The sequence below is a fragment of the Acidovorax sp. NB1 genome (genome assembly GCF_005405905.1).
Lineage (GTDB): Bacteria > Pseudomonadota > Gammaproteobacteria > Burkholderiales > Burkholderiaceae_C > Acidovorax.
The window spans coordinates 111,121-165,142 of the sequence record NZ_BJHU01000057.1 but is presented as its reverse complement, the minus strand read 5'-3'; the positions used below and the strand labels follow the sequence as shown (position 1 = coordinate 165,142).

Genomic DNA, 54,022 nt, shown 5'->3' with positions numbered 1-54,022 from the left:
TCATGCGCACGACCAGCGGCACGTTCAGGTTCACGGCCTTGCAAGCGGTGATCACGCCAGTGGCGATGGTGTCGCACTTCATGATGCCGCCGAAGATGTTGACCAGAATGCCTTCGACCTTGGGGTTCTTCAGCATGATCTTGAAGGCTTCGGTGACCTTCTCGGGGGTGGCACCGCCGCCCACGTCCAGGAAGTTGGCAGGCTCGCCGCCGAACAGCTTGATCGTGTCCATGGTGGCCATGGCCAGGCCAGCGCCGTTCACCAGGCAGCCAATGTTGCCATCCAGGCTGATGTAGGCCAGGTCGAACTTGGAGGCTTCGACTTCGGCAGGGTCTTCTTCGTCCAGATCGCGGAAGGCCACGATTTCGGGGTGGCGGAATAGCGCGTTGGCGTCAAAGTTGAACTTCGCGTCCAGGGCCATCAGGTTGCCCTTGGAGTCGCAGTTCAGCGGGTTGATTTCCACCAGCGACGCGTCGGTTTCCATGTAGCACTTGTAGATCTTCGCGAAGATGTCCACGGCTTGGTCAACGGAAGCACCAGTCAGGCCAATGGCGGCGGCCACTTTGCGGCTTTGCGCTTCGGTGATGCCAGCGATGGGGTCGATCATCTCGGTGATGATCTTCTCGGGCGTGGAGTGGGCCACTTCCTCGATGTCCATGCCGCCTTCGCTCGAAGCGATCAGGGCCACCTTCTGCGTGGCGCGGTCGGTGACCAGCGACACATACAGTTCGTTCTTGATGTCGGCGCCGTCTTCGATGTACAGGCGGCGGACCTTCTGGCCTTCAGGGCCGGTCTGGTGCGTGACCAGTTGCATGCCCAGGATGTCGCTGGCGCGTGCTTTCACGTCGTCAATGGTCTTGGCAACCTTCACGCCGCCACCCTTGCCACGGCCACCGGCGTGGATCTGGGCCTTCACGACCCACACGGGGCCGCCGAGCTTCTGGGCTGCTTCCACGGCTTCTTGTACCGTGAATGCGGGAATGCCACGCGGAACGGGCACACCAAAATTGCGCAAGATTTCCTTGCCTTGGTATTCGTGAATCTTCATGAGGTCTCTCTCAGGGAAGGGTGGTATTTACCCGTTTGCCATGATCAGATGTCTGGCCGCGGGCTTGGGACATGGCAACCAGCGACTGTATCATGTTGCAACGCACCATCCCATGTGCCTAGTACGTACATCCCCTTACCATCGGGCCGCAGCCCGTTGTTGCACACGAAGGAACACCCCATGTCCAAAGTCTTTATCGATGGCGAAGCCGGCACCACGGGCCTGCAGATTCGTGAACGTTTGCAGGCCATGCCGCAGATCGAATTGGTCAGCATTGCGCCCGAGTTGCGCAAGGACCCGGCTGCCAAGCGCGACCTGATCGCGGGCGTGGATCTGGTGGTGCTGTGCCTGCACGACGATGCTGCGCGCGACACCGTGGCGATGGTGGATGAGATCGAGCGCAGCGCGGGCCGCAAGGTCAAGGTGATTGACGCCAGCACGGCCCACCGCACGGCCGACGGCTGGGTGTATGGGTTTCCAGAGCTGGCGGCATCACAGACACAGGCGGTGCGCGATGCCACCCGCGTCTCCAACCCCGGCTGCTATGCCACGGGCGCCATTGCCACCCTGCGCCCGCTGGTCGATGCGGGCCTGATCCCTGCCGACTACCCCTTGAGCCTGCCCTCGGTGTCGGGCTACTCCGGCGGTGGCCGCACGATGATCGAAGCCTACGAGGCAGGTACCGCAGCGCCTTACGAGGCGTATGCGCTGGGCCTGGCGCACAAGCACATCCCCGAGATCCTGCGCTACACCGGCCTCACACGCCGCCCGGTGTTCATCCCTGCCGTGGGCAACTTCCGCCAGGGCATGCTGGTGCAGTTGCCGCTGCACCTGGACCTGCTGCCCGGCGCCCCCAAGGCCAGCGATCTGCACGACGCTCTGGCCAGCCACTACGGCCGCACCAACACGCCCGAACAGTGGGTGAGCGTGCTGCCACCCACCGATGATTTGAAGCTGGCCGCCGACACACTGACCGACACCAACAAGCTGGAACTGCGCGTGTTTGCCAACGAACAATACCGGCAGGCCGTGGTCATTGCGCGCCTGGACAACCTGGGCAAGGGCGCCAGTGGTGCTGCGGTGCAGAACCTGCAGCTGATGCTGGGCGTCTAACCACCCCGGCGCATCAACCAGCACGTGGGGGCCATGCCCCGCTGGTGGGTGATCTGCTCAGATTTCGTCAGACCCGTCGGCGCCTTGCACCACGCGCCGCACCACATCACCAGAAAATCCCCGCGCCAGTAAAAAGCGCATGTGTTTGGCGCGGGATTGCGGGTCTGTAGTGGGTTCGCCAAACTTGCGGCGCCACACCTCGCGGGCACGCTCCAGTTCGCTGCCCTGCAACTGGGCCACGGCGTCCTGCACCACCTCGGCCCCCAGCCCTTTGGACTGCAATTCTTGCCGTATGCGCGCTGCCCCCAGTCGGCCCGCGCGGCGATGCAGCACCGACTCCACCACCCGCGCCTCGCTGATGAAATCGCGTGCCTGCAGGTCGTCGAGCAAGGCGCCGAGGTCATCGCCCTCTTGCACATGCGGGGCCAGCTTGCGCAGCAGCTCAGCGCGCGAGTGTTCGCGCTGGCTCAGCAGTCGCAGTGCGCGTCCTTTGAGTGACAGCGTGGTGAAGCCCATGGTGGGTGTGATTTATCAAATTTCATAGCAAAAAAGGCTGTGCTATCGCGCGCAAACGGCCAATTTTGTTCAAATTTTGGAGGCCTGCTTACCTGTCTGGCCACGGCAAAGCCCTCGCGGGCCTTGCTGCGGTGGCGCGGCAGTTGTGCTGGGCTTAGGCCTCGTCTGCGGCGTCGGCTGCGCCGGCTTGCGCCAATGCGGCGGGCAGCAGCGCGATGCCCAAACCTTCGCGGACCTTGTTTTCGATTTCACGGGCCAGGTCCGGGTTCTCACGCAAAAACTCGCGGGCGTTGTCTCGGCCCTGGCCGATCTTCTCGCCGTTGTAGGCGTACCAGGCGCCGCTCTTTTCCACGATCTTGGCCGTCACGCCCATGTCGATGATCTCGCCTTCGCGGCTGATGCCCTCGCCGAACAGGATGTCGAACTCGGCCGTCTTGAAGGGCGGGCTCACCTTGTTCTTGACCACCTTGACCTTGGTCTCGTTGCCGATGGCTTCGTCGCCCTTCTTGATGGTGCCGGTGCGGCGGATATCGAGGCGCACCGAGGCGTAGAACTTGAGCGCATTGCCGCCGGTGGTGGTTTCGGGGCTGCCGAACATCACGCCGATCTTCATGCGGATCTGGTTGATGAAGATGACCATGCAGTTGGTCTTCTTGATCGTGGCCGTGAGCTTGCGCAGCGCCTGGCTCATCAGGCGGGCCTGCAGACCGGGCAGGGCATCGCCCATCTCGCCTTCGATTTCGGCCTTGGGGGTGAGGGCTGCCACCGAGTCCACGATGATCAGGTCCACGGCGCCCGAGCGCACCAGGCTGTCCACGATTTCGAGCGCTTGCTCACCCGTGTCGGGCTGGCTGATCAGCAGGTCGGACAGCTGCACGCCCAGCTTCTGGGCATATTGCACGTCGAGGGCGTGCTCGGCATCGACAAACGCGCAGGTGCCGCCCTGCTTTTGCATCTCGGCCACCACCTGCAGCGTGAGCGTGGTCTTGCCCGAGGATTCCGGTCCGTAGATCTCGACCACGCGGCCGCGCGGCAGGCCGCCCACGCCCAGTGCAATGTCCAGGCCCAGGGAGCCGGTGGAGACCACCTGGATGTCCTCGATCACCTCGCCTTCGCCCAGGCGCATGATGGTGCCCTTGCCAAATTGCTTCTCGATCTGGGCGAGCGCGGCGGCCAGGGCCTTGGCCTTTTCGGTGTTCACGGGCAATGCGGGGTTGGTGCCTTTGACTGCGACGTCCATGAGAAAACTCCTTGAGAAACAACGGGTTGGGTGTTTGCATCGTTCTGCAATTAATTACAGGCTGGATGCTTGAACAGTAGTTTATGCGAGCTGTTGGAATGCATTCAAGCGTAATTTGGTCAGTTTGCCTGACAATTCGCCATGCCTGAAATTTCCCCCACGGCGCCCGCCCAGGACGGCTGGCGCCAAACCCATCTGGGCCGCCTGCTGGGCCATGCGATGCGTCGCTTCGATGCGCGGGTGCTGCAGCTCATGGCGCACAACGTGGAGGTGCCGCTGGCCCTGTCCAACTTGGCGGCGCGCGACCAGGTCAGTGCTGCCCATGTGCACATCACGCGCCATCTGGCCTTGCAGGGCGACCGGCTGACCGACCTGGCCCAACGCGCAGGCATGACCAAGCAGGCCATGGCCAACCTGGTGGACCAGTGCGAGGCCTGGGGCCTGGTCACGCGCGAGGCCGATCCGCTGGACGCCCGCGCGCGCCGTGTGTGTTTCACGCCCGTGGGGCTGGCCTGGCTGCAGGCCTTTCAGGACGCAGTGGCCCATGCCGAGGCCGAGTTCCGCGAAGAGGTGGGGCGTGACGTGGCCACGGTGGTGGCGATCGGGCTGGAGGCCTACGCGGGCGGGGCCGCCGCAGGCTGAGGGGGGCTGGCGCCCTCGCCCGCCGCCACTGGCTGCGCGCAGGCCAGCAGCCACTGCCGAAAACACTGCAGCGCGTGCAACTGCGTGCGCCCCTCGGGATAGCACAGCCAGTAGCCCACGTCGCTGGGGTAGCCGCCGCGCAGCGGCACATCGGCCAGCGGCTCGCGCACCAGCCCGGCGGTGATCTCGTCCTGTACCAGGCAGCGCGGCACCAGCGCCAGCCCCATGCCCGCCATCACGGCGCGGATCATGGTCTGGAACTGGTCGAATTGCGGGCCGCCCAGTGGGTCCAGGTGGCCCGCCACGCCATGGGTCTCGCTCCAGCGCAGCCAGGCCTCGGGCACGGTCACGTGGCGCAGCAGGGTGTGGCCTGCCACTTCGCGCGGGGTGCGGATGGGCCAGTCGGCCACCTTGGTGCGCGGCGCAATCAGGGCCACGTCATTGCCCGTGATGTAGTGCGCGTGGGCGCCCGGCCAGTGGCCGTCACCGAACAGGATGGCGCAGTCCAGCTCGGGCCGGTCGAAGTTGTAGCTGTGCACATACGGCACGAAATGCAGCGTGACCTGCGGGTGCTGCTGCTGGAACTGCGGCAGGCGCGGAATGAGCCACTTGGCGGCAAATGTGGGCAGGCTGGACAGGTGCAGCGCGCCCCCGCCGTCGTCGCTGGTGATCAGCTCCAGCGTGGCGGCCTCCAGCTGCGCCAGCACCGCGCGCACGGCCTTCTCGTAGCGCTCGCCCGCCGGGGTCAGCGCCAGGCGTTTGCGGCTGCGCTCGAACAGCGGCACGCCCACCCAGCCCTCCAGCTCCTTGACCTGTTTGCTCACCGCGCTTTGCGTAAGGTGCAGCGACTCGGCCGCGCGCGACACGCCGCCAAACCGAGTGACGGTCGAGAACGCCCGCAGCAGGTGCAAGGGCGGCGAGAGGCGGCGCAGGGATGACATCGTAAGTAATCAAATCATTCCAAATGGGAATGTTATCAGGCACATCCATTGCTTGGTAGAGCCCATCGATTCCATTAACCTCAACCCCATTCATAGGAGAAGTTTTCATGCAACGCCGTCATCTGCTGTCTGCCATGGCTGCCGTATCTTTCGTTCCTGGAATGTCATTGGCGCAAGAGGGCAAGCCGCTGCGCCTGGTCGTGCCCTTCCCGCCCGGGGGCGCGACCGACATCACGGCCCGCAGCCTGCAGGAGTCGCTGGCCCGCATCCTCAAGCAGCCCGTGGTGCTGGACAACCGGGGCGGAGCAGGTGGCTCCATCGGCATGGCCGAGGTGGCGCGGGCCCCGGCCGATGGCCTCACCATTGGCGTGGCCACGCTCTCCACCCACGGCGTGAACCCCGCCGTGTACAGCAAGCTGCCCTACCACCCCACCAAGGACTTTGTGGGCGTGACCGAGATCGTGAAGGCCCCGGGCGTGATCGTCATCAACCCCGCTGTGTTGCCGGTCAAGGACTTTGCCGAGCTGGTCAAGTACCTCAAGGCCAATCCCGGCAAGGTCTCGTACGCCACGCCCGGCAATGGCACCATCGGCCACATGTGGGGCGAGCTGTTCAAGAGCAGCACCGGCACCTCGATGGTGCACATCCCCTACCGGGGCGCGGGCCCGGCCGTCAACGACGTGCTGGCAGGCCAGGTGGCGGTGTATTTCGACCAGGTGGCGTCGTCGCTGCCCCACGTCAAGTCGGGCAAGCTCAAGGCGCTGGCCGTGTCCTGGCCCGAGCGCCTGGACGTGCTGCCCGAGGTGCCCACCTATGCCGAGCTGGGCTACAAGCAGGCCAACGAACCCTCGTGGTTTGGCCTGGTGGCCCCCGCCGCCACGCCCGCTGCGGCGGTGGACCGCATCCAGCAGGCCGTGGCCCAGGCCCTGAAGGAGCCCGCCGTGCGCGAGCGGCTGGCGGGCCAGGGCCTGTACCCCTCGGGCACCACACCCAAGGACTTCACAGCCCAGATTGCCAGCGAAATCGACAAGATGAAGCGCGTGGCAGCCTACGCCAAGATCGCCCTCGACTGATCCGGGCAGGCCTTGTTCCCCAGGTTCAAGGCCGCCCCATGGGCAGGGGCTCCCTGCCCGGCCGTGAGCCGGACGCCGTGTTTCCTGCGGGATAACCATGGCTTCAAACCGGTCTGGGTGGCTAGGCCAGCCGCCCCACTTTGCGCACACTCTGCCTATGCATGCAGCCTTGAAACTGATCCACCACCGTTTTCTGCAAGCCCAGCCCGGCGTCACCGGCTCGCCTGGCCTGGCAACAGCCCCCAGCGCCACCGGCATGGTCACGGCCCTGCCCGGCGGCACCCCGCTGGTGCTCGACTCGCCCCACAGCGGCACGCAGTACCCGGCCGACTTCGGCTCCGCCTGCGACCTGCCCACGCTGCGCCGCGCCGAAGACACGCATGTCGAGAAGATCTACGCCTTTGCCCCGGCGATGGGGGTGGCCTGGGTCGAGGCCCACTTCCCCCGCATCTACCTCGATGCCAACCGCGACACCACCGAGCTGGACACTTCCCTGCTCGATGGTGAGTGGTCCGACCCCATCTCCACCGACCCCAAGGTGCTGAGCAAAGTGCGCCTGGGCAAGGGTCTGGTCTGGAAGTTCACCGACGAGGGCGAGCCCATCTACAACCGCTTGCTCACCGTGGCCGAGGTGCGTGCGCGCATCGACCGCTGCTGGCGCCCCTACCACGCCGCCGTGGCCCAGGCCATTGACGCGGCCCATGCGCGCCATGGCTACAGCATCCACCTCAACTGCCACTCCATGCCCGCCGTGGCCGGGCGCTTTGCCACCGAATTTCCGGGGCTGGAGCATGCGGACTTTGTGATCGGCGACCGCGACGGCAGCACGGCCAGCCCGGCACTGTCCGCGCTGATTTGCGAACACCTGCGCGCGTGCGGCTACAGCGTGGAATACAACCACCCCTACAAGGGCGTGGAGCTGGTGCGCCGCTACGGCCACCCCGCGCAGCACCGCCACAGCATCCAAGTCGAGATCAACCGCAAGCTCTACATGGACGAGCGCACGCTGGCGCAAGTGCCCGAGGGCATGGCGCGCCTGCAGGCCGACCTGAAAACCCTGGTGCAGAAGCTGCTGGCGCACGACCCGCGCTGAGCACCCGGCGCGGGCCGGTGGACTCAGGCCACCAGCGTGGAGACACCGTCGTAGAGCAGGCCCATGCTGTCCGCCGTGGCGATGTTGCTGTGGGCCAGGCCCGCGCGCGAGCCATCGAGTGCGACCACCGACATGGCCTGAAAACCTGCGTCCTGGCCGTTGTGTAGCAGCCAGCCGGTGCCGTACGCCGCATGCACCAGCCAACCCAGGCCATAGCGGCCTGGGGGGGCGTGCCCCAGGTCCTGCAGGCCCTTCATGTAGCTGCGCGGCAAAGGGGTGGCATCCCCGTGCAACGCCCGCAAGTGCCACTGCAGCCACCGCGCATCCTCCCCCACCGTCAGGCTCACGGCGCCTGCGGGGTCCAGGATCTCCAGCCACACCCGCTCCGGGGCCTCGACCAGGGGCAGGGGCTGCAGCCGACCGCCCAGGATTTCATGCCCGGAGGGCTGCTGGCTGCCAGCACGCATTGGCTCTCCCACGAAGAGCGAAAGACCCAGAGGCTGGGCCACACGCTGGCGCAGCAGATCCGCCCACGCCAAGCCCGTGGCCGCGCGCAGCATGCGGGCCGCGAGCGCATAGCCTGCGTTGGAGTAGGCAAAGCCCGGGTCCGCGCCCGTCCCGCGAACGGGCGGCTGGCGCAGCAGCCATTGCAGGAAGAACGCCTCCGCCTGCGCAGGTTGCTGCCAGCGCGCCAGCACCTCGGGGCCCACCGCATTGACGAACAGCTCCACGTCTTCGATGGCCGAAAAACCCATCACCCCGGCGCGGTGGTCCAGCAGGTCGCGCAGCGTGATCTGCTGGTAGGCGGGCAGGGCGCTCTGCACCAGCTCGGGCAAGGTCTGGGCCAGCGTGCTGTCCCAGCGCAGCAGGCCCTGGTCCACCACACTCGCGGCCGCGCAGGCCGTCATGGCCTTGGTGTTCGAGCCGATGGCCATCAGGTCGCCCGTGGCCAGGGGCGCATTGCCCCCCAGGCGGCGCAGCCCCGCGACGGCTGTGCGGACCTGGCGCGGGTCTGCCCACCCGGCTGCTGCGCCCACCACGCCCTGCTTCACCAGCCCTTGGGCCAGAGCCTGCACCCGCTTGTGGGCTTCGTGGGGACCGTCGTCGTCGCCCCCACCGCAGGCGGTGAGCACGCCGCCCAGCGTGGACAGGCCTGCAGCGGCCAGCCAGTGGCGCCGCGAGAGAATGGGGGCGCTGCGCACCGTGGACGGGGTAACAAGGCGGGTAGGGTTCATGGCATCTCGTGAAGTGAAGAAGATGCCGGGATTGTTGAAACGCCAACCTTGGGCAAACCCAAAGATCTGTGTGGGGAATGGGGGCTGCCGGGTGCGGCTGTCAGCCCGGCACCGGCCAGCGCAGCGTGAAGCCCACGCCCCGCCCGTGCAGCCCTGGCCCCAGGCGGACCTGCCCACCCAGGTGGCCGATGGCCTGCTGCGCAATGGTGAGCCCCAGGCCCGATCCGCTGCTGCGCGCGCGTGGCGAGCGCCAGAAGCGCTCGAACACCCGGTCTTGCTCACCGGCCGCTATGCCCGGGCCGTCGTCGGCAATCCAGACCACCACGTCGCCGCCCTCCTGCCGCACCCGCAACTGCACCTCGCGCCCCGCGCCCGGGCCGCAGCCGTGCTTGAGCGCGTTGTCCAGCACATTGCCCAGGGCAGACCAGAGCAGCTGGCGGTCCAACGGCAGCTCCAGCGTGTCCGGGCCATCGAGCGACAGCTCCACGCCCAGGCCCTCGGCCCAGTCCGCGCGCTCGGCCAGGCAGTCCTGCAGCAGCGCCATCAGGTCCTGGGGCGCGGTGGGGTGCAGCGCGGGGGCTTCTTCCAGTGCCGCCAGCGTGAGCAGCTGTTCGCTCAGGTGCGCGGCGCGCTGCACGGCGCGCTTCAGCGCCTCGCTGGCCTGCGCGCGTGCGGGACCTTCGGGGGCTTGCGCCAGCACATGGGCCTGGGTGGCGATGACGGCCATGGGCGTGCGCAGCTCGTGGGCCGCGTCATGCACCAGCGCCTTTTCGCGCGCCAGGTGGGCGCGCAGGCGGGCCAGCAGCTGGTCGAACGACTGGGCCAGGCCGTGCAGCTCGCGCTGGGGCGGCAGGTGCTGCAGCGGCCGCAGGTCGTGGGCCGAGCGGGCGGCGATCTGGGCATCCAGCCGCGCCAGCGGGCGCAGCCCCGTGCGCACGGCCAGCCACAGCGGCAGGCCCACCAGCGGCAGCGCCAGCAGCACCGACGCCGCCAGGTCTTCGCCCATGAAGCCCAGCAGCCGCGCATCGGCCAGGCGGGGCTCGGCCACCACCACGCGCCAGGGGCCGGTGCTTTCCCACGCCACCCAATGGGGTGTGCCGGCCACGTCCATCGCGGCATGGCCTGCGTCGCCCGCCAGCACCACCGCGTGCACACCGGCCGTGCTGCTGTGCAGCAGCTGGCCTGTGCGGTCCTGCAGCTGCAGCAGCACCGAGGTGCCCTGCAGCAGGTCCACATCGGCGCGCATGGCGTTGAGGGTGTGGGCCATGCCGTGCACCAGCGCGCGGGCCTCGGCGGGCTGGTCCAGCGTGGCCAGCGCCCCTGCCAGCCCCTGCGCGAGCTGGCGCACGCCGGGGTTGGTGTCCATGGCGCGGTAGTGGGTGATGGCCGCCTGGCCCAGAAGCACCAGCCACACCAACGCCATGGCCGCGAGCAGCGCCAGCAGGGTGCGGCGCATGAGGCTGGGGCCCCACCAGCTGTGCCGGGGCGCGGGGGTGGGGGACTGTGGTGTCATGGCTGCAACCGGTAGCCCACGCCGCGCACCGTGACCACGCGCTCGGCGCCGATCTTCTTGCGCAGGTTGGACACATGCACCTCCAGCGTGGCGGCGTCCAGCGCATCGCCCAGGGGTTCGAGCCGCTGGGCGAGCACGTTCTTGGCCACCACCTTGCCGGGTTCGCGTGCCAGCTCCACCAGCAGCCGGAACTCGCGCGGCGACAGGGACAGGGGCTCGCCGTCCCGCCAGGCTTCATGCCGCCGGGGCGCCAGGCGCAGCGCGCCCAGCGTCCACTCCTCGCTGGCCTGACGCGCGCTGCGCCGCAGCACGGCATGCAGGCGCGACAGCAGCTCCGGTACGTCAAAGGGCTTGAGCACATAGTCGTCGGCGCCGCCATCCAGGCCGTCGAGCCGGTCCTGCAGCGCCGTGCGGGCCGTGATCACGATCACCGGCAGGCTGAGGCCCGCGCGGCGCCAGCGGCGCAGCAGCGCCATGCCCTGTCCGTCGGGCAGGGTCAGGTCCAGCAGCACGGCGGCGACCTCGTTGGCGTCGGGCAGGGGCGGCGTAGCGGCTGCGCTGCGCAGCCACTGCACGGTAAAGCCGCCCTGCTGCAGGGCTTGCAGCAGGGCCTGGCCCAGGTCCAGGTCGTCTTCGATGAGCAGGATGTGCATGGCCGCCATTTTCCGTGCCCCAAGCTTGCAGGCAGCCAAAGGCGCCGGACAGGGCGCTGGCGCCTTGGGCGCCCTAAAATCCTCGCACAGGCAGACAATGACAACACAGGCCCGACCACGGGCCGAATCACCCAAGGAGACAGTCCGCATGCGCATCCTCATTGCCGAAGACGACCAGGTGCTGGCCGATGGCCTGCTGCGCACCCTGCGTGCCTCGGGCGCCGTGGTGGACCATGTCGCCAGCGGCACCGAGGCCGATGCGGCCCTCATGACCAACAACGAGTTCGACCTGCTCATCCTGGACCTGGGTCTGCCCAAGATGCATGGGCTGGAAGTGCTCAAAAAACTGCGCAGCCGGGGCTCGGCCCTGCCCGTGCTCATCCTCACCGCCGCCGACAGCGTCGAAGAGCGCGTGAAAGGCCTGGACTTTGGCGCCGACGACTACATGGCCAAGCCCTTCAGCCTGCAGGAGCTGGAAGCCCGCGTGCGCGCACTCACGCGCCGGGGCATGGGCGGCACCAGCAGCTCCATCAAGCACGGGCCGCTGGTGTACGACCAGGCAGGCCGCGTGGCCACCATTGACGGCAAGATGATCGAGCTGTCGGCGCGCGAGCTGGGCCTCTTGGAGGTGCTGCTGCAACGCGCCGGTCGCCTGGTGAGCAAGGAACAGTTGGTCGAGCGCCTGTGCGAGTGGGGCGAAGAGGTGAGCAACAACGCCATCGAGGTCTACATCCACCGCCTGCGCAAGAAGATCGAGGGCGGCCCCATCCGCATCGCCACCGTGCGCGGCCTGGGCTACTGCCTTGAGAAAATCCCCGGATAGTATGAAATTGATAGCTGTCAGGGCATGATGGACGCGCGGTAGCGGCCTTTTTTCTTCATAAAACCAGCACGGCAAACGCCTTGAAGATCTTTCAGCGAGAGCAGCGCTCCCTGTTCGGCGAGATCCTCGACTGGATGCTCACGCCGCTGCTGCTGCTGTGGCCCGTGAGCCTGGCGCTGACCTGGCTGGTGGCCCAGGGCCTGGCCAACAAGCCGTTCGACCGCGCGCTCGAATACAACGCCCACGCCCTGGCCCAGCTCGTGAGCGTGGCGGGCGATACCGTCCAGTTCAACCTGCCCCAGCCTGCCAGCGAGATCCTGCGCGCCGACGACTCCGACATCGTCTACTACCAGGTCATCGGGCCGGGCGGCGAATTCCTCTCGGGCGAACGCGAGCTGCCCGAGCCCGCTGCCGACGAGGTGCCCCTGTCGGGCGAGGTGCGCCTGCGCGACGCCGAAATGCGCGGCATCGAGATCCGCGTGGCCTACATCTGGGTGCGCCTGCCGCTGCCCGGCACCCCTGTGGCTCTGGTGCAGGTGGCCGAAACGCGCGAAAAACGCAGCGTGCTGGCCACCGAAATCATCAAGGGCGTGATGCTGCCGCAGTTCGTCATCCTGCCGCTGGCCGTGCTGCTGGTGTGGCTGGCGCTGGCGCGTGGCATCCAGCCGCTGAACCAGCTGGAGCAGCGCATCCGGGCCCGCAAGCCCGACGACCTCTCGCCGCTGGACGACCGCACCGTGCCGCTGGAGGTGGCACCCCTGGTGGCGTCGGTGAACGACCTGCTGCAACGCCTCAACGACTCGCTGGCCACACAAAAGCGCTTTCTGGCCGACGCTGCACACCAGCTCAAGACGCCGCTGGCGGGACTGCGCATGCAGGCCGACCTGGCCCAGCGCGAGGGCACCAGCACCGAAGAACTCAAGCGCTCGCTGCAGCAGATCGGGCGCTCCAGCATTCGCGCCACGCACACGGTCAACCAGCTGCTGGCGCTGGCACGCGCCGAAGGCAGCGGTGTGGGGTTTGCACGCCAGCCCTGCGACCTGGCGCGCCTGACCATCGAGGTGGTGCGCGACTCGGTGCCCCGTGCGCTCGACAAGCACATCGACCTGGGCTACGACGGCGCCGAGCCCGGCACCCCCGGCGTGGCCCTGGACGGCAACCCCACGCTGCTCAAGGAGCTGGTGCGCAACCTGCTGGACAACGCCATCAACTACACCCCCTCCACGGCCGAGAAACCCGGCGTGGTCACGGCCCGTGTGCTGGCCGACACCTTTGGCCAGGTGCTGCTGCTGCAGGTCGAAGACTCCGGCCCCGGCGTGCCCGAGGCCGAGCGCGAACTGGTGTTCCAGCCCTTCTACCGCGCGCTGGGCAGCGAGGCCGACGGCTCGGGCCTGGGCCTGCCCATCGTGCTGGAGATCGCGCGCCAGCACGGCGCCGAAGTCACGCTCGAAGACGCCCGCCCCGGCCAGCAGCCACCCGGGGCCCGCTTCAGCGTGCGGTTTGCAGCGCGGGACGTGGTGGCAGGGGGCTAGTGCGTCTGCGATTGCGGGGGGCGCCGTGTGCTGCGTGCAGCCTTTCTTTGGCGCTGGCGCAGCCGCTCAGGGGGGGGTTGTCAGATACAACTGCGCAGCGTCTTGCCCGCCATGGCACTGCGCAGGGCGTCCAGCTGGGGGCGCAGGGCGTCGTTCACGGCGGGCAGGCGCAGCGTGAAGCCGGGGGCGTCGGGGCGCTCCTGCACCACTCGGGCGGTGCGCACGCCCTTGGTGCCCAGGTTGGTCAGCTCGCGCTCGGCGGCTTCCTTGGTGGCGAAGCGGCCCAGCGAGAGCCCGAACTCCAGCGTGCCACCGGCGCGGTCGTGGTCCACCTTGCGGGCGCGCAGTTCGGCCCGTTTTCTGTCCAGCGTCTCCAGGTCTTCGAAGCGGCCCATGTAGACCATCCAGCGGCCCGCGATGGGGGTGGGCTCCAGCGCCCAGCTGCCCTGCGGCAGCCCCGCCGCCGCCGTGCGCAGGGCCTCGGCCTGGCGCTCGTCAAAAACACCGGCCTGCAGGCATTCGGCAGGGTCGGCGGGTGGGGTGGGGGTGTCGGAGGGCGCGGCGCTCGTGGCGGCAGGGGCGGTGGATGCGGTGGCAGGGGCGGTGGATGCGGTGGCAGGGGGCGGCACCGGCGCGCTGGAGGAGGTCTTGCCCGGGTTCACCTTCAGGATCTGCAGTGTTTCAGGCCGGATCTGCTGGTCCATGCGCTGGGGCTCGGCCTGCTCCTGCGGCGCCCAGCCCCAGGGGCGCAGATGGCCCTGCGACCACGCGAAGTAGCCCGCGTTGGCCAGCAGCAGCACGATCACGGCAAGTCGGAGCATGGGCAAAAGCCTTTCGGGGCGCGGGGGGACAGGGGCTTCATACCGGTGGCACGGCACTGGGCCGGACGCTGATCTCGGAGCTGGTGATGGCCTGCATGCCACCGGCCGTGTGCACCAGCAGCGCGCCATCATCGCCCACGCCATGTGCGGTGCCGGTGTGGCCGTCGCTCAGCGTCACGGCACGACCCTGCAGCACGTCGCGGGCTGCAAAGCGGGGCTGCATGGGCGCAAAGCCATAGCCTTCAAAGGCCTGCAGCATGGCCACCAGCGGCGGCACGATGCGTTGCAGCGCGGTGGGTGCGTCCAGGCCCGGCTCCACGTCCTGCAGGCTGCCGGGCGGCATGCTCATGCCCTCGGGGCTGCGCGGCAGCACGTTGATGCCAATGCCCACCACCACATAGCGCGCGGTGCTGGTGTGCGTTTGCGGGGCAGCGGCCTGGGGTGTCACAAAACTCGCGGTCTCCACCAGGATGCCACCCAGCTTGCGGTCGCCCGCCGCGCCGCCCAGCCACAGGTCGTTGGGCCACTTCAGGCCCACACGCGCAGGCTGGTGGGCACCCAGCGGCGGCAGCACGGGCTGCAGGCTCTCGGCCACGCTCACCCCCACGGCCAGCGACAGGCCCGACCAGTCCTTGGGCGCGAGCGGCAAGCCCAAAGACATCATCAAAGACGCCCCCACATCGCTCTGCCACACCCGCCCCAGCCGCCCGCGCCCGGCGGTCTGCTGCTCGGCCACCAGCAGCGTGGGCTCGCACTGGCCGCTGCGCGCACGGCGCATCAGCTCGGTGTTGGTGGAGTCGATGGAGGGCAGCACCTCGACCGTGAAACCCGGCAGCAGGGGCGAGACGGCTTCCCAGATGGCCTCGGCGGGCCAGCGGATGGGGGCACTCATCGCCGGGCCTTTTTGGCTGCCTTGGCGGAGGGTTTGGATGGCGGCAGCGGCACCGGTGGTGCCCAGCCGCGCTTGGGTGCCAGCAGCGTGCCCCGGCAGTTGGGGCTGCCGCACCAGCAGGGGTACTCGGCCTTGAGCTTGGGCGTGTAGCGCTCTTCAATGATCAGGCCGTAGTCGTAGTTCAGCTCTTCCCCGGCCTTGATGTTGCGCAGCGCCGTGATGAAGATGCGCTTGTCTTGCTCGTCGGCGTAGCAGTTGGGATTGCAGCTGTGGTTGATCCAGCGCGACGAATTGCCGCCGAACTTTGCATCAATCACATGGTCTTCATCCACATGGAAGTAGAACGTGTGGTTGGGCTGCAGGGGGTCGTGGGGGTGGCGGTCCTGCGCCTCCTGCCAGCCGATCACTTCGCCCGTGTACTCCACAAGGACTTCGCCCTCTGCAATATCCTGCACGGCAAACACGCCCTTGCCATGCACGCCCGAGCGCCGGGTCTGGATGCGGCGGCCGGGTGCAACGGTGGGGGCGGCGGGCGATGCGGAGCGGGGCATGGCAAAAACTCTGTTAACTTGATAGTGCACACATGTGTGTGCGTGCGCGTACATGCGCGTACATGCGTGTGCATGCGCGTGAGAGCCGAATTGTAGAAGCGCCCGGGCCGGCCCCGGGCAACCAGAATGACTGGCGAGAGCCCCAACATGACCAAGACCCTGGTAATTGCAGAAAAACCCTCGGTGGCACAAGACATCGTGCGCGCCCTCACGCCCGTGGCGGGCAAGTTCGACAAGCACGAAGACCATTTCGAGAACGACCGCTATGTGGTCACCAGCGCCGTGGGCCACCTGGTGGAGATCCAGGCCCCCGAGCAGTTCGATGTGAAGCGCGGCAAGTGGAGCTTTGCCCACCTGCCCGTGATTCCGCCGTTCTTTGACCTGAAGCCCGTGGACAAGACCAAGAGCCGCCTGAACGCGGTGGTCAAGCAGGCCAAGCGCAAGGACGTGACCGAACTCATCAACGCCTGCGACGCGGGCCGCGAAGGGGAGCTGATCTTCCGCCTGATCGAGCAGTACGCGGGTGGCGCCAAGCCACTGGGCAAGCCCGTCAAGCGGCTGTGGCTGCAGTCCATGACGCCCCAGGCCATCCGCGACGGCTTCGGCGCCCTGCGCTCTGAGCAGCAGATGGCAGGCCTGGCCCACGCGGCGCGCAGCCGCAGCGAGGCCGACTGGCTGGTCGGCATCAACGGCACCCGCGCCATGACGGCGTTCAACTCGCGCGACGGCGGGTTCTTTCTGACCACCGTGGGCCGTGTGCAAACGCCCACCCTGTCGCTGGTGGTGGAGCGCGAAGAAAAGATCCGCAAGTTCATCAGCCGTGACTACTGGGAAATCCACGCCACCTTTGGTGCCCAGGCGGGCGAGTACCCCGCCAAGTGGTTCGACCCCAAGTGGAAGAAAGGCGAGGACGTGGAAGCCCGCGCTGACCGCGTGTGGTCGGCCGCGGAAGCCCAGGCCATTGCCAATGCCGTGCGCGGCAAGCAGGCCACGGTTACCGAAGAGAGCAAGCCCACCACGCAGGCATCGCCACTGCTGTTCGATTTGACCAGCCTGCAGCGCGAGGCCAACGGCAAGTTCGGCTTTAGCGCCAAAACCACGCTGGCCCTGGCGCAAAGTCTGTACGAGCGCCACAAGGCCCTGACCTACCCGCGTACCGACTCGCGCGCGCTGCCCGAAGACTATTTGCCCGTCGCCAAGCAGACCTTCGAGATGCTGGCTGACAGCGGCATGCGCCACCTGGCGCCGCACGCGCTCACGGCGCTCAACAACAACTACGTGCGCCCGTCCAAGCGCATCTTCGACAACAGCAAGGTGAGCGATCACTTTGCGATCATCCCCACGCTGCAGGCACCCAGCGGCCTGAGTGAGGCCGAGCAGAAGCTGTACGACCTGGTCGTGCGCCGCTTCATGGCCGTGTTCTTCCCGAGCGCCGAATACACCGTCACCACGCGCATCAGCACCGTGGCACCCCACAGCTTCAAGACCGAAGGCAAGGTGCTGGTCAAGCCGGGCTGGCTGGCCATCTACGGCAAGGAAGCGGCCGACGAAGTCGAAGGCGGCAAGGACGGCGACAAAGGCCAGAATCTGGTGCCGGTCAAACCCGGCGAAATGGTCAACACCCTGCAGGTGGACCCCAAGGGCCTTAAGACCAAGCCCCCCGCCCGCTACTCTGAAGCCACGCTGCTCGGCGCCATGGAAAGCGCGGGCAAGCAGATCGACGACGATGAGCTGCGCGAAGCCATGCAGGAAAAGGGCCTGGGCACGCCAGCCACCCGCGCCGCCATCATCGAAGGCCTGCTGACTGAAAAGTACATGCTGCGCGAAGGCCGCGAGATGATCCCCACGGCCAAGGCCTTCCAGCTCATGACGCTGCTGCGCGGGCTGGAGGTGGAAGAACTCTGCCGCGCCGACCTGACCGGCGAGTGGGAGTACAAGCTCTCGCAGATGGAAAAGGGTCAGCTCAGCCGCGAAGCCTTCATGGCCGAGATTGCCGCCATGACCGAGCGCATGGTGAAAAAGGCCAAGGAATACGACCGCGACACCATCCCCGGAGACTACGCCACGCTCGAATCGCCCTGCCCCAACTGCGGCGGTGTGGTGAAAGAGAACTACCGCCGCTTTGCCTGCGTGGGCAAGCCAGGCGCGGAGCCTTGCGGATTCAGCTTTGGCAAATCGCCTGCAGGCCGCACGTTCGAGACGGCCGAGGCCAACGCCCTGCTGCGCGACAAGAAGATCGGCCCGCTGGAGGGCTTCCGCTCCAAGGCAGGCTGGCCCTTCACGTCCGAGATCGTCATCAAGTACGACGACGAGGCGCACAACTACAAGCTCGAATTCGACTTTGGCGATGACAAGAAGGGCGAAGAGTCTGGCGAGATTGTCGAGTTTGAAGACGCCGCGCTGGGCGCCTGCCCCATCTGCGGATCGGAAGTGCACGAGCACGGCAGCAACTACGTGTGCAGCAAGGCAGTGCCCACCACCGCGCAGCCCACGCCCAGCTGCACCTTCAAGAGTGGCAAGATCATCCTGCAGCAGCCCGTGGAGCGCGAGCAGATGACCAAGCTGCTCGAAACCGGCAAGACCGACCTGCTCGACAAGTTTGTGAGCATGCGCACGCGCCGCAACTTCAAGGCCCACCTGGCGTGGGACAAGGACGCGGGCAAGGTCAACTTCGAGTTTGCCCCCAGCAAGTTCCCGCCCCGCCCGGGCGCTGCTGCAAAAACAGTAGCATCTAAGGCAAGCAAGGCGGGCGCAGCGGCCAAAAAAGCCCCTGCAAAGAAGGCCGCTGCCAAAACCACCGCTGCCAAAGCCCCGCGCAAGGCCGCCGCAGGCAAGGCCCCCAGCGCCGCCCTGGCCGCCGTGATTGGCAACGAACCCGTGGCCCGCCCCGAGGCTGTCAAGAAGATGTGGGAATACATCAAGACCCACAACCTGCAAGACCCCAAGGACAAGCGCACCATCGTGGCCGACGACAAGCTGCGCGCCGTGTTCGGCAAGGACAGCGCAGGCATGTTCGAGCTGGCGGGCATCCTGGGCAACCACCTGGGCGGCGAATGATGCAGGCGCTCGGCCCGGCACCCGCGGCATTGTGCGCAAAAGGCTGCTGGCGCACCGCGCTGGTGGTTCTGGCGTTTGCCGGTGCGCTGGGCGGCTGCACCAGCACGGCAGGCGCTGCGCGCTCCAGCGACCCGGCCAGCCAGCAACAGCCCCAGAGCGCGAGCGGCGTGACCGTGTTTGGCGACATCGAAGTGAACGTGACGCGCGAGCGCTCGCGCTGACCTGCCCAGCACCCGCGCGAAGCCGGGGCTGACAGAGGGGCGTGAGCCGCAAGGAATAAATGGATGGCCGAACCCGCACTGTCCCTGCAAATCGCCACCACGGTCCACCACCGCGTCCACACGGTCACGGTGCGCATGGATTCGGTGGGCTGGGTGGTCTCGGGCACCAAACACCTCGTCACACCGGGCGGCGGGCACCGTTACCCCAGCGGGCGGGTGTTTGTGCTGCCGCGTGGCGCGCAGTGGGAGATCGTCAACGACCCGGCACCCCAGGGCCGCTATGTGGCGCGGCTGCTGTGTTTTGCGCCGGAGCTGGTCGGGCAGTTCCACCGCCAGTTTGGCCAGTTTGCGGCGGTGCCTGCGGTGCAGGGCTGCGCGGGCCTGGCGGCCGATGCAGCGTTTGAAGACAGCTACCGGCGCGCTGTGGCCGCGCTGGAGAACGCGACCAGCTCGCAGGCCCTGCGGGAGCACCGCGCGCTTGAAGTGCTGCTGGTGCTGGCCGAGGCGGGCATTGTGTTTGCCCCGCCCGGTGAGCTGGGCTGGGCCGAGCGCGTGCGCCGCCTCGTGGGCCCCAGCCCCCAGGCCGACTGGACGGTGGAGCGCATCGCCGCCGCCTTTGCCACCAGCGCCAGCACCCTGCAGCGCCGCCTGGCGCAAGAGGGCGAAACCGTGAGCCAGTGCCTGCGCGATGTGCGGCTGGAGACAGGCCTGGTGCTGCTGCAAAGCTCCGCGCTGCAGGTGTCCGAGATCGCGGCGCGTTGCGGCTATGAATCGCACAGCCGCTTCAGCGCCGCGTTCCGCGAGCGTTTTGGTTTTCCGCCCTCGCAGCTGCGGCCCTGAGGCGGGGGCCGGTGCCGATCGGCATCTAAAAAAGCAAATCCTTCACTGAGCGCAGTCGAAGCGCTGCCCGAGGCTTCGACGGGCTCAGCCTGAACGGGTGGAGCACTGATTAAGCGCTCATCTGACTGACGCGCCGCGCACAGCCTTTGACGCCGCCGGGCCAGTACCATGCCACGGCGCACCGCACCATCAAGGCCTTGTTTCACCCCGCTATCGCAAGGAGCCTTTCTGATGCCTTCACCCCTCTCTCGCGCGCTCCGCGCCCTGTCCACCGTCGCCACCTTGGGCCTTGCACTGGCTGCCCAGGCCCAGGCTTTCACCCTCACCAGCCCCGACTTTGCCGAAGGCAGCTCGCTGCCCCCGCGTTTCGAATTCAAGGGCTTTGGCTGCGCGGGCGACAACCAGTCGCCCGCCCTGCGCTGGAGCGGCGCACCCGCTGGTACGCAGAGCTATGCCGTCACCGTGTACGACCCCGACGCGCCCACGGGCTCGGGCTGGTGGCATTGGTCGGTGGTCAACATCCCCGCCAGCGTGACCGCGCTGCGCGCCGATACGGGTGCAGCCGGTGGCGCACAACTGCCCGCAGGCGCGAGCCATGTGCGCATCGACTACGGCGTGGCCGCCTGGGGCGGCGCCTGCCCGCCCGAGGGCGATGCGCCGCACCGCTACATCTTCACCGTGCACGCACTCAAGGTGCCGCGCCTGGACCTGCCCGCCGACGCCACTGCCGCGCTGGCCGGGTACATGATCAACGCCCACAGCCTGGGCAAGGCCACGCTCACGGCGCGCTACGGGCGCCCTGCGGCCCAAGCCAAGCAGCAGTGACCGTGTGGGCTGGGGCGCTGTGATGTTTTAAGCTTGGTGGTCCTCCACCCCACTGCAGGCCCACCCCATGCGCAGCACCCGCGAACGAGCACTCTGGTCCCTCCTGGCTGCACTGCTGCTGGCCGCCGCAGCGGCGGCCTGGTGGACCGCCGACCAGTGGCTGCCCCAGGCCGGGCCCTGGACCGAGCAGGCCTGGAAAAGGATGACCCGCCCCGGGCCCGAATCCCTGCCGCTCGACAAGCGCCCCGCCGCCACGCAGGCCCGCCCCGCGCAGGCGGGCGCGTCCCAGCCCGTGGCTCCGCAGCCGCGCAAATGTGTGCGGGATGGCCGCACCACCTACACCGACCAGCCGTGCCCCAAGGGCAGTCAGGAACTGCCGGTGGATGGCGCCGTCACATCGTTGCCGCCCTCGCAGTAGGCGGCGGTTGACGGGCCGCCCGAGGCGATCAGGCCCGTGAGAGGCATGTCGTTTTTTTCCTAGCCCGCTAGGGGGTGGCGCGCATTCAATCGGGGCCTGGATTCACCACCGGCGCTCTGCACGAACAGGCGCTTTTCACCGATGCAACACCTCCCTGCTTCTCGATCTCTGCGCGTTTTTTTGTGGCTGCTGGCCGCCCTGGGCCTGGCCGTTCCCTGGTACTTCAACACCGTGTACTTCCTGGCCGGTGGCAGTGTGATGCCCGACGTTTTCTGGCGCGACGCTTTCGCGAATGCGCTCACCACCGGCATCACCTTCGACGTGTACCTGGCGGCCGTGGCGTTCTCGGTCTGGGTGGCGGCAGACCACCGCCTGGGCGCATGGCGCTGGGCGTGCATTGCGGCCTGCTTTGGCATCGGCCTTGCGTTTGTGATGCCGCTGTACCTGGCTCAGCGCTTGCGCATGGACGCCGCCCGCTCGGCGGGCTGAACCGGCTGCGCCTGCGCGCCCACCTGCAGGGGCCAGTGGGCGCTGACGGGGCTGCGGCTGCCCTGCACCAGGGCCTGCAGCGGCTCGCCCGCCAGCCGGCGCACATCGCGCGCCATGTGCGACTGGTCGTAGTAGCCCTGGTCCACCGCCAGGTCCACCACCGGGCCGCCGGGCGCTGCGAGGGCGCTCCCCAGCGTGCTGTTCAGCCGTGCAATCACCTGGAACTGCTTGGGCGCCATGCCCCAGTGCGCCACAAAGCGCCGTTCAAACTGCCGCTGGCCCAGGCCCATGCGTTGGCCATCCTCGGTAGCGCCATCGCTGGCCGCCTGCAGCAGGGCCAGCGCCTGTAGCCGCCTGGCTTCGCAAGAGGATGGCGGCGCAACCCACTGCCGGATGAAGTCGCACAGCACCTGCAGCCGCGCGCCATCGCGGGGCGCTGCCCGCACCGCGTGTTCCACCTCCGCCCACTCCGGGCCCACCAGCTCGGCCAGCGGCCGCCGCGTGTTTACCTGCCCGCGTGCACTGGCAAACAGCGCTGCTGCGGCCTCGGGCTGCAGCACCAGCCCCACGGCCTGCACCGGCCCGCTGTGGGTGTAAACCGTGGCCGTGGTGCAGGCGCTCATCCAGGCCGCTGGTGGCACGGGCGCGCCCCGGCACTCCACCTGGCCCGCCAACCGCACCACCAACATGCTCGACACCATGGCCGGAAAATGCGACTGCGCCAGTGCCGCCGGGGCATCGACCACCACGGCGGCCATCAGCCAGGGTTTTAGATCGGAGGGGACGGGCACCAAACGCTGCATGCCCGGATTTTGCACACCAGCGGGCCAGGCGCGGTGGCAAATCCACCAGCGTCTTGGCAGGCCTGCCAGCCACCCGCGCGACACGCGCCTGCCGCACGCCCCGACTATGCTGTGCGCTTCGCCCACCGGCCCACGCCCGCACCATGCAGACCACCCCCACCCGATCCCTGCCCATGGCAGGCGCCACCAACTTCCGCGACCTGGGCGGCTACACCGGCCACGGCGGGCGGCCCGTGAAGTGGCGGCGCATCTTCCGCTCCGATCACCTGGCGGGCCTCACGGCACAAGACCAGGCCCTGCTGGCCGAGCTGGGCGTGGCCCGCGCAGTGGACTTTCGCGGCCAGGCCGAAAGCGCTGCCCATGCCTACGCACTGCCGGGCGTGGCCTACCACCCCCTGCACATCGAACCCACCGTGGTGCAGCGCGCGCTGGAGCTGCAGCGCACTGGCCGCCAGCTCACCGCGCAAGACGCCGTGGGCCTGATGCAGGACACCTACCGGGGCTTTGTGCACGACAACGCCCCGCGTTTTGCCGAGCTGTTCCGCCTGCTGCTGGCCAGCGATGCGCCCATGGTGTTCCACTGCACCGCAGGCAAGGACCGCACCGGCTTTGCCGCCGCCCTCATCCTGCTCACCCTGGGCGTGCCGCGCGACGTGGTCATGCACGACTACCTGCTCACCAACGCGCTCTACCAGCGCCCGCCCGGCATGGGCAGCCACGCCCCCGAAGAAGTGCTGGCCGTGCTGTGGCGCGTGCAAGAGGAGTTTCTGGACGCTGCGCTGCACATGGTGGACAACGACTTTGGCGGGCTGCAGGCGTACCTGGTGGACGTGCTGGGCGTGGATGCCGCAGCGCAGAAGGAATTGGCGGGGCGGTATCTGCAGGCGGTGTGACGCCCTGATGCGCCTTGCTGGTTGGCGTGCGCGCAGCCCACCGACCACGGCGCACTGTTGCTTGTGCGCTGCAGGCTCCCGCCTTTTCTGTGGCGCGGGGCCGATGCCCCGGATTCAGAGGGCCCCGGTGGGTAGCATGCCCAGCTTCACTTTTTGGTGGCGCTTGCCTGCGCCCTTGCTCTCATGATCCGACTGGTACTGATCGCCCTGGTGTTGCTGGGGGGCTTTTATGCATATGGCCGTCTGGCGTTTTCCGAACCGCGCGTGATGGGCTGGATGACACAACACGCCGCGCGCAGCATGCAGGGCGACAGCGTGGCCTGTGAAGACTATGCCGACGACCTCAAGGTCGAGCTGACCGCCAAGGGCCAGCGCGGGCGCTGGGAGGTCGAAGGCGGCAAGGCAGAGATGTGTGGCTACCTCAAGCAATCGGCCGCAGCGCTGACCGTGCTGCAGGCCAGCACGCAGACCGAGTTTGACAACGTGCGCATCACACGCGGCGGCTTTCCGTGGACCACCGCCCGGCTGCAGTACACCCAGCGCACCACAGTGCAGGCAGGCGGCCTGCCCAGCATGACGGTGGTCAGCGAAGACGCGCTGGTGCTGGCCCGCACCCCCTCCGGCCTGCGCATTCGCGAGCTGCAGTCGCAGTCGTCTGGCGGGCTGTGAGGGCGATGAGGGAGGTGGCTCGGCGGGGCCGCACCCATGCTGCGCGCTAGCCCCCCACACCGGAGCAGACAGGCGCAGCGGGCTGGGCAAGCCCGTGCCGTCGGGCGCTGCTTGCAAGTGGCGTTGGTCGATCCATCTTGAATTCTTGCCTTGGCGCCGTCTCGGGGCGAGGGCGTTCGCCGCGCGCCTTTGACTTCGCTCTTTGACATCCAAAGGTTGCGCACCACCCTCGCACCCCCTACAGTGCATTTACAAATGCACACATGGGCGGCACACCAGCAAGGGAGGCAACTGGCGGCATGGCGATATTGATACCGGCATTGGGCGCATGCACATCGCGCATGACAAGTGGCGAGCGGCGCCTGGCAGAGCGGTTGGAGCAAAAGCTCGACGACGACTACCTGCTTTGGTACGACGTGCCCGTAGGCCCCCAGCAACTGCATCCTGATTTCATCGTGCTGCACCCCAGCCGGGGTTTGCTGATTCTGGAAGTCAAGGACTTCCGCCTGAGCACCATCGTGCAGGCCACCAAAGACGAGTGGACCATTCTGGACAACGCCAGCGGTGCGCCGAAACACATCCAGTCGCCCTTCGCCCAGGCCCGCAACTACGCCCATGCCGTGCTCGGCGCGCTGCGTGCCGACAAGCGCCTGGTGCACCCCGATGGCCGCCGCCAGGGCGAGGTGGTGTTTGCCTGGAGCTACGGCGTGGTGCTGCCCAACATCACCCGCAAACAGTTCACCGATGCGCAGCTAGGCCAGGCCATTGCAGCCCACCGCGTCATCTGCAGTGACGAAATGACCGACAGCGTGGAGGCCGAGGCCTTCCAAAGCCGCCTGTGGGAGATGTTCCCCTACGAGCGCTACCAGACCCTGACCCTGCCGCAGATTGACCGCGTGCGCTGGATACTTTTCCCGCAGGTGCGCATCCCCGAACAAGCCATCCTGTTCGACGAGGCCAATATGCAGGCCGAAGTGCCCGACATGCTGCGCGTAATGGACCTGCAGCAAGAGCAACTGGCCCGCAGCCTGGGCGACGGCCACCGTGTTATCCACGGCGTGGCGGGCTCTGGCAAAACCATGATCCTGGGCTACCGTGCTGAGTACCTGGCGCGTGCCACGTCTGCGGGCAAGCCTGTGCTGGTGCTCTGCTACAACGAGCCCCTGGCCGTGAAGCTGGCCGCCACCATGGCCGCCAAGGGCTTGGGCGAGCGCGTGCACTGCGTGCACTTCCACAAATGGGCACGCGCCCAACTGGTGGCCTACGGGCAATCGCTACCCGCCGACAACCAGAGCGTGGATGCAAAAATGGCCGACATGGTCCAGCGCGTCATCACAGGCGTGGATCGCGGCCACATCCCCACCGGCCAGTACTTGGCCGTTCTCATCGACGAAGGCCACGACTTTGCGCCCGAATGGCTCAAGCTCGTCACCCAAATGGTGGACCCTGCCACCGACAGCCTGCTGGTGCTGTACGACGACGCCCAGAGCATTTACGACCGGGGCCGCAAAAAGAACTTCAGCTTCAAAAGTGTGGGTATCCAAGCACAGGGCCGCACCACCATCCTGAAGATCAACTACCGCAACACGCGGCAGATTTTGCAAACCGCCAACGCCATCGCGGGCGACCTGCTCACTGCCGAAGACCGTGACGACGACGGCATCCCCCTCGTCAAGCCCGTGAGCTGCGGCCGCGACGGCCCCGAGCCCATCATCATTAACCTGCCCACCCTGCCCGAACAGGCCGCCAAGATTGCCGAGCTGCTGCAAGGCGCACACGCCGACGGCTTTGCATGGGGCGACATGGCCGTGCTGTGCGCAGACACCACGACGCGCGACCTGTGCGCCCGCACGCTGGCGCAACGCAAGCTGCCGGTGGAGAACCGGCTGGGCTCGGGCGACTATGACCCTACCAGCAACAAGATCAAGGTGATGACCATGAAGGTGAGCAAGGGCCTGGAGTTCCCCGTGGTGGCGCTTCCCGGGGTGGGACATATGCCAGCGGCGGGGGAGGATGAGAGGGAAGCGGCGCGGGTGTTTTATGTCGCGGCTACCAGGGCGACGCAGAAGTTATTGATTACTCAAAGTGCAGACAGCCACTTCTCCAAGTTCTTATTTTCATAACGGCATTCACCAAATTAAAGACTCTATGTATGAAACTTCAACATATCGCAATTGAGAATTACAAAGGACTTGCAAACGCAAGTTCAAAGCTCGATGATTTTTCTTGTGTTATCGGAGAAAACAATGCGGGAAAATCCTCTCTCTTGCAATCTGTTTTGCTACTCATCAACGGCACAAAGCTTTCGTCACACGAGTACTTCGATCCCAAAAAGGAGATTCTGATTGCCGGCATGTTTTCAGGGCTGACCGATGAAGTGCTTGAGAAGATAGGTGAAGAAAACAAGAAGAAGATTGAGCCTTATGTAGTTGACGCCTCGATAACCTTGGCACGGCGGTATGCGATTGATGGATCTTCAAAGCTGAGGATCATCACAAAAATACCGAGTGAACTCAAATATCGTGATGAAAAATTTGAAGAGGTTTTCAAAGGCAAGAAAGGCAAAGAGCTCGGAGAGGCGCTACTTGCCTTCTATCCCGAGGTCGCCACGATCGAAGAATCTAAATTAATCACAACGCAAAAGGCCGCGAAGGATCTGATTGAAAAATATGTCGCCGGAATGCCCGAAGAAAAACTTGTTCTGGCAGATATTGCGCTTCCCACAGGAATAGACAACAGCATTAGAGGAGTATTGCCTGAACCTGTATACATTCCGGCTGTAAAGGACTTTTCCGATGATCTAAAGACCAAGGAGAGTGCAACATTCGGCAAACTCTTACACATTCTCCTGGAGGTTATCGAAAGTGATCTTTCAGACGCTGTGGAAACGTTTGAAGCCCTGAAGAAAAAATTGAATCGAATCACCGGCGAGAACGGTCAGGTTTCCGACGAGCGAATGGAAAGGGTGAAAGCAATTGAGGCGACGATTCAAAGGAATCTGCAGGAAACATTTCGTGATGTCTCAATTGAAATCAATATTCCTCCACCGGAAGTGAAGTCGATCCTTTCGAACGCGACAATTGTTGCTGACGATGGCATGAGGGGGCCAGTTGAAAACAAAGGTGATGGCTTTAAACGTGCAATCACTTTCAGTATCCTGCGGACTTATGTTCAGTTGTCTCAACAAGCTGACTGGAAGAAAGCCGACGAGAAGCTAAAAGCGACGAAAGACCGATTTCTCTTTCTCTTCGAGGAGCCGGAGCTCTATCTTCACCCACAAGCACAAAATGTCTTGTTCGAGGCCCTTTCGCTTATCTCAAAGACTCAACAAGTCGTAGTAACAACTCATTCGCCACTTTTCTTCTCGCCGACTATTACGAAGACGTTTATCAAGATCTACAAGCAGCGAATACCGAATCAGATAAAGCCGCAAAGTGTCTGCCTAACCATTGATCTGAATGACATGCCGACCAAAGATCAGTTTCAGATCATTTCTTTTGAAACGGGTAGCCATGCCTTCTTCTCCCGACGAGTCATTTTGGTCGAAGGAGACAGTGAACTTATTGCACTTCCGCACATCGCGAAAACGCTCAATGCTCAATGGGATTTAAAAGCCAATTCGATCAGCTTGGTAAAAATCAATGGGAAGGGAAGTTTTAAGCGTTACCTAGATTTTTTCTCGAAATTCAACATCAGCATATTGTTGGTGTCGGACTTGGATGTACTACTGGAGGGCTTCGATAAGACCGAGCCTACTCATGAAATGAAGGCATTGCGGGCGGATTTACTCGCGGATGTAGACGAGATCATTGCAGATGAAAATCTGTTGCCTGTTCCGAGCCCAAAATTGCTCAAAGAGGAGCTTCAGCGAGACAGGGTCAAGGCACTTCACTCATCACTCGTTGCCGCCAGAGTTAAGGGTGATGTTGCTGAGCAATGCCGCATCCTTGATGAAATCTTTGTCTTCGAAAGAACGGTCCCCCGCCTTGCGGTACTGTCTGATTTTTCCAGAGAAAACATAGTTTTGAAAAAACGCCGACTTCTTGCCTCACTTCGAACCAAAGGAATATGTGTTCTTGAGAAGGGTGCAATCGAGGAGTACTACCCCAATACAGTGAAAGGGGCCGACAAACCGTCTTTAGCGCAATCGTTCTGTAATTTGGCAAGTACCAGGGAGGAAGTGCTTGCACTTTGCAACTTGATCGATGTAGACGGTATACCGACACCAGAACTCGAAGTCATCATGAAACAAGTATTCGCTGCGTAGGTTTCAACCGATACCAGTCAACCAACAGAAGAAAAGCCCCATCCGCCATGCACGAAATCATCTGCCCCCACTGCAACAAAGCCTTCAAGATCGACGAGGCGGGGTATGCCGACATCCTCAAGCAGGTGCGCGATGGCGCGTTCGAGCAAGCTTTGCACGAGCGCCTCGAATTGGCCGAACGGGAAAAGCGCGACGCGATTGCCCTGGCCAAGGCCGAGGTGACCAACACGCTGCAAAAGGCAGCGGCTGCCAAAGATACCGAGATTCAGGCGCTTAAAGCCCAGCTGGACGCGGGCGAGGTAGCGCGCAAGCTGGCGGTGACCGAGGCCTTGGGCACGGTGAGCCAAGAGCGCGATGCGCTGGCGAACGAGCTGGCCCAAGCACGCAGCGCACAACAGGCCGCAGCCCAGTTGGCCGAGGCCAAGCTGGCCCATGCGCTGCAGACCGAAGCCGCCAAGAAGGACACCGAGATTCAGGCGCTGCAAGCCAAGCTGGCTGCCAGCGACGTGGCGCGGCAATTGGCGGTGACGGAGGCGGTGAACCAAGCCGTAGGCGTGGTCGCCCAAGAGCGCGATGCCTTGAAGAGCGAGCTGAACCTCATCACCGTCAAAAACCAGCTGGAAGAGAAAGCCATCAAAGAGCAATTCGCCCTGCAGTTGCGCGACCGCGAAGGCGAGATTGAGCGCCTGCGGGACATGAAGGCGCGGCTATCGACCAAGATGGTGGGCGAGACGCTGGAGCAGCACTGCGAGATTGAGTTCAACCGCATTCGTGCGGCAGCCTTTCAGCGCGCGCATTTTGAGAAAGACAACGACGCCCGCACCGGCAGCAAGGGCGATTACATTTTTCGCGAAGCGGACGAGCACGGCACCGAGATCGTTTCCATCATGTTTGAGATGAAGAACGAGAGCGACGAGACGGCCACCAAGAAGCGCAACGAAGACTTCCTGAAAGAGCTGGACAAGGACCGCAACGAGAAGGCCTGCGAGTACGCGGTGCTGGTGTCCCTGCTGGAGCCGGAGAGCGAGCTGTACAACAGCGGCATCGTCGATGTGTCGCACCGCTACCCCAAGATGTATGTGGTGCGGCCGCAGTTCTTTGTGCCGCTGATTACGCTCTTGCGCAATGCGGCGTTGAACTCCATGAAGTACAAGTCCGAGCTGGCGCTGGTGCGCTCGCAGAATGTGGACATCACCAAGTTTGAAACCCAGCTGGACGAGTTCAAGACGGCGTTTGGGCGCAACTGGCGCCTGGCCTCCGAGGGCTTTGAAGAAGCCGTGAAGCGTATTGACGAAGCAATCAAGGACCTGGAAAAAACCAAGGAGGCGCTGCACAAGTCCGCCAACAACTTGCGCCTGGCCAACGACAAGGCCGACGACCTGACGATCAAGAAGCTGACCCGCGGCAACCCGACGATGGCGGCCAAGTTTGCGGAGCTCAAGCAGGTGGGGATGTCAGAGGGGGAGTGAGACAGTGCGGCGCGGTGGAAGGCGTGCGGCTGTGCGTTGCACACCCATCGCTGCTGGCGGTGATCAGGAGCCCGCACTGCCTGCCGCAACGGCGATGCGCCCCCTGCACCCGGGCTCACACCCTGACAGAAGCCCCCGTCGCATAAAACTGCCCGCCCGCCACGTAGTGCAGCGTGCGCAGCGCATCCGGCGCGGTGTCGAACTCCCAGTGCCCGTCCCGGAACACGCGCTCGTCCGCCCAGGCTGCCACCACTTCGCCGATGAACAGGTCGTAGGCCTGCTGGTTGTGGGGCTCCGGGATCACGCGGCACAGGAGCCAGGCGGCGCAGCCTTGCACCAGCGGCGGCGTGGTTGGGGTGGGGTGGCCGGGGGCGTCGAACAGCTCCACGCCGTGGCGCTGGAGCTTGTCGGGCTGGGTCTTGGCGCTGTCGGTGCCCAGGGCCACGGTGAGGGCGGCCAGGGGCACGGTGGGCAGCTGCAGCGCAAAGAGCCCGCTGGCCTCCACCAGTTCGCGCGTGCGTGTGGCCTTGTCGAGCACCACCGTGACCTTGGGCGGCGCAAAGTCCAGCGCGCAGGCCCACGATGCCGCCATCACGTTGTGCTGGCCCGCGTGGGCGGCCGACACCAGCACGGTGGGGCCGTGGTTGAGGAGGCGGTAGGCCTTGTCGAGGGGGACGGGGCGGGCGTGGGAAGGAGCTTGCATGGGCGGCTGTGCGGTGTGGATCTAGGATGTTTGCTATGTATTTGATAGCTTATGGCGCTTGATGGTCGCGCGCAGAGGGCCATTTTGGCTTGAAAGAATGGGGCAGGAGGGCTGCAGGGTTTTGGAGAATTCCGCGTGCGCTGGGCAGAACGGGGCGCGGGGCTACCAACAAGTAACATGCTCGTGCTTTTGAGCGCATATCAACCAGCCCCCCGGGGCCCTATGGAGACAAGACGATGTTCAGTCATGTGATGGTCGGCGTGAACGACCTGGAGGTGTCGAAGGTGTTCTACGACGCACTGCTTGGCACGCTGGATGTGCCGCCCGGTGTGGCCAACAAGAACCGCTATTTCTACCGGGGCCCGCACGGCACCTTTGGCATCACCACGCCCATCAACGGCGAGGCCGCCACGTTTGCCAATGGCGGCACCATCGGGTTTGCGATGCAGTCGCCCGAGCAGGCCGATGCCTTCCACGCGGCCGGGGTGGCGAATGGCGGCACCACCTGCGAAGACCCCCCGGGCTGGCGCGAAGGTCCGGGCGGGCGGCTCTACCTGGCCTATGTGCGCGACCCGGACGGCAACAAGCTCTGCGCGCTGCACCGCCCACCCAAGTGACGCGGGTTCAGGCGCTCTGGGCGCCGGGCCGCCGCACGGCGCGCACCTTGCCGCTGCCGCCACCGCCGCAGTAGAAAAAGCCTGCCCCGTCGGATTCGAGCCCGCTCACGCCCACGCCTGCGGGCATGTCCAACTGCTGCAGAACGGCGCCGCTGGTGGGGTCGATGTGGCGCAGGCTGCTTTCCTCGCCCTCCCAGGTGCCGTGCCACAGCTCGCCGTCCACCCAGGTCACGCCGGTCACAAAGCGGTTGGATTCGATGGTGCGGCGGATGGCGCCCGTGGCCGGGTCGATCTGGTGGATCTTGCGGTCACGGTACTGGCCCACCCACAGGCTGCCTTCGGCCCAGGTCAGGCCTGAGTCGTTGCCGCCGCCGGGTGCGGGGATGGTGGCCAGCACCTGGCCGGTGGCCGGGTCGATCTTGTCGATGCGCGCTTCGGCGATCTGGTAGAGGTGGGTGCCGTCGAATGCCGTGCCCGCGTCGCACACCACCGCCAGCGTGTGGGTGGTGGCGCCGCTGGCCGGGTCAAAGCCCACCAGTTGCTCGCCCGTGGCGGCCCACACGCGCTGGCCGTCGTGCGTCACGCCGTGGACGGCGCTGGCGCTGCCAAAGGGCCCGTATTCGCGCACGACCTCGGCGGGGCGGCGCGAGGCAATGGGCAGGTGCAGGTGGGACGCGGGCGTGTCGCCGGTCTGGCTGCTGCAGGCGGCGTCGCGGGGGGATTCCAGGGTGGTGTCGGTCATGTCGATGGCTCCTTGCGAGGGTGCCCGGTGCACGCTGAAGAAGTGGTGCGGTGGGCGGTGAGGCCACTTTAGGGATTTGGCGGCGTGGTGGGGAGTAACAAGATCGTCGTGAATCCCACCAGCGGCGCAGCCACCCAGCGGCGGGCGCGGGCCTGGCCGATGGCGCGCACCTGGCCGCTGGCCTCCAGCTCCGCCAGCGCGCGCTGCACGGTGCGCTGGCTGTCGCCAACGGCCAGTGCCAGGGCCGATGTGGACCAGGCCGCGCCGTCGGCCAGCAGCGCCAGCAGCGCGCCCTGCGCGCCATCCACCGGCGGGGCCAGCACGGCCACGGTGTGGCCCGCCAAAGGCCGCAGCACAAAGCCGCGCGCCGTGGCTTCCACACCCGCCAGCGGCGCGATGAGCTTGCGCAGGCGGCCCAGCTCCACGCGCAGCCGGGCGCGGTGCGTCTCGTCGGGGTGGCGCGTGCGGAACACGCTTGCAATCAGCGCCTCGCGGTCCACATCGCCGGGCCAGGCCTGCGCCAGCGCGCGCACCAGCGCAAACAGCACAGGGCGGCGCGCCAGGGGCAGCGCCACGCCGCTGGTATGCACAGCGTGGCGGCACGCATCGACCACCAGCGTGTGGCTGGATGCGCGCAGCGCAGCCACGTCCTGCAGCCGCAGCGCCTGCTCGCCGCCCGGCCCCAGCAGGCGCGCGGCGGGCTGGGTCAGCAGCGCACGCGCGTGGGCCACCTCGGCCTGCAGCGCGGGCACACCAGCGTGTTGTGCGGCCCGCTTGGCATGTTGCAAGGCGGTGTGTGCGGCGTCGATGTGCAGCGCGCGCAGCGCCAACTCCGCACGGGTGAGTGCGGCCACGGCGGCCAGCGGGGCGGACAGGTGTGTGGGCGCGGGCGCACCGTCGGCTGGGTGGGTGGCCAGCAGGTCGGATGCCTCGACCAGCCGCCCCAGCAGCACCAGCCTGCGCGCCGTCACCAGCAGCGCCTGCAGCGCGTTGGTGGTGTCGCCGTGGGCCTGCAGCGTGTGGGCGGCTGCCAGCAGGGGCGCAGAGCCGTCGCCGCCCAGGTCACGCTGGGCCAGCGCCACCTCGGCCTCGGCCACCACGCAGCGGGCGCGGGCCACGGGCTCGTGGGCACCAAACGCGCGGGCAGCCCGGCGCAGCAGCTCGCGGGCACGTGGGTGTTCGCCCAGCTGGGCCATGGCGATGCCGCGCAGGGCCAGCGCGGGCGGGTCGTCGCGCAGGGCTACGCGCTGCAGTGCGGTGAGGGCATCGCCCGCAGCCAATGCGCGGGCGGCGGCAGCAATCATCGAATCCATGGCGACAGACTACACGCCTGCCCACGCGCACGCTCACCCTCACGCAGGTGCGGGATACTCTCGCCCTCTCTCTTCCCGTACCCCGCCCACAAGGACCGCCCATTGAAATCCGCCAGCGCCACCACCTTCGACGAGGCCTACTACCAGCGCTTTTACTTCGACAAAAAGACCAGCGTGGTGGACCCGCAGCACATGGAGCGCCTGGGCACTTTTGTGTGCAGCTACCTCAAATACCTGCGTGTGCCGGTGCACCGCGTGCTCGACGTGGGCTGTGGCATCGGGCTGTGGAAGGACATCGTGGCGCAGCACTTTCCCGCTGCCAGCTACCAGGGCGTGGAGTTCAGCCCCTACCTGTGCGAGCGCTTTGGCTGGCAGCAGGGATCGGTGGTGGACTATGTGGCCGACGCGCCGTTTGACTTTGTGATCTGCCAGGGGGTACTGCCCTACCTGAGCCCGCCAGACTTGAAGACCGCGCTGCACAACCTGGGCCGCCTGTCCAAAGGCGCGCTGTATGTGGAAGCCGTCTCGCGCGAGGACTATGAGCGAGACATCATCGACGAAGACCTGACCGACAACCGCGTGTTCCGCCACCGGGCCGAGCTGTACCGGCGTGGTCTGCAGCAGGGCGCGATCGAGCTGGGCGGCGGCGTGTGGCTGAGCCGCCAGGCCGAACTGCCGTTGTTTGCGCTGGAGCAGGCGGGCGGGCAGTGACCACAACCGCTGTGCCAGCACCTGCGCCGCAGGCGAGTGCGCGCGTTCCCCACGCGGTCTCGCGCCTGCGCGCCGAGCGCCTGGCCCGTAGCGCCAAGCCCTTTCTGGCGCGGGGCGGCCCCAAGGGCGAGCGCTGCGCAGGCTGCCGCCTGGTGCCCAGCCACTGCCTGTGTGCGCTGCGCCCCGAGGTGCCAACGCGTGCGGGCATGTGCCTGCTCATGGCCGACACCGAACCCCTCAAGCCCAGCAACACCGGCTGGCTGATCGCCGACGTGGTGGCCGACACCTATGCCTTTGGCTGGGCGCGCACCGAGGTGCAGCCCGGCCTGCTGGCGCTGCTGGCCGACCCGCAGTGGCAGCCCTATGTGGTCTTCCCCGGCGAGTTTGTGGCGCCTGAACGGGTGGTGACGCAGGTAGCGCCTGAGGGCGCGCCGGATGGCAAACGCCCGCTGTTCATCCTGCTCGACGCCACCTGGCCCGAGGCGCGCAAGATGTTCCGCAAAAGCCCGTACCTCGACCGCTTCCCCGTGCTGAGCTTGCAGCCCGAACAGATCTCGCGCTACCGCCTGCGCCGCTCGCGCCGCGAAGACCACTTCTGCACCGCCGAAGTCGCCGCGCTGTGCCTGGAGCTGGCGGGCGAGGAGCAGGCCGCGCAGGTGCTCGACGCCTACCTGGACGTGTTCACCCACCACTACCTGCAGTCCAAGCACCAGCTGCCGCCCGATGTGAACGGGTCGGCCCACGCGCAGTTGCGGGCGGCGCTGGCGCGGGGCTGAGGCCAACAGCCTGGTCCGCCCCGTCCGCCATGACAGGTGCCGCAACCTGCCAGGTTCACCGCGCACAGAGCGCGTCGCGCGGCCCATGCCCTTGCATGACCTGTTGCTCAAATTGCATGCACCGTTACCACACCGTTACAAGTGCCGGGTGGGGCGCGCTCCACAATTTCAGCGCTTGCGTGACCACTTCCACCGTGGCCCGTCTGCCCGGGAGGGGCGGGGCCTGCAGCGCATGCCTAACCCGTTGGAGAACCATGAAAAAAACGACTTCCCTGTTGCTCGTCGCCACCCTGAGCCTGGCTGCGGCATCGCTGGCCCACGCGGGCAAGGCCGAACGTGACTTCTTTGCCGCCGAAGTGACCCCGGCCCTCAAGGCGGCGGCCAGCACCCTCAAACAGTCGTGCGGCTGCGATGTGAAGATGGACGTGAAGCAGGACAGCTTCCAGACCGTGGACCACCTGCGCCAGGTGCGCTACGCGGCAGGCGCCATCGTGGACAACGCCCCGCGCTACTGCAGCGACGCGCCTTCCAAGACCACCGTGTGCAAGCTCAAGACCCTGGAATTTGCGCGCACCGGCACCACCGCCTTCAAATTTGCCGCTGGCAAGGGCGTGATCACGCTGGACGAAAGCTCGTACCCCAGCTGGGACATGCTGGCCGCCGAGCTGGACAAGTAAGCCCTGAAGCCTGAGCCATGGCGCCGCCGGTGCCATGGCCGCACTGGCGCACGGCCCACGCGGGGCATACAACACGCGAACGCCAAGCGCACAAAGGGCACACTCGGCGCAGACGTCCACCTTCTTGCCGCCAGCTGATGCCCACCTTTTTCATCCGTAGCTTCCGCCCCGGCGACGCGCCGGCACTGCGCAGCGTTTTCCACGCCGCAGTGCACCATCTCACCAGCAGCCACTACAGCGCCGAGCAACGGGCCGCCTGGGCCTCCGCCGAACACGACGCCACACAATGGGCCGCGCGCATGCAGGCCAACCAGCCCTTTGTGGCTGAGGCCGATGGCGGCGCCATCGCAGGTTTTGCGGATCTGCAGTCCAGTCCCAGTGGCTATATCGACATGTTCTTTGTGGCACCAGTCTTTGCGCGCCAGGGCGTGGGCCACGCGCTGATGGCGCATATCCATGCACAGGCCGCGCAGCAGGGGCTGGTGCGTTTGTGGGCGGATGTCAGCCTGGTGGCCGAGCCCTTTTTTGCGGCCCAGGGCTTTGCCGTGGAAGCGCGCCAGGCGGTGGAGCGCGCGGGCGTGGTGCTGCACAACGCGCGCATGGGCAAGGCGCTGTAGTTGTTGATGCTCTTGTTTTGATAGCTTAAAACGATTGTCTATCGCGCGGTAACGGCCCTTTTGACAGGCAATCGAGCCCGTGTGCTGCCGGGGCGGGGCGCCCGTGCCTTACAGTAGCCGCCCTGCCGCACACGCGGCGCCCCCTCATTCCCCACCGCTTGCCAACACAAGAAGGCCACCCCACCATGACCAAAGACCCGGCCCGCCAACGCGAACTGCAACCCATGGCCCTGTGCGAGCCCTGCCAGGGCATCCAGCGCAACTGGCGCAAGGCCCCCGGCCACGCCGAGCTGGTGCAGCGCGGCAACCGCAAGGAAGACCGCGACCACGGACCGGTGACCTTCACCCGCTACGTGTGCGACCGCTGCGGCACGGCCTGGGAGTACGAGAACGACAAGACCAACCAGCAGGCGGGCTGGTCGGTGGTGGGCCGTTGACGATTCAAAAAGGATAGCTGCCAGCGCATGATTGACAGGCGGTGGAAGCTATTTTGATTGGTTTTTTCGAGGCGCCGAGCCGCGCCACCACGGCGCACAGGCATGGGCACCCCCATGGCCTGCAAAAAACTCCGGCCCGCTTCCGTTCGCCACCGCAACGCGGTCTGCCAGAACACGCTGAGGCGAGCAGGCCAACCGGGCGGCACCTTTTGCCCGCGCCGGTATCCCACCTCCGTTCAAGGAGTTTTTGCCCATGCTGCACCGCCGCCAATTTCTGACCACCACCTCCAGCCGCCTTGCGCTGGGCAGCGCGGCATGGTTGCTGGCAGGGCGCGGCGCATGGGCCTTCCCCAGCTACACCGTGCCGCTGGCCCAGCTGCAGGAGATGGTGGCCACCAAGTTCCCGCGCAGCGTGCCGGTGCAGGGCCTGTTCGATCTGAACCTGCAGGCACCGCAATTGCGCCTGCTGCCCGAGGTCAACCGCCTGGGCGCCACCATGGCCGTGGACGCGGCAGGCCCTGCGCTGCGGCGCAGCCATGGTGGCACCTTTGATGTGGAATTTGCGCTGCGCTACGAGGCCAGCGACCGCACGCTGCGCGCGCACCAGATCAAGCTGGGGCGGCTGGACTTCCCCACCCTCAAGCCTGCGGTGACCGATCTGCTCAACGCCTACGGCCCGGTGCTGGCCGAGCAGTCGCTGCGCGAAGTCACGCTGCACCAGCTGCGCCCGCAGGACACCGCCGTGTTCGACGGCCTGGGCCTGCAGCCGGGGCCCATCACCGTGACGGCCAAGGGGCTGGAGGTGGCGTTTGTGCGCAAGCCTTAAAACAGGCTCTCAGCCCTGGCCGTACCGCAGGCTGCGTGGTGGTGGTCCAAAAATGATAGCTATCAGCGCTTGACGGACGCGCGGTAAGGGCTGAAAAAACTTCAAATTTGGGGCGTCCGATGCTCTACCGGGGCTCGCCCGCAACCCGCCGCTGCGCCGCTGCAAACACGGGGTTGCGGATGAGCTGCAGCGCCTGCCCGCGCTGGCCGCTTTCGGGTGACACGGTGGAAGTGGTGGCCACCACCAGGTCGAGCGGCGGATACACCCAGATGAACTGCCCGCCAAACCCGCTGGCCATGAAGGTGGGCCGCGCGGCCTTGCCGGGCACCACCCACCACAGGTAGCCGTAGGGCAGCCCCACGGGCGGGCCGCCCGCGTGTTGCACCTGTATCGAGGCATCGGCAAACGCCTCGGGCACCAGGGTCTGGCCGTTCCACTGGCCACGCTGCAGATAGAGCTGGCCCAGCTTGGCCATGTCCAGCGTGCGCAGGTGCACGATGCTGCCCTGGTAACGCGGCGCAGCCAGGCCCAGGGGCGCCACCAACTGCTGCTGCGCATAGTCGGCCAGGGGCATGCCGGTGGCTTTTTCCAGCACGGCCACCAGCAGCGGCGTCACGGAGTTGTCGTACGCAAACACCTGCCCCGGGTCGGCCGCCAGCGGCCTGGCCCAGGCCTCGCGAACGGGCAAAGGCGCTGCGGTGCCCGCGCGGGTGCGCGGGCCGCCGTCCAGCGCAAAACCGGCCGTCAGCGTCAGCAGGTGGCGCAGCGTGATGGTGGCGGCGCGCGGGTCGGGGTTGAGTGGCGCCCATTCGGGCACCAGGTCCACCACGCGCTGGTCCACGCTGCCGATGCGCCCCTGGGCCAGGGCCGTGCCCAGCAGTGCCGAGAGCGCGCTTTTGGAGGCGGACTGGGTATCGCGTAGCCTCTCCGGCTCGCCGTCGCGGTAGAAGCGGTACACCACCCGGCCGCGCAGCACGACCACCGCACTTTGCACATCGGGGTACTGCGTGGCCAGCGCGGCCTCCACGGGCTGGAAGGCGGCGGCGTCCAGCGCCTGTTCTTCTGCGGTGGCCGTTTCGCGCCAGGTGGATGCAGCGGCGGTTTGCGCATGCACAGCGCCCGCCGTCAGGCCGGCCCCGCCGACCAGCAGGCACAGCGACAACGAGACACAACAGGCGGGCTGGCGGATGGGCATGCGGACTCCTTGGGTGGGACGCGGGATGTGCTTGCCAGTGTAGAAGCCGCCACCTTTACGCCAGCCAAAGAGGAAGTGGTGAATGGATGCAGCTGCAGGGCCTGTCGCCTCAATCCGCCCGCACCCGCTGCGCAAACCCGCGTTGGCTGAACTGCTCCACCACAAAGTCCACAAACACCCGCGTGCGCGCGGGCAGCAGCTTTTTGCTGGGGTAGTACAGCATGGTGGGCCCCGCGTCGGCCCACCAGCCGGGCAGCAGGCGCACCAGGTCGCCGCGTGCCAGCCAGGGCTGCGCAAACGGCATGGGCAGCACGGCCGCGCCCAGGCCCATCAGCGCGGCCTGGCACATGGCCTCGGGGTCGTCGAACACGATGCGGGGGCGGAACTCCACCGGCGCGGCCGCGCCTGCCTTGTTGCGCAGGGTGATCACCGGCACACGCCCGGTGCGGATGGCGCGGCGGGCAATGCCGTCCCATGCCGCCAGGTCGGCCGGGTGGCGCGGCGCCTTGCGGCCCTGCAGCAGCGCAGGGGCCGCGACCACCACCAGGTGGATGGGCCCGAGCGTGCGCGCCACCATGTCGGGGTTCAGGTTCAGGCCGCCGCCAATGCCCGCGTCAAAGCCCTCGCCGATCAGGTCCACCTGCCGGTTCTCGAAACGCCAGTCGGGCTGGATGGCGGGGTAGCGCTGCAAAAACTCGGTGAGCAGCGGCACCAGGTAGGCGCGGCCAAAGGCCTGGCCCATGCTCACCTTGAGCGTGCCTGCGGGCTGCTGCTCGGCCTCGGCCGCATGGTCCACCGCATCGGCCAGTGCCGTCAGCGGCGGCCCGATCTGCGCCAGCAGCCGCTGCCCGCCGTCAGTCAGTGTCAGGCGCCGCGTGCTGCGCTGGAACAGGCGCACGCCCAGGCTGGCTTCGAGCCGCGCCACGTTCTTGCTCACCGCCGCAGGCGTGAGGCCCATGTGCCGCGCAGCGGCCGAGAAGCTGCCGGACTCGGCGGACTGCACAAAGGATTCGAGGTGGCTGAGCGGTTGCATGGCTGGCATTTTCAACCTTTGGTTGAAAGTTATCCATCCCATTGGTGGCTACCGCGCGGGCAATGGTTTTCTGACACTGCAGGGGCTCCTGGTTCGTTGTGGAACCTTTTTTGATCCCCTTTTTTGGAGAAACACCATGTCTTCTGTTTTGGCAACCTCCCCCACCCACCAGCCCCTGGCGGGCAAGGTGGCGCTCGTCACTGGCGGCGCGCGCGGCATTGGCGCGGCCATCGTGCGGCGCCTGGCGCGCGACGGCGCGGCCGTGGCCTTCACCTACAGCAGCTCGGCCGCACCGGCCCAGGCGCTGGTGGCGGCCATCGAATCTGCGGGCGGCAAGGCCCTGGCCCTGCAGGCCGACAGCGCCGATGCGGCCGCCCTCACACAGGCGGTGGACCACGCCGCCCGCGCGCTGGGGCGCCTGGACATCCTCGTCAACAACGCAGGGGTGGCCGTGGCGGGTGTGCTGGACAGCTTTGCGCTGACCGACTTCGACCGCACCCTCAACGTGAACGTGCGCGCCGTGTTCGTGGCCACACAGGCCGCCGTGCGCCACATGGGCCAGAGCGGCGCCTACGGCCGCGTGATCACCATCGGCAGCACCAACTCCGACCGCGTGCCATGGCCCGGCTTCAGCGTCTATGGCATGAGTAAGGCCGCCATCGTGGGCCTGACCAAGGGCCTGGCGCGCGACCTGGGGCCACGCGGCATCACCGTGAACAACGTGCAGCCCGGCCCCGTGAACACCGACATGAACCCCGCCGACGGCCCCATGGCGGGCGACATGCACGGCCTGATGGCGCTGGACCGCCACGCCGACCCCGACGAGATCGCGGGCATGGTGGCCTACCTGGCCGGGCCTGAATCGGGCATGGTGACGGGGGCGAGCTTGCTGATCGACGGCGGTTTCGCGGCCTGACCGGCTGCCCGCGCGTGTTCACTGCGCGGGCTTGCGGGGCCGGGGCTTCTTCGCGGGTGCTGTGGGTGCGGTGCCTGCCGCCAGCTCCTGCGGTGTGAGCACATAGGCCGGGTTGTGGGCCACCATCTCCACCGCCAGGTCGATGAACGCCCGCACCCGCGCGGGCAGCGCCGTGCGGCTGCCGTAGTACACATACAGCGCCAGGTGCTCTGCCACATGCTGGGGCAGCAGCGGCACCAGCTGGCCGCTGCGTACCAGCGGCGCGGCCGTGACGCCGACCAGCTGGCCCACCGCGTGGCCGCCCAGCACCGCGCGCGCCTCGACCTCGATGTCGTTGGTGCAGAACGCGGGGTGGATGGTGCGCGCCACGATGTCGTCGCCCACCTGGAACTCCCACGGCATGGGCTTGCCGGTGGAAGCGTGGCGAAAGCCGCTGCAACGGTGCTGCGCCAGGTCGTCGATGCTGGCGGGCGCACCGTGGCGCGCGATGTAGGCGGGCGCTGCGCACACGATGAGCTGCAGTGTCAGCAGCCGCCGCGCCACCACGCCGCCCTCGGGCGGGTAGCCCGAGCGGAATCCCACGTCCACGCGGTCTTCCACCCAGTTGCCGATGCGATCGTCCAGCTGCACATCGGGCTCCACCAGCGGGTGGCGGCGGCAGAACGCGTCGAGCACCGGCCAGACCACCTCCAGCAGGATGGAGCGCGGCGCCACGATGCGCAGCGGCCCCGCCATTGCCTCGCGACCGCGCCGCGCGCCCTGCACCGCCTGCTGCAGCGTGGCCAGGCCTGGCTGCGCCGAGGCCAGAAACTGCCGGCCTTCTTCGGTCAGGCCCAGGCTGCGCGTGGTGCGGTGGAACAGCCGCACGCCCAGGTGCGATTCGAGCTGCACCAGCAGCTGGCTCGATGCCTGGGGCGTGATGCCTTGCGCGGCCGCCGCCTGGCGCAGGCTGCCCAGCTCGGCCGCCTTGGCAAAGTTGGCAATGGCACGCAGTTCGTTGATGGCCATGGTGGAGGGGTGAGCGAGGTGATTGGGGTGGGTATTGTGGGTTGTGAATTGGCAAGTAATGCTTGTCAATGAATCCATGGATTATGGGCTAGTCGATTGGCAATGCATTGCCTAAAGTTCACCGCCATGGGGCACCCTCCCATTGCTCAACACACCTCAAGGACCTGCCATGACTGCTGCACACACCACCTCCACCCCAGCCGCTACCACCGGCTTTTCGTACCCCCGCGTCTGGATGATCACCGGCGCCTCGCGCGGCATCGGGGCGCGCATTGCCGAGGCCGCTCTGGCCCAGGGCGATGCCGTCATCGCCACGTCGCGCAGCGCTGCATCCGTCGAGCAGCGCCTGGGCGCACACGACGCCCTGCTGCCCCTGGCGCTGGACGTGACCGACGAGGCCCAGGCCCGCCAGGCCGTGGGCGCCGCGCTCGATCGCTTCGGCCGCATCGACGTGCTGGTCAACAACGCGGGCTACGGCCTGCTGGGCGCGGTGGAGGAAGCCACGGCCGATGAAGTGCTGCGCCTGTATGACACCAACGTGTTCGGCCTGCTGCATGTGACCCGCGCCGTGCTGCCCGCGATGCGCGCGCGCCGCGCCGGGCACGTGGTCAACATCTCTTCGCTGGGCGGGGTGCAGTCGGCCGCAGGGTTCGGCCTGTACTGCTCCACCAAGTTCGCGGTCGAGGGCATCACCGAGGCGTTGCACGCCGAGCTGGCGCCGCTGGGCATCCACGCCACCGTGGTGGAGCCGGGGTACTTCCGCACCGAATTCCTGGACAGCGCCTCGCTGGCCGTGTCGCCCCGCGTGCTGGACGACTACGCCGAGAGCGCCGGTGCCGTGCGCGAGGCCGCGCGCCGCATCAACCTGAACCAGCCCGGCGACCCCGTGCGCCTGGCCCAGGCCGTGATGCAGCTGGTGGCCAGCCCCACGCCCCCGCTGCGCCTGCCGCTGGGCACGGACACGCTGCAGACCATTGCCGACAAACATGCCTTTGTGGCGAAAGAGACGGCGCAGTGGCGTGCGGTGGCTGCGTCCACCGACTTCCCGGCGCAGGAAGCCGCGCTTCAGGCGGTGTGAGTTGATGCTCTTGATTTGATAGCTAATAGCGCCCTGCCATCAGGAGGCAGGGGCTGTTTTGGATCAAAATTTTTGGGCCTGGGTGCTAACTGGATGGGGCGCAGGCTGCCGACGCTCACACCGGCCGCGCCATCTCCATCACCCAGTTCACTTCCCAGGTCGCGCCGCCGTCGTCCGAAAACGCCTGCTGCCAGCGCGGTGCGCCGGTGTGCATCTGCGACCACTCGAAGCGCACGCGCACCGGGCGGCCCTCGAACAGATCCTCGCCTTCAAAAAGGCCCACGCCGTTTTGGAAGCCTCCCACCACGGGCGGCAGCAGCTGGCCGGTGGCCGGGTCCAGGCCGCCGGTGAGGTTGTCGAGCCAGTAGATGCTCCAGCGCTGCGACTCGGGGCTGAACACGCGCAGCGCCATGCCCACAAAGCCGGGCTTCCAGGCCTGGGGCGTGAAGCTATCGTAGTTGCCGATGCTGGCGGGCAGTGGGTGCACGGTGCCTATGGCGTCGAACACCTCCCAGTCGTTGCAGCCTGCCAGGCGCCGCACCAGTCGGGTGTTGCGGATGCGCCAGGGGCCCATGAGGAAGTCGAAGTCGCGCGCGGCGCTGGGGGCCACGGCGGGCGAGGGGATGGTGATGAGATGGGGCGTGGTCATGGTGGTGTTCTGGTGGGGTTTCATGCGTGCAGGGCGCTGCGCGCCGTGGGCTGCAGGCACAAGGTGTCGGGTGGGCCCGCCAGCCAGGGCGCGAGGTCCGGGGCCACGCCGCGCTCCCAGGCGTGGCTGTGGGTCGCGGCCTGGGCCGCTGCGGCGCTGCCAAACAGGGCCAGCGCCAGCAGCACGGGTTCGCCCTCGCGCACGGGCAGGCGGGGGAAGGTGTTGGCACTGGCCTCGGTGCAGTACCACGCCACCTGGCGCGCGCCGCTGCGCTGCAGTAGCGGGGCCATGCGGTGGCGGCAGAACGCCAGCAGCGCGGGCGTGGGCTGCGCGCGCAGCGGGAAGATGCTGGCCGTGAGCACCCCCGGTGCTGCGCCGCCGCTGCCGGGCGCGGGGCGCGCGTGCTGGGGCAGGGCGATGGCGGCGCCGGGCCAGGCGTGGCGCAGCAGCAGCACGTTGTCCGAATCGACCATGGTGGCGTTGGCCGCATTGCGGTGCGCGGCCCACACGGGTCCGCCATAGAAGCCTTCGAGCGCGCGGCGGCGGGATTCCATGTCGGCAAAGCCGCGCAGCCACACAAACATGTCGGGCCGGTCCAGGTCGCGGAACTGGCCCAGCACGCGCATGCCGTGGGCCTCCTGCGTCTCCACGAACTCGCGGTCGAACAGGTCGATGAGCGCGTCGCGCTGCTGCGGGTGCAGCGTGTACTGGCGCAGCTCGACCACGGCGCATTCGTCGGCGGCGGGCGGGGCTGCGCAGGGTGGGGGTGGCGGGGCCATGAGGGCTTCGGGCATGCGGGGCTCCTGGTGAGAAAACGGGCGAAAAACACAACGAGCCCGCAGTCTGCGCCGCCATACCTGCCACCTTGTGGCAGGTATTTGGGATATCTTTGTGCATCGCTTGTCAGAGCGGCTCACAAAACTCTTCTGGCGTCGTTGCCGTGTCATGTCGTATTGCTCTTACTACGCGCACTGCCTGCAACGCGGCGCCTGGCCAGAACCGCCTCGCTGAGTTTTTTGGGCCGCTCTTGTTGCTCCCACCACGCCCTTTTTTGCCCCATGCGCGCCAGCCGCCTGCTTTCCCTTCAGATGCTTCTCGAAACCCGGGGCCGCATGAGCGCGCAGGCGCTTTCCGAGGCGCTGGAGGTGTCGGTGCGCACGCTCTACCGCGACGTGGACCAGTTGAGCGCCGCCGGTGTGCCCATCTATGCCGAGCGTGGGCGCCATGGCGGCTTTGCGCTGTTGCCGGGCTGGAAGACTACGCTCACCGGGCTCACGCCGTCGGAGGCGCAGGCCGTGTTCCTGAGCGGCCTGCCCGGCCCCGCGCAGGACCTGGGCCTGGGTGGTGATGTGGAGGGTGCGCGGCTGAAGCTGCTGGCTGCGCTGCCCGCGGGGTGGCGCGACGACGCCCAGCGTGTGAGCACCCGCCTGCACCTGGACCCGGTGGACTGGTACCGCGAGAGCGAGCCCACGCCCCACCTGACGGCCGTGGCCGCCGCCGTGTGGAACGGCCACCAGATCCGCATGCGCTACGAGAGCTGGGCCGACACCGTGGAGCGCACGGTGAGCCCGCTGGGCCTGGTGCTCAAGGCCGGGGTCTGGTACCTGGTGGCGCTGCCCGTGGCGTCCGCAGGGGCGGCGGCCGCACCGGGCACGGCAAAGGGCGGCCCGCGCACCTACCGCGTGTCCAGCATCCGCGCCGCCACCGCATTGGCCACGCCGGTGCGCCGCCCCGCGCGGTTTGATCTGCCGGGCTACTGGGCCGCGTCGATCCAGCGTTTTGAATCGGAGATCTACACCGGCCACGCGCAGGTGCTGGCCACGCCCGCCGGGCTCCGGGGCCTGCGCGTGCTCAGCAGCGCCGTGGCGCGTGCGGTGGCGGCCGCCAAGCCATCGCGCCGAAACGATGGGCGCGTGGCGGTGTCAATGCCCATCGAGTCGGTGGAACATGCCTGCGGGCAGCTGATGCGCCTGTCGCCCCAGGTCGAGGTGCTGCGCCCCGCCGCGCTGCGCCGTGCGCTGGTGCAGCGGCTGCGGGCCACAGCGCGGTTGTATGGTGTTGAAATGCTATGAATTAAATAGCTGAAAAGGGATGATGGACGCGCGCAGAGGGCCTAAAACCCTTGAGGGATCTCTGAAGCTCCGGGCTTAGATCCCCCGCTCCACCATGTCCAGCAGCCGCTGCCCCAGCCCGTCCAGCATGGTCTGCGGCGTGCCGCGCAGCGGGCCGTCGATGGCCAGCAGGGCCATGCCGTGCACGGTGGACCAGGCCAGGTATTCCGCGCCTTGGCGCCGCGCGGCGGGCAGGGCGCGTGCGGCCACCAGGTCGTCCAGCGCCGCACTCAGGTGCTCAAAGGGGTTGAGGCCCGTGGCGCCGCCCAGGGCCGGGTCGGGTTGTTGCTGCACGGTGAAGCGGCCGCCAAACGCGGTGCGGAACAGGCCTGTCTCGGCCTGGGCAAAACGCAGATAGCCCGCGCCCACGGCGCGCACCTTGGCGTGGGCCTGCTGGGTGGCGGTGCCGGTGGCGGGCACCTGGGCCAGTTCGGCCTCCATGAAGCGTGCGGCGGCGGCCACGGCGGCGGCGCGCACGGCGCCCAGCAGGTCGTCGCGGTTGGCAAAGTGGCGGTAGGCCGCGTTGGGCGCCACGCCCGCGCGGCGCGTGGCCTCGCGCAGCACCACGGCATCGGGGCCGCCCTGGCGGGCCAGCTCGATGCCTGCGTCCAGCAGTGCGCGGTGCAGGTCGCCATGGCGGTAGGTGCTGCGGGCCGCAGCGCGGGCCGGTTCGGGCGTGTTGCCGGTGGTTACGTGCATGTTGTTTTGGATGTGGACACTGTCCATTATCTTTGTTATGGTTTGTGGACGGTGTTCACAATTGCACGCCGACCCTCTCTTTTGCTCCCCCAACCCGCCAGGAGACCCCCATGAAAGTCGAGCCCTATCTGATGTTTGAAGGCCGCTGCGAAGAGGCGCTGGATTTCTACCGCAGTGCGCTGGGCGCCCAGGTCAAAGTTCTCATGCGCTACAAGGACAACCCCGACCCGGCCAGCGCCCCGGGCTGCGCCGACGGCAGCGGCAGCGGACCCACGCCAGAGATGGTGATGCACGCGGAGTTTTCTGTCGGCCAGACCACGCTGATGGCGTCGGACGGCATGGGTTCGGGCAAGGCCAGCTTTCAGGGCATCTCGCTGGCCCTGAGCCCCGCCAGCGTGGCCGATGCCGAGCGCCTGTTCCACGCGCTGGCCGATGGCGGCCAGGTGCAGATGCCGCTGTCCAAAACGTTCTTCTCGCAGGCCTTTGGCATGGTGGCCGACCGCTTTGGCGTGCCGTGGATGGTGGTGGGGCCGGAATAAACGTGAAACGCGCTGGCCGCGCATCGAGTCACCCGACCCAGCATCTTTCCTTCCTTTGATCGATTCACCCCCCAGGAGACACCCATGATGAACTCCGAACCCCATGCCATGCACCGCTGGCTGCAGCAGCTGATCGGCGACTGGACCAGCAGCTCCAGTTGTGACGCGCCACCCGGCGAGCCCGCCGGGCAATCCGTGGGCACTGAGCGCGGGCGCGCGCTGGGCGATCTGTGGGTGATTCTGGAAGGCACGGGCACCATGCCCGACGGCGGCGCGGCGCGCATGCAGATGACGCTGGGCTACGACCCCGAACAGAACGTGTTTCTGGGCACCTGGGTGGGGTCGATGATGAGCCACATGTGGGTGTATCGGGGCACGCTGGATGACGACCAGAAGGTGCTGACGCTGGAGACCGAAGGCCCGAGCTTCCAGGGCGACGGCAAGACGGCACGCTACCGCGATGTGATCACCCTCGTGGGGCCGGGCGAGCGCACGCTCACCTCATTCAGCCAGCAGCCGGACGGCAGCTGGAGCCAGATCATGCAAGCAAAGTACACGAAGACCCCCTGAGCCGCTGCGCGGCTTCCCCCTGGGAGGGGGACGCACCCGGTGGACTGGCGGAGCCAGATCCACGGGTGCACTGGCCTTTGCGCCGCGCCCGTCGCAAGCCGCAAGCGCCGCGCGCGTGACAAACTCTCGGGCGCGTTGTCTGCGTTTTTCACATTCCCATTGACCTCCATGACCCTCCCCATCGAAGGCCGCGCACGCTGGCCCGCGCTCATCCTGCTGTGCCTGGGCGAGCTGATGATCGTGCTCGACACCACCATCGTGAACGTGGCGCTGCCCAGCATCAAGGCCGACCTGGGCTTTACCGAGACCTCGCTGGTGTGGGTGGTCAACGCCTACATGCTCACGTTTGGCGGCTGCCTGCTGCTGGGTGGGCGGCTGGGGGACCTGTACGGCCACCGGCGGCTGTTCCTCGCGGGCATCACGCTGTTCACCCTCGCGTCGCTGGCCTGCGGGTTGGCCCACACGCAAGGGCTGCTGGTGGCGGCGCGCGCGGTGCAGGGCGTGGGCGGGGCGGTGGTGTCGGCCGTGGCGCTGTCGCTCATCATGAATCTGTTCACCGAACCCGGCGAGCGCGCGCGGGCCATGGGGGTGTATGGCTTTGTGTGTGCGGGCGGGGGCAGCATTGGCGTGCTGTTGGGCGGGGTGCTCACCAGCGCTTTCAGCTGGCACTGGATCTTTCTGGTCAACATCCCCGTGGGTGTGGCCATCTATGCGGCCTGCCTGGCACTGCTACCGGGCGGCAAGGGGCAGGCGCACGGGCAGCGGCTGGATGTGGCGGGCGCGGTCACCATCACCGCGTCGCTGATGCTGGCGGTGTATGCCATCGTCAACGGCAACGAGGCGGGCTGGACCTCGCCGCAATCGCTGGGCCTGCTGGGCGCCTCGGCGGCGCTGCTGCTGGTGTTTCTGTACATCGAATCGCATGTGGCCGCGCCGCTGGTGCCGCTGGCCCTGCTGCGGCTGCGCAACCTGGCCATTTCCAACGTGGTGGGGGTGTTGTGGGCGGCAGGGATGTTTGCGTGGTTCTTTTTGTCGGCGCTGTACATGCAGCTGGTGCTGGGCTACGACGCGATGCAGGTGGGCCTGGCCTTCCTGCCCTCCAACCTGATCATGGCGGGCTGCTCGCTGGGCTTGTCGGCCTGGGTGGTGATGCGCTATGGCATCCGCAGCACGCTGGGCTGGGGCCTGGTGCTGGCCACCGTGGGCCTGGTGCTGTTTGCGCTGGCGCCGGTGGGCGGAAGTTTTGCGCTGCATGTGCTGCCGGGCATGCTGTTGCTGGGCGTGGGGGCGGGCATTGCGCTCAATCCGCTGCTGCTGGCCGCCATGGGCGATGTGAAGCCGGAGGATTCGGGCCTGGCGTCGGGCGTGGTCAACACCGCCTTCATGATGGGCGGCGCGCTGGGCCTGGCCGTGCTGGCCAGCCTGGCCGATGCGCGCACGGGCGCGCTGCGCGAGGCGGGCGCATCGGCCCAGGTGGCGCTGAACGGGGGCTACCAGCTGGCCTTCTGGGTGGCGGCAGCGGGTTCGCTGGTGGCGGCGCTGCTGGGCGGCCTGGTGCTGCGGCCCGCGCAGTCGCCGGGTGCGGGTGCGCAGGTGGTGGCGCACTGAGAAATGGATTGCTATAAATAATATAGCTATTAGGGCAATATCAATGGGCGGTAGTGCCCATTTTTGCTTGTATTTCTGGCAGTGAGCGCGGGCATCCAGCGCCCCACTGTCCTGCGGGGTGTACCGCACTGTTCCATGCGGCGCACTTCTGCTCGGGCACCATTGGCGCCATATTCCACAGGCATGCCGCCCGATAGTGGTGGCGCACAACACGAGGAGCCTTCGTATGTCGTCGTCCACACCTGCTGCAACCACCCCCCTGGTGCCCATCGTGCGCGCCCAGTTGCTGGGGCCGCAGTGGCCCACGCTCGACCCGTTTCTTTTCTGCGCCCACCACGACGATGCCTACCCCGCAGGCAATGGCGCCTTCGCGCCCGCCGTGCCCATCGATGACCGCCAGATCGGCAGCGACTTCAGCCGCAAGGACGGCTGGAGCATGTACCACGGCGACCCGGTGCCCGGCTTCCCCGGCCACCCGCACCGGGGTTTCGAGACGGTGACGCTGGTGCGCAAGGGCCTGATCGACCACTCCGACTCGCTGGGCGCGGCCGCGCGTTTTGGCGGTGGGGATGTGCAGTGGGTCACGGCGGGCAAGGGCATCGTGCACTCCGAGATGTTCCCGCTGCTCAACGCCGACGGGCCCAACCCGCTGGAGCTGTTCCAGATCTGGCTGAACCTGCCCGCGCGCAACAAGATGGTGGAGCCGCACTTCACCATGCTGTGGAACGAGCGCATCCCGCGTGTGGTGCATGCCGACGCCGCAGGCCGCAAGACCACGGTGACGGTGGTGGCCGGTGCGCTGCCCGGTACGCCGCCTGGCGTGCCCGACCCTCTGTCGCCGCCGCCCGAGTCCTGGGCCTCGCAGCCCGAGGGCGACGTGGCCATCTGGACGCTGCACCTGGAGCCCGGTGCCGAATGGACCCTGCCCGCCGCCAAGGGGGAGAACACACAGCGCATGCTGTACTTCTTTGTGGGCGACCGCCTGCGTGTGGGCCCGCAAGAGGTGGACCGCCACGCCGCGCTCGAAATGCGCGCTGGTGAAGACTGGCTGCTGACCAACACCGGCAGCACCGCCGTGGAATGCCTGGTGCTGCAAGGCCGCCCGATTGGCGAGCCCGTGGCGCAGTACGGCCCGTTTGTGATGAACACGCAGGCCGAGATCATGCAGGCCATGAACGACTACCGCCGCACCCAGTTTGGCGGCTGGCCCTGGCCCGAGCAGGACCCGGTGCACGGCGCCACGCCGCGCCGGTTTGCGCGCTACCCCGGTCAGACCGAGGAAGAGCGCCCGGCTGAAAGTGTCGCAGCGGCTGGGTGAGTTGTCGGCCACCCCTTGCCGCCGTTCACGCTGAGCCTGTCGAAGTGCCGCGCAGGGCTTCGACAGGCTCAGCCCGAACGGGTGTTTCGTGTTTGAGGCGCGAACTTCCACATTCCGCTGCCAATGCCCCAACTCGCGGGTCGTGGACAATCCACGGTCCCGATCCGCGTTGTTAAGCAAGACCTATGAACATCACCAAAGACTCCGCCGTCACCATCAGCTACAAGGTGACCACGCCCCAGGGCAAACCGCTGGACGCGGGTAACCTGGCCTACCTGCATGGCGGCTATGAAAACATTTTCCCCAAGGTCGAAGCCGCCCTCGAAGGCCAGGCCGCAGGCTTCAGCACCACGCTGCAGCTGGCCGTGGAAGACGCCTTCGGCGGGCGCGATGAAAGCCTGGTGCGCACCATCCCCAAGAGCGAGTTCCCGCCCGGTGTGAAGGTGGGCGGCCAGCTGCAGGGCGTGGGCAACGACGGCCAGCCCGCCGTGTTCAACGTGGTCAAGATCAAGGGCCCCGAGGTGCACCTGGACGGCAACCACCCGCTGGCGGGCCAGGCCCTGGTCTTCAGCTGCAAGGTGACCGAAGTGCGCGCGGCATCGGCCGAAGAAGTGGCCCACCGCCATGTGCACGGCGGCCATGGCCACCACCATTGATTTGATGAGCGGCCGTTAAAAAGCCACCGCCGCATTGCATGCACGGCTTTCTGGACCGCCTGGGCTATGCGCTGATCGGCGCCTTCTTTGGCGCGCCGGTTGGCGTGGCGGGCTGGTGGCTGTATGGCCTGGCGCATTCGCTTGCCTACGACGGCCCGGGCATGGATCCGGTGCTGCGCCACTGGGTGCAGTACGGCGCGGCGGCGTTTGCGGTGCTGGGCTTCATCTTCCGTGCGCGGGCGGCCGATGCCGTTGCCGACACGGTGTCCGGCATTCTTCACTTCGAGTTCGACGAAACACCGGGCCAGGCGGCGTCTGCCCTGGTGCTGTGTGTGGTGCTGGCGCTGGTCATCGCCGCAATCTGGTTCACCAGCCCTTCTTTTGGTTAGTTTGCTATTTATTTGATAGCTTGTTGGGCATGATGGGCGCGCGGTAACGGCCAAAAAAGTACCAAGAATCAGCGCCTTCCACCCCGCACCAGCCCCCGGCCCTGCAACACCGGCTCGGCCGCCAGCCGCTCGCGCGCAAACTCCACAAACGCGCGCACCTTGGCGGGCGCGCGCCGCCCGGCGGGGTAGACGATGTGCACGGGCACCGGCGGGGGCTCAAACCCGGCCAGCACAATGCGCAGCCGCCCCGCGCGCAGGCTGGCAGCGGCCTGGTAGGCCAGGCAGCGCGTGAGGCCCAGGCCCGCCTCGGCGGCGGCGATGTCCACCTCGTTGGCGTTGCTGATCCACGCGATCTGCGGCTGGCCCACCAGCGCGTCGGCAAACTTCCAGGGCGCGGCGGCGCGCGCGTCGAACGAGAACGCAATCGCCCGGTGCTGCTCCAAGTCCTGCGGGTGCTGCGGCTCGCCGTGGCGCGCCAGGTAGTCGGGTGACGCCACCACAAGCCGCCGCAGCGCACCCACGGGCAGGGCGGTCAGGCCTGAGTCGGGCAGGTGGGCAATGCGCACGGCCACGTCCATGTCTTCTTCCAACAGGTGCACCAGCCGGTTCACAAACAGCGTGCGCGCCTGCACACGCGGCTGGGCCTGCAGAAAGTCGCGCACGATGGGCGCCACATGCTGGATGCCAAACATCTGCGGCGCCGTGATGGACAGCAGCCCCTGCGGCTGTGCCTGCGCGCCGCTGGCGGTCTGCTCGGCCTCGTGCAGGTCGTTCAGGATGGGGCGGCAGTCGGCCAGAAAACGCTCGCCCGCCTCGGTCAGCCGCACCAAACGCGTGCTGCGCTGGAACAGCAGCACACCGAGCCGTGCCTCCAGCGCCGCAATGGCGCGCGTGACGGCCGCCGCAGAGCAGCCCAGGCGCCGCCCCGCCACGGCAAAGCCGCCCGCATCGGCCACGGTCACAAAGCAGCGCAGGGTGTCGAGGTGGTCCATTGTTGCGTCTTGCGAAATTCTGAAAGACGCACTATCGCTATTCACGCCGTGAAGTGCAATAGATAAGGTCGAGTCCTTCGCACAACCTGCTTTGACAAGGACTGACACCATGGCCGCTACCCACCTTCCTGCCGCCCCGCTCACGCTGCACCGCACGGCCATCTCTGGCCACTGCCACCGTGTGGAGCTGCTGCTGTCCCTGCTCGGCCTGCCGCATCGGCTGGTGGAGGTGAACCTGCTGCAGGGCGAGCACCAGCTGCCCGCGCACCGCGCGCTGAACCCGCTGGGCCAGGTGCCCGTGCTGGTGGACAGTGACGTGGTGCTGAGCGACAGCAATGCCATCCTGGTCTACCTGGTGCAGCGCTACGCGCCCGGCAGCGCATGGATGCCGCAAGACCCCGTGGGCCAGGCGCAGCTGCAGCGCTGGCTCAGCCTGGCTGCAGGCTTTCTGGCGGCGGGCATCGGTGGGCCGCGTTTTGCCACGCTGACGGGCAAGCCCATCAACGAGGCGGCCCAGGCCCAAGGCCGGCGGTTGCTGGACTTCATGGAAGCCGCGCTGCAGGGGCGCGACTGGCTGCTGGGCGGCGCCACGCCCAGCCTGGCCGATGTGGCCATGGTCAGCTACACCTCGCAAGCCCATCTGGCCGGCCTGCCGCTGCCCACCGCTTACCCGCGCGTTGCCGCCTGGGTGGCACGCCTGCAGGCGCTGCCCGGCTATGTGCCGCTGCTGGACCACCTCAGCGGTGTGACTCCCCAGCCCGCGGAGGCCGCATGACCGCCCTGCCCGCAGGCGGCAGCGAAGGCCCCACCCCCAGCGCCTGGCACGCCGGCGAACAGGCGCTGCAAGCCCGCGCTGGCGTGCACGAGCGCATGGCCGCCGTGGGCGAGGTGGTGATGCGCGACCACATGCCCGACCAGCACCGCGAGCTGTTCGAAAAGCTGCCCACGCTGCTGCTGGGCGCACTCGACGCGCAGGGCCAGCCCTGGGCCACCATGCTGGCGGGCCCACCGGGCTTTGTGCACACGCCCCACGCGCAGCGCATGGACATTGCAGCGGCCATCGACCCTGCTGACCCCGCCCTTGCGGCGCTGGCCGCGCACGGCACCGGCGCGCCCGTGGGTGTGCTGGGGCTGGAGCCGCACACGCGCCGCCGCAACCGCATGAACGGCCATGTGGTGCGCTGGGGCGCGCAGCAGGGCCTGTCGATCACCGTGGCGCAGAGCTTTGGCAACTGCCCCAAGTACATCCAGGCGCGTGCACCGGGCCTGCGCGCCGCCGTCACGCCACCGCAGCCTGCCCAGCCGCTGGGCCAGTCATTGGATGCTGCTGCGCTGACCCTCATTGCGCGCAGTGACACGCTGTTCATCGCCAGTGCCTCGGCCGCCCGGCCCGGTGTGCAGCGGGGCGAGGGCGTGGACATCTCCCATCGGGGGGGCGAGCCCGGTTTTGTGTTGGCGAAGCACACCGCAGAAGGCCTGGAACTGTGGCTGCCCGACTACCCCGGCAACCTGTTCTTCAACACCCTGGGTAACCTCGCCCAGCACCCGCTGGCCGGGCTGCTGTGGGTGGACTACGAAGACGGCGGCCTGCTGCACGTGGCCGCGCGCGCCGAGCTGCTGTGGGGCGAGACCGACCGTGCGCCCTGGCCCGGCGCGCAGCGCGTGCTGCGGCTGCAGGTGCTGGGCGGGGTGTGGCGCGCGCAGGCACTGCCCTGGCGTTGGACGGCGGCGCAGCCCGCGCCGCAGTTCAGTGCGATGCGCCAGGCGGCTACGGCAGCGCCTGCGGCACCGGGCGCTTGAGTGGCGCAATCGCCTTGCGCGGGGTGGTGGGCTCGGCGGCCACCATCTGCGCGCTGCGCTCGTGCGCGGTCTGCGCCAGTTCGGTGATGAGCGCGGCCTCGGGCAAGTTGTGCCAGTAGCGTGTGGGCATTTCCTTTTTCATCATGGTGAGCTTGAGCCGCGCGGGGTTGAAGATGTGGCGGTAGTAGGTGAGCCACAGGGCCTCGCCCGCATCGGGTGGTGGCGCATCGCTGCGCTGCGCGCCGGGGCCGGTGTGCAGCTGCTGCCCATCCCAGCGCACGCTGGCGTCGGGCGTGAGGATGGCCCAGCGCATCTGCGTGAAGCGGCGGATGAAGAAGCCCGCGTTGGCCACGGTGATGTAGTGGTCGGGCTCGAACCAGGCCATGTGCAGGGTGTTGCCATCGG

General features: G+C 67.3%; 57 protein-coding genes (2 of these 57 running past the window's edge). 35 read left to right on the top strand and 22 right to left on the bottom strand.

What is annotated here, in order from left to right; genetic code table 11:
- Positions 1-1,048, bottom strand: partial view of an ADP-forming succinate--CoA ligase subunit beta gene (gene sucC, locus AvAM_RS23510; RefSeq protein WP_137749322.1) — the 5' portion only. The gene continues 113 nt to the left of window position 1, outside the view; only the first 1,048 of its 1,161 coding nucleotides appear in the window; its start codon is at positions 1,046-1,048; its stop codon lies off the left edge, out of view.
- Positions 1,049-1,228: 180 nt separating this feature from the next.
- Here sucC and argC point away from each other — a divergent pair, with 180 nt between their 5' ends.
- Positions 1,229-2,161 carry an N-acetyl-gamma-glutamyl-phosphate reductase gene (argC, locus tag AvAM_RS23505; RefSeq protein WP_137749321.1) on the top strand — a complete coding sequence of 311 codons (933 nt, stop codon included), beginning with the start codon at positions 1,229-1,231 and terminating at the stop codon, positions 2,159-2,161.
- A 57-nt stretch (positions 2,162-2,218) separates the two neighbouring features.
- On the opposite strand, the gene recX is transcribed toward argC, so the two are convergent.
- Together recX and recA are read right to left on the bottom strand one after the other, a co-directional pair.
- The gene (gene recX / locus AvAM_RS23500; RefSeq protein ID WP_137749320.1) at positions 2,219-2,677 is read right to left on the bottom strand and encodes a recombination regulator RecX; all 459 of its coding nucleotides are present in this window, start codon (positions 2,675-2,677) and stop codon (positions 2,219-2,221) included.
- 154 nt (positions 2,678-2,831) lie between these two features.
- Complete coding sequence (gene recA, locus AvAM_RS23495) at positions 2,832-3,917, bottom strand: recombinase RecA (protein WP_137749319.1); 1,086 nt, start codon at positions 3,915-3,917, stop codon at positions 2,832-2,834.
- A gap of 141 nt (positions 3,918-4,058) precedes the next feature.
- Between recA and AvAM_RS23490 the strand changes: the two genes are divergently transcribed.
- Positions 4,059-4,559 (top strand): MarR family winged helix-turn-helix transcriptional regulator, encoded by a 501-nt coding sequence (locus tag AvAM_RS23490; RefSeq protein ID WP_137749318.1) that lies wholly within the window; start codon positions 4,059-4,061, stop codon positions 4,557-4,559.
- Here the strand turns inward: AvAM_RS23490 and AvAM_RS23485 are convergent.
- Positions 4,532-5,500, bottom strand: coding sequence for a LysR substrate-binding domain-containing protein (locus AvAM_RS23485; RefSeq protein WP_137749317.1), 969 nt, complete (start codon positions 5,498-5,500; stop codon positions 4,532-4,534). The two genes, AvAM_RS23490 and AvAM_RS23485, sit on opposite strands and share 28 nt — an antisense overlap.
- A gap of 107 nt (positions 5,501-5,607) precedes the next feature.
- Between AvAM_RS23485 and AvAM_RS23480 the strand changes: the two genes are divergently transcribed.
- Together AvAM_RS23480 and AvAM_RS23475 are read left to right on the top strand one after the other, a co-directional pair.
- Positions 5,608-6,573, top strand: coding sequence for a tripartite tricarboxylate transporter substrate binding protein BugE (locus tag AvAM_RS23480; RefSeq protein ID WP_137749316.1), 966 nt, complete (start codon positions 5,608-5,610; stop codon positions 6,571-6,573).
- A 157-nt stretch (positions 6,574-6,730) separates the two neighbouring features.
- Positions 6,731-7,666, top strand: coding sequence for an N-formylglutamate amidohydrolase (locus AvAM_RS23475; protein WP_137749315.1), 936 nt, complete (start codon positions 6,731-6,733; stop codon positions 7,664-7,666).
- A gap of 23 nt (positions 7,667-7,689) precedes the next feature.
- Here the strand turns inward: AvAM_RS23475 and AvAM_RS23470 are convergent, their stop codons facing one another.
- From AvAM_RS23470 to AvAM_RS23460, 3 genes are all read right to left on the bottom strand, one after another.
- Entirely contained in the window at positions 7,690-8,901 is a 1,212-nt protein-coding gene (locus tag AvAM_RS23470) for a serine hydrolase (RefSeq protein WP_137749314.1), read from the bottom strand.
- Between the two features lie 100 nt (positions 8,902-9,001).
- Positions 9,002-10,414, bottom strand: a complete 1,413-nt coding sequence (locus tag AvAM_RS23465) for a HAMP domain-containing sensor histidine kinase (protein ID WP_249368342.1) — start codon at positions 10,412-10,414, stop codon at positions 9,002-9,004.
- Complete coding sequence (locus tag AvAM_RS23460; RefSeq protein WP_137749313.1) at positions 10,411-11,067, bottom strand: response regulator; 657 nt, start codon at positions 11,065-11,067, stop codon at positions 10,411-10,413. The genes AvAM_RS23465 and AvAM_RS23460 overlap by 4 nt, the downstream gene beginning before the upstream one ends.
- A 148-nt stretch (positions 11,068-11,215) precedes the next feature.
- Here AvAM_RS23460 and AvAM_RS23455 point away from each other — a divergent pair, with 148 nt between their 5' ends.
- Positions 11,216-11,890: a response regulator transcription factor gene (locus AvAM_RS23455; protein ID WP_063459706.1), complete on the top strand. Its 675-nt coding sequence runs from the start codon at positions 11,216-11,218 to the stop codon at positions 11,888-11,890.
- Between the two features lie 80 nt (positions 11,891-11,970).
- Positions 11,971-13,422 (top strand): sensor histidine kinase, encoded by a 1,452-nt coding sequence (locus tag AvAM_RS23450; RefSeq protein WP_137749312.1) that lies wholly within the window; start codon positions 11,971-11,973, stop codon positions 13,420-13,422.
- A gap of 80 nt (positions 13,423-13,502) precedes the next feature.
- On the opposite strand, the gene AvAM_RS23445 is transcribed toward AvAM_RS23450, so the two are convergent.
- The 3 genes from AvAM_RS23445 to AvAM_RS23435 are packed head-to-tail and all read right to left on the bottom strand — an operon-like array spanning position 13,503 to position 15,686.
- Entirely contained in the window at positions 13,503-14,243 is a 741-nt protein-coding gene (locus AvAM_RS23445) for an SPOR domain-containing protein (protein ID WP_137749311.1), read from the bottom strand.
- A gap of 37 nt (positions 14,244-14,280) precedes the next feature.
- Entirely contained in the window at positions 14,281-15,135 is an 855-nt protein-coding gene (locus tag AvAM_RS23440; protein WP_137749310.1) for a biotin--[acetyl-CoA-carboxylase] ligase, read from the bottom strand.
- Entirely contained in the window at positions 15,132-15,686 is a 555-nt protein-coding gene (locus AvAM_RS23435; RefSeq protein WP_137749309.1) for an SET domain-containing protein, read from the bottom strand. The genes AvAM_RS23440 and AvAM_RS23435 overlap by 4 nt, the downstream gene beginning before the upstream one ends.
- 147 nt (positions 15,687-15,833) lie before the next feature.
- Here AvAM_RS23435 and AvAM_RS23430 point away from each other — a divergent pair, with 147 nt between their 5' ends.
- From AvAM_RS23430 to AvAM_RS23405, 6 genes are all read left to right on the top strand, one after another.
- Positions 15,834-18,743 carry a DNA topoisomerase III gene (locus tag AvAM_RS23430; protein WP_137749308.1) on the top strand — a complete coding sequence of 970 codons (2,910 nt, stop codon included), beginning with the start codon at positions 15,834-15,836 and terminating at the stop codon, positions 18,741-18,743.
- Complete coding sequence (locus AvAM_RS23425; RefSeq protein ID WP_249368340.1) at positions 18,740-18,964, top strand: hypothetical protein; 225 nt, start codon at positions 18,740-18,742, stop codon at positions 18,962-18,964. Before AvAM_RS23430 ends, AvAM_RS23425 begins: the two co-directional genes overlap by 4 nt.
- Before the next feature lie 63 nt (positions 18,965-19,027).
- A complete protein-coding gene (locus AvAM_RS23420) occupies positions 19,028-19,804 on the top strand; it encodes a helix-turn-helix transcriptional regulator (RefSeq protein WP_137749307.1) in 777 nt (258 codons plus the stop codon).
- Positions 19,805-20,035: 231 nt separating this feature from the next.
- Positions 20,036-20,629, top strand: a complete 594-nt coding sequence (locus AvAM_RS23415; protein WP_137749306.1) for a YbhB/YbcL family Raf kinase inhibitor-like protein — start codon at positions 20,036-20,038, stop codon at positions 20,627-20,629.
- Between the two features lie 67 nt (positions 20,630-20,696).
- Positions 20,697-21,047: a DUF4124 domain-containing protein gene (locus tag AvAM_RS23410; RefSeq protein WP_137749305.1), complete on the top strand. Its 351-nt coding sequence runs from the start codon at positions 20,697-20,699 to the stop codon at positions 21,045-21,047.
- A 141-nt stretch (positions 21,048-21,188) separates the two neighbouring features.
- Positions 21,189-21,536 carry a DUF2834 domain-containing protein gene (locus AvAM_RS23405; protein WP_137749304.1) on the top strand — a complete coding sequence of 116 codons (348 nt, stop codon included), beginning with the start codon at positions 21,189-21,191 and terminating at the stop codon, positions 21,534-21,536.
- Here the strand turns inward: AvAM_RS23405 and AvAM_RS23400 are convergent.
- Positions 21,497-22,327, bottom strand: a complete 831-nt coding sequence (locus AvAM_RS23400) for a helix-turn-helix domain-containing protein (protein ID WP_249368338.1) — start codon at positions 22,325-22,327, stop codon at positions 21,497-21,499. The two genes, AvAM_RS23405 and AvAM_RS23400, sit on opposite strands and share 40 nt — an antisense overlap.
- A gap of 155 nt (positions 22,328-22,482) precedes the next feature.
- Here AvAM_RS23400 and AvAM_RS23395 point away from each other — a divergent pair, with 155 nt between their 5' ends.
- The 5 genes from AvAM_RS23395 to AvAM_RS23375 all read left to right on the top strand — a co-directional run bounded on the left by AvAM_RS23395 (position 22,483) and on the right by AvAM_RS23375 (position 29,637).
- Positions 22,483-23,232 (top strand): tyrosine-protein phosphatase, encoded by a 750-nt coding sequence (locus tag AvAM_RS23395; protein ID WP_137749302.1) that lies wholly within the window; start codon positions 22,483-22,485, stop codon positions 23,230-23,232.
- A 183-nt stretch (positions 23,233-23,415) separates the two neighbouring features.
- On the top strand, positions 23,416-23,901 hold the full coding sequence (locus AvAM_RS23390; protein ID WP_137749301.1) for a hypothetical protein: 486 nt from the start codon (positions 23,416-23,418) through the stop codon (positions 23,899-23,901).
- 299 nt (positions 23,902-24,200) lie between these two features.
- On the top strand, positions 24,201-26,024 hold the full coding sequence (locus tag AvAM_RS23385; RefSeq protein ID WP_171012384.1) for a DEAD/DEAH box helicase: 1,824 nt from the start codon (positions 24,201-24,203) through the stop codon (positions 26,022-26,024).
- A 29-nt stretch (positions 26,025-26,053) separates the two neighbouring features.
- Positions 26,054-28,168, top strand: a complete 2,115-nt coding sequence (locus tag AvAM_RS23380; RefSeq protein WP_137749299.1) for an AAA family ATPase — start codon at positions 26,054-26,056, stop codon at positions 28,166-28,168.
- Positions 28,169-28,215: 47 nt separating this feature from the next.
- Positions 28,216-29,637, top strand: coding sequence for a DUF2130 domain-containing protein (locus AvAM_RS23375; RefSeq protein WP_137749298.1), 1,422 nt, complete (start codon positions 28,216-28,218; stop codon positions 29,635-29,637).
- A 115-nt stretch (positions 29,638-29,752) separates the two neighbouring features.
- Here the strand turns inward: AvAM_RS23375 and AvAM_RS23370 are convergent, their stop codons facing one another.
- On the bottom strand, positions 29,753-30,340 hold the full coding sequence (locus AvAM_RS23370) for a flavin reductase family protein (RefSeq protein WP_137749297.1): 588 nt from the start codon (positions 30,338-30,340) through the stop codon (positions 29,753-29,755).
- 236 nt (positions 30,341-30,576) lie between these two features.
- Here AvAM_RS23370 and AvAM_RS23365 point away from each other — a divergent pair, with 236 nt between their 5' ends.
- Complete coding sequence (locus AvAM_RS23365; protein ID WP_137749296.1) at positions 30,577-30,957, top strand: VOC family protein; 381 nt, start codon at positions 30,577-30,579, stop codon at positions 30,955-30,957.
- Positions 30,958-30,964: 7 nt separating this feature from the next.
- Here the strand turns inward: AvAM_RS23365 and AvAM_RS23360 are convergent, their stop codons facing one another.
- Positions 30,965-31,699, bottom strand: coding sequence for a hypothetical protein (locus AvAM_RS23360; RefSeq protein WP_249368337.1), 735 nt, complete (start codon positions 31,697-31,699; stop codon positions 30,965-30,967).
- A gap of 68 nt (positions 31,700-31,767) precedes the next feature.
- The gene (locus AvAM_RS23355; protein WP_137749295.1) at positions 31,768-33,012 is read right to left on the bottom strand and encodes a helix-turn-helix domain-containing protein; all 1,245 of its coding nucleotides are present in this window, start codon (positions 33,010-33,012) and stop codon (positions 31,768-31,770) included.
- Between the two features lie 102 nt (positions 33,013-33,114).
- Here AvAM_RS23355 and AvAM_RS23350 point away from each other — a divergent pair, with 102 nt between their 5' ends.
- From AvAM_RS23350 to AvAM_RS23325, 6 genes are all read left to right on the top strand, one after another.
- Complete coding sequence (locus tag AvAM_RS23350) at positions 33,115-33,723, top strand: trans-aconitate 2-methyltransferase (RefSeq protein ID WP_137749294.1); 609 nt, start codon at positions 33,115-33,117, stop codon at positions 33,721-33,723.
- Positions 33,720-34,499, top strand: a complete 780-nt coding sequence (locus AvAM_RS23345) for a tRNA-uridine aminocarboxypropyltransferase (protein ID WP_249368334.1) — start codon at positions 33,720-33,722, stop codon at positions 34,497-34,499. The genes AvAM_RS23350 and AvAM_RS23345 overlap by 4 nt, the downstream gene beginning before the upstream one ends.
- A gap of 254 nt (positions 34,500-34,753) precedes the next feature.
- Positions 34,754-35,176: a hypothetical protein gene (locus AvAM_RS23340; protein WP_137749293.1), complete on the top strand. Its 423-nt coding sequence runs from the start codon at positions 34,754-34,756 to the stop codon at positions 35,174-35,176.
- Between the two features lie 137 nt (positions 35,177-35,313).
- Positions 35,314-35,793, top strand: a complete 480-nt coding sequence (locus tag AvAM_RS23335; RefSeq protein WP_137749292.1) for a GNAT family N-acetyltransferase — start codon at positions 35,314-35,316, stop codon at positions 35,791-35,793.
- Positions 35,794-35,978: 185 nt separating this feature from the next.
- The gene (locus AvAM_RS23330) at positions 35,979-36,230 is read left to right on the top strand and encodes a hypothetical protein (protein WP_063459727.1); all 252 of its coding nucleotides are present in this window, start codon (positions 35,979-35,981) and stop codon (positions 36,228-36,230) included.
- A gap of 253 nt (positions 36,231-36,483) precedes the next feature.
- Complete coding sequence (locus tag AvAM_RS23325; protein ID WP_137749291.1) at positions 36,484-37,056, top strand: DUF1439 domain-containing protein; 573 nt, start codon at positions 36,484-36,486, stop codon at positions 37,054-37,056.
- A 124-nt stretch (positions 37,057-37,180) separates the two neighbouring features.
- On the opposite strand, the gene AvAM_RS23320 is transcribed toward AvAM_RS23325, so the two are convergent.
- Positions 37,181-38,251, bottom strand: coding sequence for a serine hydrolase (locus AvAM_RS23320; RefSeq protein ID WP_137749290.1), 1,071 nt, complete (start codon positions 38,249-38,251; stop codon positions 37,181-37,183).
- 109 nt (positions 38,252-38,360) lie between these two features.
- On the bottom strand, positions 38,361-39,284 hold the full coding sequence (locus AvAM_RS23315; protein ID WP_137749447.1) for a LysR family transcriptional regulator: 924 nt from the start codon (positions 39,282-39,284) through the stop codon (positions 38,361-38,363).
- Between the two features lie 136 nt (positions 39,285-39,420).
- On the opposite strand from AvAM_RS23315, the gene AvAM_RS23310 reads away from it, so the two are divergent.
- Entirely contained in the window at positions 39,421-40,200 is a 780-nt protein-coding gene (locus tag AvAM_RS23310) for an SDR family oxidoreductase (RefSeq protein WP_137749289.1), read from the top strand.
- Between the two features lie 18 nt (positions 40,201-40,218).
- On the opposite strand, the gene AvAM_RS23305 is transcribed toward AvAM_RS23310, so the two are convergent.
- Positions 40,219-41,208, bottom strand: a complete 990-nt coding sequence (locus tag AvAM_RS23305; protein WP_137749288.1) for a LysR family transcriptional regulator — start codon at positions 41,206-41,208, stop codon at positions 40,219-40,221.
- 169 nt (positions 41,209-41,377) lie between these two features.
- On the opposite strand from AvAM_RS23305, the gene AvAM_RS23300 reads away from it, so the two are divergent.
- Positions 41,378-42,286: an oxidoreductase gene (locus AvAM_RS23300; RefSeq protein ID WP_137749287.1), complete on the top strand. Its 909-nt coding sequence runs from the start codon at positions 41,378-41,380 to the stop codon at positions 42,284-42,286.
- A gap of 115 nt (positions 42,287-42,401) precedes the next feature.
- Here the strand turns inward: AvAM_RS23300 and AvAM_RS23295 are convergent, their stop codons facing one another.
- The gene (locus AvAM_RS23295; protein WP_137749286.1) at positions 42,402-42,935 is read right to left on the bottom strand and encodes a hypothetical protein; all 534 of its coding nucleotides are present in this window, start codon (positions 42,933-42,935) and stop codon (positions 42,402-42,404) included.
- Positions 42,936-42,955: 20 nt separating this feature from the next.
- On the bottom strand, positions 42,956-43,729 hold the full coding sequence (locus AvAM_RS23290) for an NIPSNAP family protein (protein ID WP_249368333.1): 774 nt from the start codon (positions 43,727-43,729) through the stop codon (positions 42,956-42,958).
- 264 nt (positions 43,730-43,993) lie between these two features.
- Here AvAM_RS23290 and AvAM_RS23285 point away from each other — a divergent pair, with 264 nt between their 5' ends.
- The gene (locus tag AvAM_RS23285) at positions 43,994-45,007 is read left to right on the top strand and encodes a YafY family protein (protein ID WP_137749285.1); all 1,014 of its coding nucleotides are present in this window, start codon (positions 43,994-43,996) and stop codon (positions 45,005-45,007) included.
- Between the two features lie 75 nt (positions 45,008-45,082).
- Here the strand turns inward: AvAM_RS23285 and AvAM_RS23280 are convergent, their stop codons facing one another.
- Entirely contained in the window at positions 45,083-45,745 is a 663-nt protein-coding gene (locus AvAM_RS23280) for a TetR/AcrR family transcriptional regulator (RefSeq protein ID WP_137749284.1), read from the bottom strand.
- A 110-nt stretch (positions 45,746-45,855) separates the two neighbouring features.
- Here AvAM_RS23280 and AvAM_RS23275 point away from each other — a divergent pair, with 110 nt between their 5' ends.
- The 6 genes from AvAM_RS23275 (at position 45,856) to AvAM_RS23250 (ending at position 50,825) form a co-directional block, all read left to right on the top strand.
- A complete protein-coding gene (locus AvAM_RS23275; protein ID WP_137749283.1) occupies positions 45,856-46,284 on the top strand; it encodes a VOC family protein in 429 nt (142 codons plus the stop codon).
- 84 nt (positions 46,285-46,368) lie between these two features.
- Positions 46,369-46,854, top strand: coding sequence for a DUF1579 domain-containing protein (locus AvAM_RS23270; protein WP_137749282.1), 486 nt, complete (start codon positions 46,369-46,371; stop codon positions 46,852-46,854).
- A gap of 168 nt (positions 46,855-47,022) precedes the next feature.
- Positions 47,023-48,462, top strand: a complete 1,440-nt coding sequence (locus AvAM_RS23265) for an MFS transporter (protein WP_137749281.1) — start codon at positions 47,023-47,025, stop codon at positions 48,460-48,462.
- A 226-nt stretch (positions 48,463-48,688) separates the two neighbouring features.
- Positions 48,689-49,780, top strand: a complete 1,092-nt coding sequence (locus AvAM_RS23260) for a pirin family protein (protein ID WP_137749280.1) — start codon at positions 48,689-48,691, stop codon at positions 49,778-49,780.
- Positions 49,781-49,965: 185 nt separating this feature from the next.
- Complete coding sequence (locus AvAM_RS23255) at positions 49,966-50,436, top strand: peptidylprolyl isomerase (protein WP_137749279.1); 471 nt, start codon at positions 49,966-49,968, stop codon at positions 50,434-50,436.
- Between the two features lie 38 nt (positions 50,437-50,474).
- The gene (locus tag AvAM_RS23250; RefSeq protein WP_137749278.1) at positions 50,475-50,825 is read left to right on the top strand and encodes a hypothetical protein; all 351 of its coding nucleotides are present in this window, start codon (positions 50,475-50,477) and stop codon (positions 50,823-50,825) included.
- A gap of 68 nt (positions 50,826-50,893) precedes the next feature.
- Here the strand turns inward: AvAM_RS23250 and AvAM_RS23245 are convergent, their stop codons facing one another.
- Positions 50,894-51,817 carry a LysR family transcriptional regulator gene (locus AvAM_RS23245; protein ID WP_137749277.1) on the bottom strand — a complete coding sequence of 308 codons (924 nt, stop codon included), beginning with the start codon at positions 51,815-51,817 and terminating at the stop codon, positions 50,894-50,896.
- Between the two features lie 109 nt (positions 51,818-51,926).
- Here AvAM_RS23245 and AvAM_RS23240 point away from each other — a divergent pair, with 109 nt between their 5' ends.
- The gene (locus tag AvAM_RS23240) at positions 51,927-52,592 is read left to right on the top strand and encodes a glutathione S-transferase family protein (protein ID WP_137749276.1); all 666 of its coding nucleotides are present in this window, start codon (positions 51,927-51,929) and stop codon (positions 52,590-52,592) included.
- Complete coding sequence (locus tag AvAM_RS23235) at positions 52,589-53,617, top strand: pyridoxamine 5'-phosphate oxidase family protein (RefSeq protein WP_137749275.1); 1,029 nt, start codon at positions 52,589-52,591, stop codon at positions 53,615-53,617. Before AvAM_RS23240 ends, AvAM_RS23235 begins: the two co-directional genes overlap by 4 nt.
- Here AvAM_RS23235 and AvAM_RS23230 read toward each other — a convergent pair.
- Positions 53,586-54,022, bottom strand: partial view of a TIGR03915 family putative DNA repair protein gene (locus tag AvAM_RS23230; protein WP_137749274.1) — the end only. 439 nt of this gene lie beyond the right edge of the window; only the last 437 of its 876 coding nucleotides appear in the window; its start codon lies beyond the right edge, outside the window; the stop codon is at positions 53,586-53,588. The genes AvAM_RS23235 and AvAM_RS23230 overlap by 32 nt on opposite strands.

Coding starts and splice junctions, on each gene's coding strand:
- argC (WP_137749321.1), top strand. CDS start 1,229: ATGTCCAAAGTCTTTATCGATGGCGAAGCCGGCACCACGGGCCTGCAG.
- recX (WP_137749320.1), bottom strand. CDS start 2,677: ATGGGCTTCACCACGCTGTCACTCAAAGGACGCGCACTGCGACTGCTG.
- recA (WP_137749319.1), bottom strand. CDS start 3,917: ATGGACGTCGCAGTCAAAGGCACCAACCCCGCATTGCCCGTGAACACC.
- AvAM_RS23490 (WP_137749318.1), top strand. CDS start 4,059: ATGCCTGAAATTTCCCCCACGGCGCCCGCCCAGGACGGCTGGCGCCAA.
- AvAM_RS23485 (WP_137749317.1), bottom strand. CDS start 5,500: ATGTCATCCCTGCGCCGCCTCTCGCCGCCCTTGCACCTGCTGCGGGCG.
- AvAM_RS23480 (WP_137749316.1), top strand. CDS start 5,608: ATGCAACGCCGTCATCTGCTGTCTGCCATGGCTGCCGTATCTTTCGTT.
- AvAM_RS23475 (WP_137749315.1), top strand. CDS start 6,731: ATGCATGCAGCCTTGAAACTGATCCACCACCGTTTTCTGCAAGCCCAG.
- AvAM_RS23470 (WP_137749314.1), bottom strand. CDS start 8,901: ATGAACCCTACCCGCCTTGTTACCCCGTCCACGGTGCGCAGCGCCCCC.
- AvAM_RS23465 (WP_249368342.1), bottom strand. CDS start 10,414: ATGACACCACAGTCCCCCACCCCCGCGCCCCGGCACAGCTGGTGGGGC.
- AvAM_RS23460 (WP_137749313.1), bottom strand. CDS start 11,067: ATGCACATCCTGCTCATCGAAGACGACCTGGACCTGGGCCAGGCCCTG.
- AvAM_RS23455 (WP_063459706.1), top strand. CDS start 11,216: ATGCGCATCCTCATTGCCGAAGACGACCAGGTGCTGGCCGATGGCCTG.
- AvAM_RS23445 (WP_137749311.1), bottom strand. CDS start 14,243: ATGCTCCGACTTGCCGTGATCGTGCTGCTGCTGGCCAACGCGGGCTAC.
- AvAM_RS23440 (WP_137749310.1), bottom strand. CDS start 15,135: ATGAGTGCCCCCATCCGCTGGCCCGCCGAGGCCATCTGGGAAGCCGTC.
- AvAM_RS23435 (WP_137749309.1), bottom strand. CDS start 15,686: ATGCCCCGCTCCGCATCGCCCGCCGCCCCCACCGTTGCACCCGGCCGC.
- AvAM_RS23430 (WP_137749308.1), top strand. CDS start 15,834: ATGACCAAGACCCTGGTAATTGCAGAAAAACCCTCGGTGGCACAAGAC.
- AvAM_RS23425 (WP_249368340.1), top strand. CDS start 18,740: ATGATGCAGGCGCTCGGCCCGGCACCCGCGGCATTGTGCGCAAAAGGC.
- AvAM_RS23420 (WP_137749307.1), top strand. CDS start 19,028: ATGGCCGAACCCGCACTGTCCCTGCAAATCGCCACCACGGTCCACCAC.
- AvAM_RS23415 (WP_137749306.1), top strand. CDS start 20,036: ATGCCTTCACCCCTCTCTCGCGCGCTCCGCGCCCTGTCCACCGTCGCC.
- AvAM_RS23410 (WP_137749305.1), top strand. CDS start 20,697: ATGCGCAGCACCCGCGAACGAGCACTCTGGTCCCTCCTGGCTGCACTG.
- AvAM_RS23405 (WP_137749304.1), top strand. CDS start 21,189: ATGCAACACCTCCCTGCTTCTCGATCTCTGCGCGTTTTTTTGTGGCTG.
- AvAM_RS23395 (WP_137749302.1), top strand. CDS start 22,483: ATGCAGACCACCCCCACCCGATCCCTGCCCATGGCAGGCGCCACCAAC.
- AvAM_RS23390 (WP_137749301.1), top strand. CDS start 23,416: ATGATCCGACTGGTACTGATCGCCCTGGTGTTGCTGGGGGGCTTTTAT.
- AvAM_RS23385 (WP_171012384.1), top strand. CDS start 24,201: ATGGCGATATTGATACCGGCATTGGGCGCATGCACATCGCGCATGACA.
- AvAM_RS23380 (WP_137749299.1), top strand. CDS start 26,054: ATGAAACTTCAACATATCGCAATTGAGAATTACAAAGGACTTGCAAAC.
- AvAM_RS23375 (WP_137749298.1), top strand. CDS start 28,216: ATGCACGAAATCATCTGCCCCCACTGCAACAAAGCCTTCAAGATCGAC.
- AvAM_RS23370 (WP_137749297.1), bottom strand. CDS start 30,340: ATGCAAGCTCCTTCCCACGCCCGCCCCGTCCCCCTCGACAAGGCCTAC.
- AvAM_RS23365 (WP_137749296.1), top strand. CDS start 30,577: ATGTTCAGTCATGTGATGGTCGGCGTGAACGACCTGGAGGTGTCGAAG.
- AvAM_RS23360 (WP_249368337.1), bottom strand. CDS start 31,699: ATGACCGACACCACCCTGGAATCCCCCCGCGACGCCGCCTGCAGCAGC.
- AvAM_RS23355 (WP_137749295.1), bottom strand. CDS start 33,012: ATGGATTCGATGATTGCTGCCGCCGCCCGCGCATTGGCTGCGGGCGAT.
- AvAM_RS23340 (WP_137749293.1), top strand. CDS start 34,754: ATGAAAAAAACGACTTCCCTGTTGCTCGTCGCCACCCTGAGCCTGGCT.
- AvAM_RS23335 (WP_137749292.1), top strand. CDS start 35,314: ATGCCCACCTTTTTCATCCGTAGCTTCCGCCCCGGCGACGCGCCGGCA.
- AvAM_RS23330 (WP_063459727.1), top strand. CDS start 35,979: ATGACCAAAGACCCGGCCCGCCAACGCGAACTGCAACCCATGGCCCTG.
- AvAM_RS23325 (WP_137749291.1), top strand. CDS start 36,484: ATGCTGCACCGCCGCCAATTTCTGACCACCACCTCCAGCCGCCTTGCG.
- AvAM_RS23320 (WP_137749290.1), bottom strand. CDS start 38,251: ATGCCCATCCGCCAGCCCGCCTGTTGTGTCTCGTTGTCGCTGTGCCTG.
- AvAM_RS23315 (WP_137749447.1), bottom strand. CDS start 39,284: ATGCAACCGCTCAGCCACCTCGAATCCTTTGTGCAGTCCGCCGAGTCC.
- AvAM_RS23310 (WP_137749289.1), top strand. CDS start 39,421: ATGTCTTCTGTTTTGGCAACCTCCCCCACCCACCAGCCCCTGGCGGGC.
- AvAM_RS23305 (WP_137749288.1), bottom strand. CDS start 41,208: ATGGCCATCAACGAACTGCGTGCCATTGCCAACTTTGCCAAGGCGGCC.
- AvAM_RS23300 (WP_137749287.1), top strand. CDS start 41,378: ATGACTGCTGCACACACCACCTCCACCCCAGCCGCTACCACCGGCTTT.
- AvAM_RS23295 (WP_137749286.1), bottom strand. CDS start 42,935: ATGACCACGCCCCATCTCATCACCATCCCCTCGCCCGCCGTGGCCCCC.
- AvAM_RS23290 (WP_249368333.1), bottom strand. CDS start 43,729: ATGCCCGAAGCCCTCATGGCCCCGCCACCCCCACCCTGCGCAGCCCCG.
- AvAM_RS23285 (WP_137749285.1), top strand. CDS start 43,994: ATGCGCGCCAGCCGCCTGCTTTCCCTTCAGATGCTTCTCGAAACCCGG.
- AvAM_RS23280 (WP_137749284.1), bottom strand. CDS start 45,745: ATGCACGTAACCACCGGCAACACGCCCGAACCGGCCCGCGCTGCGGCC.
- AvAM_RS23275 (WP_137749283.1), top strand. CDS start 45,856: ATGAAAGTCGAGCCCTATCTGATGTTTGAAGGCCGCTGCGAAGAGGCG.
- AvAM_RS23270 (WP_137749282.1), top strand. CDS start 46,369: ATGATGAACTCCGAACCCCATGCCATGCACCGCTGGCTGCAGCAGCTG.
- AvAM_RS23265 (WP_137749281.1), top strand. CDS start 47,023: ATGACCCTCCCCATCGAAGGCCGCGCACGCTGGCCCGCGCTCATCCTG.
- AvAM_RS23260 (WP_137749280.1), top strand. CDS start 48,689: ATGTCGTCGTCCACACCTGCTGCAACCACCCCCCTGGTGCCCATCGTG.
- AvAM_RS23255 (WP_137749279.1), top strand. CDS start 49,966: ATGAACATCACCAAAGACTCCGCCGTCACCATCAGCTACAAGGTGACC.
- AvAM_RS23250 (WP_137749278.1), top strand. CDS start 50,475: ATGCACGGCTTTCTGGACCGCCTGGGCTATGCGCTGATCGGCGCCTTC.
- AvAM_RS23245 (WP_137749277.1), bottom strand. CDS start 51,817: ATGGACCACCTCGACACCCTGCGCTGCTTTGTGACCGTGGCCGATGCG.
- AvAM_RS23240 (WP_137749276.1), top strand. CDS start 51,927: ATGGCCGCTACCCACCTTCCTGCCGCCCCGCTCACGCTGCACCGCACG.
- AvAM_RS23235 (WP_137749275.1), top strand. CDS start 52,589: ATGACCGCCCTGCCCGCAGGCGGCAGCGAAGGCCCCACCCCCAGCGCC.